This window comes from Streptomyces shenzhenensis (genome assembly GCF_003688995.1).
GTDB classification, from domain to species: Bacteria; Actinomycetota; Actinomycetes; order Streptomycetales; family Streptomycetaceae; genus Streptomyces; species Streptomyces shenzhenensis_A.
On the sequence record NZ_PENI01000051.1, the window covers coordinates 1 to 54,528 of the forward strand.

Below are 54,528 nucleotides of genomic sequence, written 5' to 3' on the forward strand. Positions count from 1 at the left end.
CGCACATGATCGCTGGCTTGCGCAATCGGAGTGGGAGGCCGTTGGCTCCCCTCACGGCAAGCTGCCCGATCCTACGGATCAGAAGGTTGCAGGTTCGAATCCTGCCGAGTGCACACAGGTCAACGGCTGACATCAACGCGGCCCGAAGTGCCGATCACTCCTCGGCGTGTGGCTCCTGCCCGCCGTCTGATTCCTCCGTCGGCTCGTCCAGTCCAAGCGCGTCGTCCATCCGATCGGCGGCGGCCTTGAGCGTTGCGCTCATCACGTGCGCGTAAGTGTCCAGCGTCATCGTGATCGTGCTGTGCCCGAGCGTTTCCATGATCGTGCGAGCGTCCACGCCCTGTGCGAGCAGGAGCGACGCGCACGTGTGTCGGAGGTCGTGCACCCGCACCCGTCGTACGCCGGCGTCCCGGCACAGGATGGTGAGCATCCGGTTCAGGCCGCGGGGGTCCGTGACGCGGCCGGTCGTCGTGGTGAAGATCAGCCCCTCCGGCTGACCCGGTGTGGGCTGCCACTTCTTCCCCGTGACCTTGCGTTCCTGCTCCTGCTGGGCTCGGTGCTGTTCGAGTGCCCGAATGCAGTGCTTCGGTAGCGACACCGTACGGATGGAGCGCATGGTCTTGGGACTGCCGAAGATCAGCTCGCGCCGGATGCGCTGCACGTTCCGGCGGACGCTCGGTGCTGCCGTCGGGCCGGGTCTCGGTCCGGAAGTTGATGGCCGGTCGGGCGGTGTCGACTGCTCGCCCGTTGCTGGTCGGGTGGGTCATGCTGGAGGTCTCCAGTTCCTTGACGGGTTCTGGCTGGCAAGGGCGACCCCAAGTCTTTGGCGAGAGGGGGGCCGCCCTTGGCGTGGCTGGTGCTGTCCGGTTGGGCAGGGAGGGCGTGACCACGGCGTGCGGCGAGCCGTTCGAATACAGTGGCTCGCCCAGCTCGCCGTTCTGTGAGGTGTGGTGGCCGTGAACCCCCTGTCCGCTGCGAATGTCCCCGGTCCCGCACTGCCGACGTGGGCCACGATCGTCATCGTCGTCGTGGGCGCTCCGCTGATGGCTGTGCGTCTGTATCGCATGTATCGCCGGGGCCGCTACTAGCCGTGGAAGTGGTTGCGCTTGAAGACGGCCTTGCGAATGTTGACCGTGGTCCCGCCCTTGTGGCCGCTCGCGCTGAAGACCTGCACAGCGATCCAGCCGCCGAAGATCGCGGCGGCGAGGACGATGAGCTGGGTGATCAGGGCCGTGAGGGCGGCGATGAACGAGGCGAGCAGGAGCAGTACGCCGCACACGGCGAGGAACCCGACGCCCCCGAGGGCGACGTTCATCGCAGCGCGGGAGACGGTTCGTAGAACCGCTGCCCCTTCGAGCCGCGTCCGGCCGAGAGCTTCTGTCAGGCCCGCTTCGGCACCTTCTTCATCAGGGCATCGGCGCGGAAGCCCGCGCCGGTGGTCACCTCGGACGTGCAGGCCACCGCGAGAACGTAGCCGATGCCGCGTTCCTCCAGCGCCGTCCGCAGTTTCGGGTTGCCGCCGTAGACCTCGTCCCCAGTGACCCAGCCGATACGGTGCCCGGCGGCCAGGAACCGTTCGATCATCGCCCGGGCCAGTTCCGGCTTGGTCGCAAAGACGGTGTCCTCGCCGAGCCCCGCCGCCCGGCAGCGGTCCGCGTCGCACGTCCAGGAGCGAGGAAAGTACAGCTCCCGGTCCACCGCCGCATGCTCCCGCTCGCCGACGTAGACGAGGTAGACCGCGACCTGGGCGTTCTCGATCCGCCCCGCGGTGCCGGTGTACTGGCGCCGGACACCGACGGTGTGCGCGCCCTTCTTCACGTCCCCGGTCTCGTCGACGACCAGCACCGCGGCCTCATCGCGGAGGTGCTCGACGACGTACTCACGCACGTCGTCGCGGACGGCCTCGGCATCCCAGACGGCCCGGCACAGCAGATGCTGCATGGCGTGCGGGCCGGCCTCCCCGGCCCACTCCGCGATCGTCCAGCAGTTCTTCCGCGGCAGGTCCGACAACAGACCCAGCACCAGCCGCCCGGCCCGGCGCCGGGGCTCAAGCCGCTTGAACCGGCCTGCGTCCGCCCCAGCAGGCCCTCGAACGCCTACCGCCAACGCGCGGGATCTATGCAGTGACCTGCGGCCACCGTTGATCATCGTCAGTCCACACAACTCACGATGATCAACGGTGGCCGCAGTCAGTTGCGCGGGCAGCCTGGGCAAGCTGTCGGTGGCGGCTGCTACGAATGTCGGCATGACCGACGACGAGATCATCCACAGGATCCGAGAGCAGGATGCGGCTGGCGAGCTACCGCCACCTGCGTCGCCCGAGGCCGTGGCCGAGCTTGAGACCGCAGTGGGGCATCCGATGCCGCCGCTCCTCAAGCGGATCTATCTCGAAGTCGCCGACGGTGGGTTCGGCCGCTGGGGTGAGGCTTTGTCCCTTACCGACACGTCCTACAGCTTCAGCAACAGCTGTCGGCTGCTGGAGGAGTACTTGGGCTGGCGAGGAACCCCCAACCACCCGCCGTCTGTTGTACCGCTCCTGACGTGGGGCTGTGCGATCTGGTCACTCGTCGACTACAGCACCCCAGAAGGCCGCATGTGGGGTTGGGATCCCAACGCACGATGCCCTGAACACGGACACGCTCTGTTCCCCGAAGACCTCACATTGGCCGAACGGCTCTGCGGGTGGCTGGACGGACGCTCGGACTTTCCGAAGGCGCCCGCTGGCCCGTACTGCACAGATTGCTGAAACCACGGCACTGCCGTGCGACTGCATTCCGGTGGCCACTCTGCCAGGCATCCTTGCGCGCCTTACAGGTCAGCCGAAGCGATGCGTTGTGCGCCCTTTGTGTGCCCTCCCCAGTCGGGGAGCTTTGCCAGCTGCGCCTCCAGCAGGGGCCGCGGAATCGTGTCTGTGATCACCATCATCGTGGTGAGGATGTGGTCGGTGCGGACGACGGCGTAGGTCGCGGGAGTGCTTACGTTGAAGGCGCTGGTGGTGAACCGGAAGCCGACGGATTCGTCCCCGAGATCCGGGGCCTGGGCCGGTTCGAGGTCGCGGTAGATCATGGGTGCGCCGGGAACCTTGAAGCTGCCCGAGCACTCTGTGAGCGCCTTGCGGACATCGTCGAGCGCCGAGCGGGCATCATCCCCCTGATGGACAGTCACCCACAGTTCCCCGACGATGGAGTTCAGCTCGCCAGGGCCCGAGAATTCGCGGACGGCCCGGGCGGTCGCGGGGCGCGGCGTATTGGTGAAGGCCAGCTGCGCAATGGGTAGGCACTCGTCCTTGTCGGCCTGGTACGACCCCTCCGGAAGCAGGTCCTCTGCCGGCTCGGTCACCCGGAGGCCGGCGACGGTCCCCACCATGGTGAGCTTCTCAAGGGTGGCGTTGGACAGGGAGGGCCTGGCCGCGGGCCCGTCTGCCGGGCCGCTGTGCTCGGAGCTCCTGCAGGCAGCAAGGAGCAGAGCGATCGAAAGGGCAGCAACGGCAGCGGTACGGCGAAGGGGCATGAAGAGTGCTCGGTTCTCTGAACGTCGCCTCCAGCAAGAGGCAAGGCGAAGGTGGGCAGGATGTTTTGAGCCTCCGGCGGTGAGGCGCCCAGGTGTTCGACAAGCGAAGATCTAAGGCCAGAAGCCCCCAGGCGTCAAAACCCTTCGGTGGTGCCTGGCCGTCCCTGACACCTCAAGGGCACCGGGGTCTCTGACCGATCCGGCCATAGCTACGGATCAGAAGGTTGCAGGTTCGAATCCTGCCGAGTGCACACAGATGAGAGGGCCCTGGTGATCCTTCTGTTCTAGTGGTCGTCGCAACACCCCAGTTCAAGGGGTGCGATGGACTCCGGGAGGGGAAGGAAGCGGTCCGAATCCTCCGTCATGGTCTCCCGCTGGAGGATCTGACGGCCCGCGCGTCGGCTCTGCTGATCGACGTACAGCTCACCGGCCTCACCTCGGCGGAGCCCGAGGCAGAGCACTCAGCGTGGGCAGGGGCGCGAGCACGCGACCTCGGCGCGATTCCTCGAAGCGCTCACGGCCTGGGCGGAGACCGGGCCCGGTTGGTACGAACGTCATCGGGGAGGGGCACCGCCGACCGAAGGGCACCGGACGTACTTCGCTCACGCGCCGTCTCTCGGCAGGCCGAGGCCGCTCGACAGCGGCCGACGGTGACCGATGGCGACCCCTCCTGCGCCATCGCCTGCCGCCGTGACTCCCCTGCGCCGCGTGAGCTGGCCGGTCTGCCGCGCGGAAGCGATGCGACCGAGATCCGGGAGCTGTACATAGCTCTCCCGGACGAGGAGAGCGCGGGCCGCTGTCTCCTGGTGAGCCTTGCGTACGGTCTCGCGAAAGGCGAGCAGGTCAGTAAGCTTGCCTGTGTCTTGTCAGGCGTAGGTCCAGCGCCATGCGTTCGAGCTGTACGTGCACTTGATTCTCGCACCGCCCGCGGTGGTGGTAATGGCACCGTGGTCTCTGTTTCGGCAGAACTGCCCCGCTGAGTAACAGTTTCCCGAGTTGGAGACGATCGAGCACGTGCCGGTGCTGTCCTGGCTTCCGCTGTCGCCATTTGTGTCGGCTGCCTTGGCGGTGGCGGTGGCGGTCTTGGTGACGGTGACCGTGGGGCCGGGCTCAGCCTTGGCCTTGACTGTTTCGGTGACAGTCGGGCCGGGCTTGGGCGTGGCCGTCACGGTCGCGGTTATGGTCGTCGCGGGTTTGACTCTGGCCTCGACAGGCTCCTGTTCACTGTTCCCCGCGCCGACAATGAGCGCGCCCGCGATGAACAGGCCCGAGCCACCGAGCCATACGCGCTTTCGCTTACGAAGCGGGCGGGTATCGGGCTGGCGTGGCGTCGGTGGCACGGGCGTGGTGTACGGATTGGCCATCTCGTCCCCCCCAATGTGATTCGGGTGGAGAGACCGTAGTGCCCGGGTGCCATGGCATGTGGCCGGGGTGTGAAAGAGGTGACTGTTCTGTGGCCGTTGCCCTGGCGGTGCTCCGTACAGGACCGTGACGCCGCCCTTGGGAGAGACGGTTCGAGGTCGGGGGCACGGGGGTGGCCTCATCATCGGCTGCGGACGGCGGTGGGGCTCTGGCGCGTCGTCTCCTCCGTTCGCGGGCGGTGGCGACGAGGATCTGACCGGCCTGATCGGCCTGTTGGTCCGCTGACCGGCCGTTTCGGAAACCCGGGCCAGGGCAGGGCTCCTGGCCACGGCGAGCGTGGCGCCCGGGTCAGTCGGGCAGGCCCAGGTCCTCGCGCATGATGCGGCGCATGGTGGTGAGCCGGGGTTCGGCGGACTTCAGGTCCATGAGGGCCTGTTCGGCGCTCTCCCTGTCGCGCGTCAGGCCGCGATCGATGCGCTTGGCGGTGGCGTCGGCCGTGGCCAGGACGACGTTCACCTCGCGGGACGCGTTCAGCACCGCCTGGGGGACGATCATCTGGGCCTCGGCGTAGCGGTCGCGGTAGTCCCGCCGGGCCTCCTCGACCTGGGCGCGGTCGTCGTCGGTGTAGACCCCGTCCCGCAGCCGGTGCAGGGCGTCCTTCAGCATGGTGTGGAAGTGGCGGGAGGCCCGGTTCATCGCCGTGTAGGCGGCGCGCCGCTCCTCGAAGTGCCGCCTTCTCTCCTCGGTCTCGCGCTCCTCCGCCCGCTGGTGCCTGGCCGCCCAGGTCGTGACCAGCGGCGCGAACAGCGTGCCGAGGACCCCGACGACGGCAGCGACCATGGCGGCTATGGCGGCACCCATGGGGCGACCCTAACCGCACCGGCCCGCTCGTGCGGCGCGCGGCGGCCGAGACGGGGCATGGAATTCTTCCGCCACCACCGTGACCGGTCGGGCTCCACGGCGTTCCGTACGGAACTCGTGGCGGAGCACCGGTCCCGGCCCCCCATGGACCGGTACGCCGACGAGCTGATCGCCCGCGGCCCGACCTTCGCGGCCGACGGCGGCACCCCCACCCCCACTGGCAGCGTGCACATCGTCGACCTGCCGGATCCCGCCGCCGCCCGGGCGTTCGCCTTCGGCGAGCCCAACTACCAGGCCGGCGTCCACCGTGACGTGCTGCTGCGCCGCCGGCGCAACCTGCTCCGTGGCGCCCCTCGTCACCTGGCTGCCGCACCTTGCCGGCCGGGGCAAGCCACCCGGGCCGTGGGACGGACACCCCGGATGCGTGTCCGGCCGGCCGGCGAGGCGCGGGCGCGGGCACGGACGGCGCACGGCGGCACCGGCGCAGACCGGCCCCAGGGGCGTCGGCCCACCGGGCGGCGATCCACGGCCCGTCGGCCCGTCGGGGACCGGCCCGTCGGAGGCCAGCACGTCGGGACCGGCCCAGCGGAACCCGGCCCGTCGGCGACCGCCCCGTCAGGGACCAGCCCGGCGCAAACCGGCCCGTCGGAGACCGCCCGGTGACCTTGGCGCGAAGGGCGTTGTCAGTGGGTGGGCCTAGTCTCGGAGGTGATGGCACAGGCATGGAGATGCGCGGGGCTGCGGTGGGCCGAGGACGGCCCCGTGCTGGTGTGGGACCGGGGGCGCAGCAGCGCGCTGCCTCGGGGGAAACGGGTGGCCTTCGGGGTCCTGGACGGGGGTGTGCGGACATGTGTGGGAGCGCGGGGGCATCTCTGCCCGGTGCGGGCGGCCGTGTCGGGGCGGAGCACGGGCGCGCGGTGCGAGGAGTGCGCGCGGCTGGACCGGGCGCACTCCGTGGCCGCCGACACCGTTGCGGACGACCCCCGGCCGTACCACGTGTATCTGGCCTGGTTCGGGCCCGGCCTGGTCAAGGTCGGGATCACCGCCGAAGAACGGGGCTCGGCACGCCTCCTCGAACAGGGCGCCGTCTGCTTCAGCTGGCTCGCCCGCGGCCCGCTGATGGCCGCGCGGTGCGCCGAAGAGCTGCTGCGGGCCGCGCTGCGGGTGCCCGACCGGATCCCGTACGGCGAGAAGCGGGCGGTGCGGTCGGCGCTGCCCGGCACGCCGGCTGACCGCGCGGTCGAGATCGAGGCGCTGCACGCGCGCGCCGTGGCGCTCGACGCCTGGCCCGAGGCGCTGGTCAGGGAGCCGTACCGGCCCGTCGACCACGCCGAGGTGTTCGGGCTGACGGCGGGCCTGACGGCCGCGTACGGCGAGGTGACCGAGCTGGTCCCGGGCGGGGGCGTGAGCGGTGCGCTGGTCGCCGTGGCGGGGCCCGATCTGCACCTCGCCACCGAGCGCGGGACGGTCGTCCTGGACACCCGGCTGATGACCGGATGGGAGCTCGTTCCGGCCCTGCCCGGGGCCGGCGGGCACGGTGGGGTGACCGTGCCCGTGCGGAAGTTCAAGGAGGAGAAGGGGGTTCAGGACGAGCTCTTCTGAGCCGTTCCGGCGGCCGGGCGTGGACAGCCCGCGTCCCGTCGGCGATCGTGGGGGACATGAGCGATCGTCCCGGGGGAGCGCACGCGTGACGGGTACGGAGGCGGTGCCCGGCGCGGAGACCGCCGAGGCCGCCGAGGTCAGGGGGTTCTGGGAGCGGCTCGGGCTGCCGGGGCTCGTGGACGTGCACACGCACTTCATGCCCGAGCGGGTCCTGCACAAGGTCTGGGCGTACTTCGACGGGCTCGGCCCGCTCACCGGCGGCCTCGAATGGCCGATCACCTACCGCGCCGAGGAGGGGGAACGGGCCGCGCTGCTGCGCGAGTTCGGCGTACGGGCCTTCACGGCGATGCTGTATCCGCACAAGCCCGGCATGGCCCGCTGGCTCAACGGCTGGGCCGCCGGGTTCGCCGGCCGTACACCGGACTGTCTGCACACCGCGACCCTCTTCCCCGAGGAGGACGCCCCGGACTACGTCCGGCAGGCGCTCGACGAGGGCGCCCGGGTCTTCAAGGCGCATGTGCAGGTGGGCGCGTACGACCCGGCCGACGGACTCCTCGATCCGGTCTGGGGGCTGCTCGCCGAGGCCGGCGTCCCGGTGGTGATCCACTGCGGTTCCGGGCCCGCGCCCGGCAAGCACACCGGACCCGAGCCGATCGGGCGGGTGCTGGCCCGGCATCCGCGGCTGCGGCTGGTCGTCGCGCACCTCGGCATGCCCGAGTACGAGGACTTCCTCGCGCTGGCCGAGCGGTACCCGGAGGTACGGCTCGACACGACGATGGCGTTCACGGACTTCAGCGAGGGCTACGCGCCCTTCCCGCGGCGCGCCCTGACCCGCCTGGCCGACCTCGGCGACCGCGTCCTGCTCGGCTCCGACTTCCCCAACATTCCCTATCCGTACGTCCATCAGCTGCACGCGCTGGAGCGGCTCGGACTCGGCGACGCGTGGCTGCGGGCGGTGTGCCACGACAACGCGGCGCGGCTGTTTCGAATCTGAGCCGAATCGGTGGCATCGGTGCAGGTCAGGAGCTTCCCAGGAGTTCCCTGAGTGGCGCCTGTGGGTTTCTCAGGGAAATCACAGATATCTGAAAGGGCGCTCTCAGAGGGTCCCGTAAGGGTGGCCACCATGACCACGACCTCGCCCCAGGGGCGCACCGAACTGCTGAGGCCGGACGGGAGCCCCGTCCGAGTGCTTGTGGTGGACGACGAGCTGTCGATCACCGAACTGCTGAGCATGGCTCTGCGATACGAGGGCTGGCAGATCCGCAGTGCGGGTGACGGGCAGGGTGCCGTCCAGACCGCCCGTGAGTTCCGGCCCGACGCCGTCGTCCTTGACATGATGCTGCCCGACATGGACGGGCTGACCGTGTTGGGCCGGCTGCGCCGCGAACTGCCGGACGTACCGGTGCTGTTCCTGACCGCGAAGGACGCGGTGGAGGACCGGATCGCAGGGCTCACCGCGGGCGGCGACGACTATGTCACCAAGCCGTTCAGCCTGGAGGAGGTCGTCGCCCGGCTGCGCGGCCTGATCCGGCGGTCCGGCGCCGCCGACCGGCGCTCCGACTCCGTGCTGGTCGTCGGTGACCTCACCCTCGACGAGGACAGCCACGAGGTCTTCCGGGCCGGTGAGAACATCCACCTCACCGCCACCGAGTTCGAGCTGCTGCGCTTCCTCATGCGCAATCCGCGCCGCGTGCTGAGCAAGGCTCAGATACTGGACCGGGTGTGGTCCTACGACTTCGGCGGCCAGGCCAACGTGGTCGAGCTGTACATCTCGTACCTGCGCCGGAAGATCGACGCCGGGCGCGAGCCGATGATCCACACCCGGCGCGGCGCCGGTTACCTGATCAAGTCCGCCGTGTCATGAGCGGCCGCCGACGGCCGCGTACGCAGCAGCGACGAGCAGGACAGCCGCGCACCCTGCGGACGCGGCTCGTCGTCGCATCCGTGGTGCTGATCGCCGTGGTCTGCGCGGTGATCGGCACCGTGACCACCCTGGCGCTGCGCTCGCACCTCTACCAGCAGCTCGACGGCCAGCTCACCGAGGTCGGGGCGCGCGCCTCCGGCATGTTCGCCCCGCCGGGGCAGGGCAAGGGCGGCCCCGACCTGCAGAACGACCAGCAGGGCAAGGCGGTCGACCTGACCGATTTCGTCACCCGGGGCCCGCAGCCGCAGTACACGATCGCGGCCGAGGTGGAGAACGGCGTCGTCACCGAGGGCAAGGCCGGGCACAAGTCCGACCACACCCTCGACATGAGCGCGCAGGCGCTGACCGAGGCCCAGCTCGCGGCCCTCGGCGCCGTCTCCCGGGACAGCGGCAAGCACACCGTGGACATCCCCGGCCTCGGCAGCTACCGCGCGCAGTACGTGACCGGCCCCAACGGCAGCTACTACGTCGCCATACCGACCAAGGACACCGACGACAACATCAACACCCTGATCCTCGTCGAGGTCAGCGTCACCGCCGCCGGTCTGGTCGCCGCCGGAATCGCCGGCTACGTCCTGGTCGGCGTCGCCACCCGCCCGCTGCGCAAGGTCGCCGCCACCGCCACCCGGGTCTCCGAACTGCCCCTGCACACCGGCGAGGTGAACCTCAGCGAGCGCGTACCGGAGTCCGAGTGCGACCCGCACACCGAGGTCGGCCGGGTCGGCGTCGCGCTCAACCGGATGCTCGACCATGTGCACGGCGCCCTGCACGCCCGCCAGCAGAGCGAGATGCGGGTACGGCAGTTCGTCGCGGACGCCAGCCACGAGCTGCGCACGCCGCTCGCCTCCATCCGCGGCTACGCCGAACTGACCCGGCGTGGCCGGGAACTGGTCGGCCCCGACACCCGGCACGCGCTCGGCCGCATCGAGTCCGAGGCGGGCCGGATGACGCTGCTCGTCGAGGATCTGCTGCTGCTCGCCCGGCTCGACGCGGGCCGGCCCCTGCAGTTCGAACAGACCGATCTCGTCCCGCTCGTCGTGGACACCGTCAGCGACGCCCGCGCGGCCGGTATGGACCACACCTGGCGGCTCGATCTGCCCGACGAACCGGCCCTCGTGTCCGCGGACGCGGCCCGGCTGCAACAGGTCCTGGTCAATCTGCTGGGCAACGCCCGCAACCACACCCCGCCCGGCACCACGGTCACGGCCCGCGTGCGGCGGCGCGGATCGTGGCTGTGCATCGATGTCGAGGACAACGGCCAGGGCATCCCGGCCCCTTTGCTGCCGCACGTGTTCGAACGGTTCGCGCGGGGCGACTCCGCGCGGTCGAGATCCACCGGGTCGACCGGTCTGGGCCTGGCCATCGTGCAGGCCGTAGCGACCGCGCACGGCGGTGCCGTCACCGTGGACAGCGTTCCCGGGCGCACGGTGTTCACCGTCCACCTGCCCGCGCTCCACCCCGCGCTGCCCGTGCCGGCTCCCGAAACGAAGGGGCCTTCGCACTCACAGGCGCAGCACAGTGCCACCACATGGGCGGAACAGGGCGCCTGACAACAGTCGGAGCATGCGAACCGACTCTTCTCCCGGCACCCTGCCGGCGCGGGAGCACCTCCCGGCCGGCGACGCCGGTACGCCTGTCCTGGACGTAGTGATCCCCGTCTACAACGAGGAGAAGGACCTGGGGCCCTGTGTGCTCAGACTTCATGAGCACCTCACGCGGACCTTCCCGTACGCGTTCCGCATCACGATCGCGGACAACGCGTCCACGGACAGCACCCCGCAGGTGGCGGCCGGTCTTGCGGCGCGGCTCCCCGGGGTCGTCGACTTCCGGCTTGAGCAGAAGGGCCGCGGGCGCGCCCTGCGGGCCGTGTGGTCCGCCTCGGACGCCCCGGTCCTCGCGTACATGGACGTCGACCTGTCCACCGACCTCAACGCGCTGCTGCCGCTGGTGGCCCCGCTGATCTCGGGCCACTCCGACCTCGCGATCGGCTCCCGGCTCAGCCACTCGTCGCGGGTGGTGCGCGGCGCCAAGCGGGAGTTCATCAGCCGCTCGTACAACCTGATCCTGCGCGGCTCGCTGCAGGCCCGCTTCTCGGACGCGCAGTGCGGCTTCAAGGCGATCCGGCGTGATGTCGCCCAGGTGCTGCTGCCGCTGGTGGAGGACACCGGCTGGTTCTTCGACACCGAGATGCTGGTGCTCGCCGAGCGGGCCGGGCTGCGCATCCACGAGGTGCCGGTCGACTGGGTCGACGACCCGGACTCGACGGTGCACATCGTGCGGACGGCGACCGACGACCTCAAGGGGGTGTGGCGGGTGGGCAGGGCACTGGCCACCGGTTCGCTGTCGCTGGACCGGCTCACCCGGCCGTTCGGCGACGACCCCCGCGACCGGGAGATCCAGGACGTGCCGAAGGGGCTGGCCCGCCAGCTCGTCGGGTTCTGCGTGGTCGGCGGCCTGTCGACCCTCTTCTACCTGCTCCTCTACAGCGTCTTCCGGCAGTTCGCCGGCTCCCAGGTGGCCAACGCGCTCGCCCTGCTGGTCTCGGCCGTCGCCAATACGGCGGCCAACCGGCGGCTGACCTTCGGGGTGCGCGGTCGCGGCGGCGCCGTCCGGCACCAGGCGCAGGGCCTGGTCGTCTTCGGTATCGGACTCGCCCTGACCAGCGGCTCGCTCGCCGCCCTGGACGCGGCCACCAGCAGCCCCGCGCACTCCACCGAGCTGGCGGTGCTGATCGCCGCCAACCTCGCGGCGACGGTGCTGCGTTTCCTGCTCTTCCGCGCGTGGGTGTTCCCGGACCGGCGGGAGAGCGGCTCCGAGTCCGGCCATGAGTCCGCCCGCGGATCGACGGTCGTGGCGGCCCACCACCCGGCCCACCTGGGCTCTCCCGGTTCGTACGAGCCCTCCGGGTATCCGGCCCACCTGGGCTCCGTGGCCCCGCACCAGCCTTCCGCGTACCCGGTCCACCCGGACTCTCCCGGCCCGCACCAGCCCTCCGGGTATCCGGCGCACTCGGGCTCCGCGGCCCCGCACCAGCCTTCCGCGTACCCGGTCCGTCCGGGTTCTCCCGGCTCGCACCCGGGCTCCGCCGGCCGCCTCGATCCGGGACCCCAGCCGCCCCGGCCGAGCGCCCCGCTGCCGCGGCGCCCCGCGCCGCACCCGCCGCACCCGCCGCACCCGCCGCACCCGCAGCACCCGCAGCACTCGCAGCACCCGCAGCATCCGCAGCACCCGACCACCCAGTTCCACGCCGACGAGGCCGTGGACGGCACCTGGAGGGACGCCACCGTGCGACTGCAGCCGGTACGCCCTCACGACACCGACCCGGGGGACCCCCGATGACCACCCACTACGATCAGCCGACCGACCGGACCGAACCCGGCCCCTGGGGCCCGCCGCACACCGCTCCCCCGCCGCGGGACCCGGCCACGGCCCCCGCCCCCGAGCCGGGCGAGCCCAAGCCTCCCTTCGCCCGCAGACTGTGGCGCGGACGTCCGCAGGACCCCCGCTGGGCGCGCCCGGCCTTCCTCGGCCTGCTGCTCGCCACCGCGCTGCTGTACCTGTACAACCTGAGCGCCTCCGGCTACGCCAACTCCTTCTACTCGGCGGCCGTTCAGGCGGGCAGCACGTCCTGGAAGGCGTTCTTCTTCGGCTCGTTGGACGCGGGCAACGCCATCACCGTCGACAAGCCCTCGGCCTTCCTGTGGCCGATGGAGCTGTCGGTGCGGATATTCGGCCTGAACTCGTGGGCGATCCTCGCCCCCGAGGTGCTGATGGGCGTCGGCACCGTCGCCGTCGTCTACGCCGCGGTGCGGCGCCGGTTCAGCCCGGTGGCCGGTCTGATCGCGGGCGCGGTGCTCGCGCTCACCCCGGTCGCGGCGCTGATGTTCCGGTTCAACAACCCGGACGCGATGCTGGCCCTGCTGATGGCGCTGGCCTGCTACTTCGTGATGCGTGCCGTGGAGGACGGGCGGACCCGGTGGCTGGTGTGGGCGGGCGTCGCGGTCGGCTTCGCCTTCCTCGCCAAGACGCTGCAGGCCTTTGTGATCCTGCCGCCACTGGCGGTCGTGTACGCGGTCTGCGCGCCGGTGCGGCTGCGCAGGAGGTTCGTCCAACTGGCCCTCGCCACGGCGGCGATGGTCGTCGCGGGCGGCTGGTGGGTGGCGATCGTGGAGCTGTGGCCCGCCTCGTCCCGCCCGTACATCGGCGGCTCGCAGAACAACTCCTTCCTCGAGCTGACCTTCGGCTACAACGGCCTCGGGCGGCTGAACGGTGAGGAGACCGGCAGCGTCGGCGGCGGTGGTGGCGGCGCCGGCGGCGGCTGGGGCGAGACCGGCTGGGACCGGATGTTCAACACCGAGATCGGCGGCCAGATCTCGTGGCTGATCCCGGCCGCGCTGATCCTGCTCGGGGCCGGCCTGTGGGCCACCCGGCGGGCCCGGCGCGCCTCGGCGACCCGGGCCGCGTTCCTGGTGTGGGGCGGCTCGCTGCTGATGACCATGATCGTCTTCAGCTACATGGCGGGCATCTTCCACCAGTACTACACGGTCGCCCTCGCCCCCTACCTCGCGGCCGTGATCGGCATGGGCGCCGGTCTGCTGTGGGAGCGGCGGGCCGAGACCTGGGCGTCGCTCGCTCTCGCGGCCTCCGTGGTGGCCTCGGCCGCCTGGGGCTATGTCCTGCTCAACCGCACCCCGGACTATCTGCCCTGGCTGCGCTGGCTGGTCCTGATCGGCGGTCTGGCCGCCGCGCTCGGCCTGGTCTTCGCGGGCCGGGCGCCGCGCCGGCTGGCCCTCGGGGCGGCGGCCGTGGGCCTCATCGCCGCGCTGGCCGGGCCGACCGCGTACACCCTGAGCACGGTCGGCTCCGCGCACACCGGCTCCATTCCGACGGCCGGTCCGGCGGGCGCGAGCATGATGGGCTTCGGCGGTGGCCGTCCCGGCGGCGGCGGTGCGGCCGGCGGCTTCGGCGGCGGCATGCCGGGCCAGAACCAGCAGAACGGCACCGGCGGTACGCAGGGCGGCCAGGGGCAGCAGAACGGCAACGGCGGCCTCCCCGGCGGCGGCACCGGTGGCTTCCCGGGCGGCGGCATGCCCGGTCAGAACCAGCAGAACGGCAACGGCTTCCCGGGTGCCGGCGAGGGCGGCGGGACGGCCGGCGGTGGCGCCGGCGGTCTGCTCAACGGTGCCACGGTCGGTGCCGAGGCCAAGAAGCTGCTGGAGGCGGACGCCGGGAAGTACACCTGGGTCGCCGCGTCCATCGGCTCCCAGAACGCCGCGAGCTACCAACTGGCCACCGGTGAGCCGGTGATGGCGATCGGCGGCTTCAACGGCACCGACCCGTCCCCGACGCTGGCGCAGTTCAAGCAGTACGTGGCGGACGGGAAGATCCACTACTTCATCGCCGGCGGCGGTATGGGCGGTGGCATGGGCGGCAGCGACAGCGGTACGGCGTCCCAGATCACCTCGTGGGTCGAGAGCAACTTCAAGAAGGTGACGGTCGGTTCGGCCACCTTCTACGACCTCACGCAGCAGTCGAGCGACAGCTGAGGATCCGCCGGGCGGGGCGGGGCGGTGACCACGGTCACCACCCCGCCCCGTTGCCCGTTGTACGCCGTAAAGGAGCTGATCTACGGTGTACAACATGCCGATTCCGTCGGGCCCGCAGATGGCGGCGGGACTGGTGTCCATCGCCGGGCCGGCTTTCGGCGGTTACGCCGGCACCCTGCTCGGGCTGCCGCTGATCGGCGGCGGCTGCGCGCTCGCCAACCCGGCGCTGGCGCACGCCATCATGAGCGCGATCCAGCCGGCCGAGGTGGGGGTCGGCGCCTGGATCAACGGGACGCTCGCGGAGTTCGGCAACGGGCTCGGGGGCGCGGTGCTCGGCGCGGTTCTCACCTCCCGGGCCGCCCCGGACGGGCCGGCCTCGGGGCTGGCGGCGGGTCAACTCTTCGGTGCGGTGAAGGTGTTGGCCGGCGGGCCGGCGGCCGGGGCGCTGCTGCGGCGGGCGGGGAAGGCGCTCGCCTGACGGTTCGGGGGCGCGCGGTGATGCGGACGCGGGGTGATCGCGGGGGTTCTCCGCGGCCCTCGCGGGCCTAGCATCGTCGCATTGTCGTAGGTGGTCGGAGATCCAGGAAGGTGCGTCGATGGCGGAGGGGGCCGGACGGGCGGCGCGTACCAGTGTCTGGCTGGAGGGGAAGACCCGCCGTGGCGGGCGCGGCGGCGGGCAGCCCTCCGGCCTGGACCGGGAGCGGATCACCGAGGTGACCGTGCGGCTGCTGGACGCGGAGGGGCTGGCCGGGTTCTCCATGCGGCGGCTGGCCGCCGAGCTGAGCGTCACCGCGATGTCCGTGTACTGGTACGTCGACACCAAGGACGACCTGCTCGAACTCGCCCTGGACGCGGCCTTCGGCGAACTGCGGCTGCCCGGACCCGAGGACGCGGGCGAGGACTGGCGGGACCAACTGCGGGCGCTGGCCGGGGAGTACCGCTCGCTGCTGGTGCGGCACCCTTGGCTGTCCCCGCTGGCCGGCCGCTATCTCAACATCGGCCCGAACTCGCTCGCCTTCTCGGGCCGGGTGCAGCAGGTCGTGCGCCGCTCCGGGCTGCCCGCGCACGGCATCATGGGCGCCATCGCGGCCGTCTTCCAGTTCGTGTACGGCTACGGCACGATCGAGGGCCGCTTCGCGGCCAGGGTCGCGGCGACCGGTATGACCCCGGACGAGTACCACCGCACCGCCATGACCGCGGTGACCGCGGCCCCGCAGGCCGCCGAGGCGATGAAGGAGTCCAGGGACATCATGGAGACGCGCAGCGGCGAAACGGTCGAGGACATGCTGGAACGGGACTTCACCTTCGCCCTGGACCTCCTGATCGCGGGAATCGAGGAAATGGTCCGCAGACCCACGACCGAGCGGTAGCCATCCGGCGGTGAACCGGCCCACGGCCCCTGCGAATACGCCGTCAGCGCCGGGGTGACGCAAGCCGGTCGCGGGTCTCGCCGGGTCCGGCGCCGCACGGGCCACCCCGGCTGTGCCGTGAGCAGCAAGGTGGTGCCCGGGCTGCGGCGGGTGCATCTTGCTTGGGCAGGCGGGCCGCGGGTGGCCGCTGGGCCGGGCGGGGGCGAGCGTGCTGGGCCGCCCCCGGCCGCGCGCTCCGTCGCCCCGGCGCGCGCTCCTCGGTGTGGGTCGGCCGGTTTCGGCCGGGCCGGGTGAACATGCCGTACGGCCGCCCCGGTCGTGCGCTCCTCAGTGTGCGTCGGCCGTGCGCCTCGCCGGGGGCGGTTCTGTTCGGTCAGGGTGGCCGGGGACGAGTACTTCTGCTCGGCGTGAGCCGGACGGCGTCTGTCCCGGTGGGGTCAGTTTTGTTCTGTCAGGCGGGCCGGGAAGCCGCCGGTGGCTACCGGGCCCCAGCGGGTCGGGGTGATGCGGATGATCGACTTGCCCTGTTTGATCATCGCCGCGCGGTACTCGTCCCAGTCCGGGTGGTCACCGGCGATGTTCCGGTAGTACTCGACCAGCGGCTCCACCGAGTCCGGGCTGTCGATGACTTCCGCCGTCCCGTCCACCTGGACCCACGGCCCGTTCCAGTCGTCGCTCAGCACGATCAGGCTGACCCGCTCGTCCCGCTTGGCGTTGCGGGTCTTGGCGCGCTCCGGGTAGGTGGAGACCACGATCCGGCCGGAGTCGTCGACCCCGCAGGTCAGGGGCGATGCCTGGGGGCCGCCGTCGCCCCGCCGGGTGAGCAGGACGGCCCGGTGCCGGGGCCGCACGAAGTCCAGCAGTTCATCGAGGGAGACGGTGGTGTTCGTCGCGATGTTCGGTGCCATGCGGGCAGCCTAGGGGCAGCGGCCCCGGTTCTGGCTGACCTTGCTGTTCCTACGCCTGTGGCAGCGTTTCGCCCTGCACCGCCTGGACGTCGAGCTCGACCTTCAGGGTCGTGCCGATGGCCGCGATGCCCGCCTGGACGACCTGGTTGTAGTTCATGGCGAAGTCCTCGCGGCGCAGCTCCGTCGTCGCGCGGAAGGCGGCCCGGGTGCCGCCCCAGGGGTCGGCGCCGGTGCCGAGGTAGGCCAGGTCCAGGTCGACCGGGCGTACGACACCGCGCATGGCCAGCTCGCCGTGGACCGTCCAGCGGTCCGGGCCGGCCACCGACAGCCCCGTCGACCGGTAGGTGATCTCCGGGCACCGCTCGACGTCCAGGAAGTCCGCGGACCTGAGGTGGGTGTCGCGCATGCCGTTGCCGGTGTCGATGGAGGAGGCCCGGATCACCGCCTCCACACGGGACTTGCCGATGTCGTCGGGCGCGATCTCGATCGCGCCGGCGAAGTCGGTGAACCGGCCGCGCACGCTGGAGATGCCCAGGTGCTGGGCGACGGCGGCCACCGACGAATGCGCCGGGTCGATGGTCCACGGACCCGGCGGAGGCAGCTCGGTGCCGCCCTGCCGGGCCAGTGTCACCGTGCCGACCTCGGCCCGCCCGCTCGCGGTGACGATCGTGCTCGCCGCGGCGGGCGCGTACCCGACGGCCGTGACGATCACCGTGTACGCCCCGGGCGCGAGGGCCGTCGTGTCCCGCACGGCGCCCTCCGCGTCGGCCTCGGCGCGCAGCACCTGCCTGCCCGTCATGTCGGTCAACGTGACGACCGCGTGCGACACGGCCCATCCGTCCCGGGTGTGGATCCTCGCGGTCAGTCCCATCCCGTTTTCTCCCTGCGACGCCATGGACCGAACATCCATGACGACCTCGAAAAGCCGTACACAGTGGTCATGAAGTGTCTGGCCCGTGGCGGGCGCGTCGCCGCTCGGGGCGCGCCCGCCACGGGCCGGGTGCCGGACTACTCGCCGGGGTGGGCGAGTTCGATGTCCTGTCCGTCGGCCCCGGCGCCCTGCACCGTCAGGGCCGTCGCCACCGGCGGGTAGCCCGTCGCGATGACGGTGTAGTCGCCGGAGTTCAGGTCGGTGAAGGCGTACGCACCGTCCGGTCCGGTGGTGGACGTGCCGACCACGTTGCCCGCCGCGTCCACGAGGGTCACCCGGGCGTCGGCCAGCGGACCGTGCGGGGCCCGGACGACGCCCTGGAGCCGGGCGCCCGCCTCCAGGTCCACCTCGATCCGGGTGACACCGGAGGCGCCGATCTCGACGGGCAGCGCCCGCGGCCGGAACCCGGCGGCGTTCACCGCGACCGTCACCGCGCCAGGCACCAGCTCACCGAAGGTGAACTGGCCCTGCTCGCCGGTGGAACCGGTGGCCAGCAGATCGCCGCGCACATCGGTGACGATCACCATGGCGTCCTTGACCGGCAGCGCGCTGCCGGCCGCCCGGACCACACCGCTCAGCCCGCTGGTGCCGCTGAGCAGCACGTCGTACGACACCGGGTCCTCGTGCACGACGACCGTGGATGCCTGCGGCTGGAAGCCGTCGGCGGCGGCGATCAGGACGTACGAGCCCGTGCCCGGCGCGTCCAACGTGTAGGAACCGTCGGCCTGGGTGACCGAGCGGCCCAGCTGGCGGCCGGAGAGGGAGATCAGGGTGACCGCGGCCCGCGGGACCGGTGCGCTCTCGGCGCCGCGGACGAAGCCGCGGACCGGGATGCCGCTGGCGGCGGAGGGCTGCTCCGGGGCGGGCACGGTGGCGACGGCGGTCAGCTGCCGCGTCGCGGCGGCCCCCGTCCCGTCCTCGGTGCTCGCGACGACCGGGGAGGCCCAGCCGGGCACCCGCTCCGCGGCCGGCGCGACGGTGGCCGGGGCGGCGGTCTCGGCGGCGGCCGGCGTCCCGGCCGGGGCCCCCTCCTCGGCGGCCTGCGCCAGCGCGCCCTGGGTACGCAACGGGACCTCCTTGATGAACAGCGTGATCAGGAAGGCGACGGCCGCCAGGCAGGCGGCGATCAGGAACACATCGGCGATGCCGTGGCCGTAGGCGCTCTCCATGACCGTGCGCAGCGGCGCCGGCAGGGCATTCATGTCCGGAATGGAGTCCGTCGAACCCGAGCCGGACATCCCCTGGGCGTACTTCGGGCTCAGACCGGCGAGGCCGTCCTTGACGTAGTCGGTGATCCGGTGGGACATCACCGCGCCGAGCGCCGAGACGCCGACCGCACCGCCGAGGGAACGGAAGAAGGTGACCGTGGAACTGGCCGAACCGAGGTCGCCCGGCTCCACCTGGTTCTGTGTGCACAGCACCAGGTTCTGCATCATCATGCCGATGCCGAGGCCCAGCATGGCCATGAAGACGGCCATCTTCCAGTAGTCGGTGTCGTACCGGATGGTGCCCAGCAGGCCCAGCCCGGCCGTCACCAGCACGCCGCCGCTGACCAGCCAGGCCTTCCAGCGGCCGGTGCGGGTGATGAACTGACCGGAGACGGTGGAGGAGACGAACAGGCCACCGATCATCGGGATGGTCAGGACACCCGACATGGTCGGGGACTTGTCGCGGGCCAGCTGGAAGTACTGGCTGAAGAAGACCGTGCCGCTGAACATCGCGATACCGACGAACAGCGAGGCGAGCGACGCGAGGGTGATGGTGCGGTTGCGGAACAGCCGCAGCGGGATGATCGGCTCGCTCGCCCTGGCCTCGATGAGCACGAACACAGCGCCGAGCACGAGGGAGCCGCCGACCATCGCGTACGTCTGCCACGACACCCAGTCGTACTTGTCACCGGCGAAGGTCACCCAGACCAGCAGCAGCGAGACGGCAGCGGAGATGAAGAACGCGCCGCTCCAGTCGACCTTCACGTCCCGCTTCACCACGGGCAGGTGCAGGGTCCGCTGGAGCACGATCAGCGCGATGACCGCGAAGGGCACGCCGACGTAGAAGCACCAGCGCCAGCCCAGCCACGAGGTGTCGGTGATGACACCGCCGAGCAGCGGGCCGCCGACGGTGGCGACGGCGAAGGTGGCACCGAGGTAACCGGAGTAACGGCCGCGCTCGCGCGGGGAGATCATCGCCGCCATGACGATCTGCGCCAGGGCGGACAGACCGCCGACGCCGATGCCCTGGACGACCCGGCAGGCGATCAGCATGCCGGGGTTCTGCGAGAGACCGGCGACGACCGAACCCAGGACGTAGATGACCAGGGCTATCTGGACGAGGGCCTTCTTGCTGTACAGGTCTGCGAGCTTGCCCCACAGGGGAGTGGTCGCAGTCATCGACAGCAGGGCGGCCGTGACCACCCAGGTGTAGGCGGACTGGCCCCCGCCGAGGTCGCCGATGATGCGCGGCAGGGCGTTGGAGACGATCGTGGACGACAGGATCGCCACGAACATGCCGAGCAGCAGCCCGGAGAGCGCTTCCATGATCTGCCGGTGCGTCATGGGAGCCTGGTCGGAGCCTCCCCCGTGCTTGGCGTGAGCCCGCACACCGGCTGGTGTGGTCGTTGCCATGGGCTTCCTTTTCTACGTGCTTCTACGTGCTTATCCGGGTGTACGGGTGGTCGTCGCTTCGAGTACGGGCACGGGTGCGGGGTCGGGCACGGTGGCGGGCTGCGACGGATGGGGCCGGGCGTGTACGGGCCGGCAGTCGCCGAAGCTGTCCCTGAGCCGGGTCATGAGCCGGATCAGCTGGGCGACCTCGTCGTCGGTCCAGTCGCTGAGCCGCTCGGCCAGCAGTGCGGTGCTGCGGCGCCCCAGTTCGTCCGTCATCGACCGGCCCGCGGGCGTCAGGCGCAGGATGCGCGAGCGCTTGTCGGCGGGGTCGGGGGACCGCTCGATCCAGCCCCGCTCGGCGACGTGTGCGACATGTCTGCTGGTCACCGACATGTCCACGGAGAGCAACTCCGCGAGCTTGCTCATGCGCATGTCGCCGTGCCGGCTGAGCAGGGTCAGCACGGCGGCGGAACCACCCGGGCAGTCGTGCGGGAGTATCCGCGCCAGGTCCCGTTTGACGGCTCCGACGGCGCTGAGCTGACGCGCCAGCTCCTCGAACTGGGCCTGCTCAGCCATCCCACCTCCCGTTTTCGTTGCTTGAGGCAACCGTAGGGGCGCTTGGTTGCTGAAGGCAAACAAACGCGGGGCCATCGGGGCCAAAAACTTGGCAAAGGCAAGTATTGCGAACGTAAATATGCAGGTGAGGTCGGTTCCGGGGGTCAAAGGGGGTGGCGACGGGACCGTGGCCGGCGGCGCACACGCGTTCCGTAGGGGGCCATCAGTGCCCCCACTTGGGCGGCCCCGCCCGTCTTCGCTAGGGTCTCGGGCCATGGCTAACACCCAGGGCCCCCAGGGCAACCACGACCCCGCAGGCAACACCCAGATGTTCCGCGCGTTCGTCGACGAGGCCCCCCAGGGCCGGCAGCAGGCGACCAGCTCCTCCGGCCCCCGCATCGGCCTGATCGCCGGTGTCGTCGTGGTGGTGGTGATCGTGGCGGCGGTGGCCTGGCTGGCGCTGAAGTAACCCGCCCCGGCGGCCCGAACGGCCGGGCCGGCGAGCCGGGTTACGCCCGTGCGTCGATGACCTGGCCGCCGGCAGTCCGAGGACGAGGTGCCGGAAGCCTCCGTCGACCGCTTTGCCGATCGCCTCCCGGGCCGGTCGTAGGGCCCACCGCGGCGGGGCGCAGATCACCGCGACCGCCCGGGCGGACCCCGCAAGAACGGCGAGGGCCGGTGCGAGCGCGGTCGCGGCCGATCCCGGCGCATTGACGGTCCCGCTGTGCGCTGCGGTGGACGGCGTCGTCGGTCTCGCCGCCCGGCATGTTCCACAGACCGGCGTGCCCGGTGGCCACCCGCAGCGTCGGGGCCGAACTCCGCCGACGAGGACCGGCGGGTGGGGCCGCTGCACAGGCTTGCCCCGGTGAGCCGGTGGTGAGCGCTGTGGAAGGCGAATGGCTCCCGCTCGGTCCACAGCCGCCGGATCACCATGCACGCCGAGGCTCGTCATGGCGTGCGCGGAGTCGTGGAAGGACAGCCTGTGCGTCGCGTACTCGCGCCGGGCCAACGGATGGGCGGGCCGGGGCGCGAGCCGATGCCGAAGTCGAGCCGGCCGCCAGCGACGATGTCGACGGTCGTGGCGATCCTGGACGGCATCGCGGGCGGCCGGAGCCGGTCGCCAGGGCGCCGAGCCGCCGCCGTCGGGTCCGGGAGGCGAGCGTCGCGAGCAGTGCCCAGCCTTCGAAGGCCGGTCCGTTCGGGTCGCCGGCGATCGGCATGAGGTGGTCGAACGGCCATGCGTGCTCGATCCACGGGACGGCGTCCGCCTCGTGCCGGACCCGAAGGACGTCCTCGTAGGCGACCGCTGAGAGGGCGGTCACGAGCCCGAATCGTGCCCTCGGCGTGGGTGAGATGGCGTGTCAGTCCGCCTCGCCCATGGATGCGGGGCGTCCCTCTCGTGCGGGCACGGCCGGTGCCGTGGGGAGTGGTCGTCGGGCCCCGGCTCTGTCATCATGAGGAAAACGGAACCTCGCTCCGATAGCGGCGATACGGAACGACGCTTCGGTGGGGCGGGCCCGAGGCCGGATGGAGATGCGGTGCGGTGAACGACGGCGGCGAGGGCACGGGCCGCGCGACCCGGTCCAAGCGGGCGGACGCCCGGCGCAACGAGAAGACACTGCTCGACGCGGCCGCCGCGATCTTCGTGGCCTCGGGGGTGGACGCACCGGTCCGTGACATCGCGGCCCGGGCCGGCGTCGGGGTGGGCACGATCTACCGCCACTTCCCCACCCGGTCGGACCTCATCATCGCGGTCTACCGGCACCAGGTCGAGGCCTGCGCCGAGGCCGGTCCGGCCCTGCTGGAGACGAGCCCCACCCCGCATGTCGCACTGGCGCGGTGGATCGACCTCTTCGTCGACTTCCTGGTCACCAAGCACGGGCTGGCCGGCGTGCTGCAGTCCGACAACACGGGCTTCGAGGCGCTGCACACCTACTTCCTCGACCGCCTCGTGCCCGTGTGCACCCAACTGCTCGACGCGGCGGTCGCCTCCGGCGAGATCCGGTCCGAGCTACGGGCCTACGAGCTGATGCGCGGCGTCGGGAACCTCTGCGTCGGCGCGGAGAGCGACCCCCGCTACGACGCCCGCCGGCTGGTCGGACTCCTCGTCGCGGGCCTGCGCGGCCCGAACTGACCGCAGGCCGGGGGTTGCGTCACTTCCAGGTGACCGATACGTCCCGCGTCTCGATGTGCATCCCGAGCGGCACCCGCCAGGCGTCGACGCACACCGTCCAGGTGTGGTCGTCGTCGGCACCCGGGCGAAGCGGCGCCGGGAGGTCCCGGGTGGACTCCACCGTCGCCCAGTCGATGCCGAGCGCGCCGATGATGTGTGTGCCGAAGGTCACCTTGCCCGAACGGACCACCGTCCCACCGGTGTTGTGGAAGGCGACCGTCACCTTCTCGCACCACCGCTGCTCGCTGGCCTCCCGCGCGGGACCGTCCCAGGTGAGGGCGGCGGGAGCGGGGGACGACGGCATCGCACCGCCGGCGGGCGGCGCCGTCGGAGCCGGTGATTCGGCCGCCGTGCGGGTCGATCGGGAGCCCGTCGGCGTGGAGGGCGACGCGTCCGGTGTCGGCCCGCCGCCGTCGGCGGAGCCGTCCCCGCCGCCGCGGGCGTCCGGCGTCCGGCGGCCGGGCCGCGGCGGCGAAGTCGTCACGGCGGCAGGTGGGTTGGCGCCCGCCTCGGGTGATCCGTCGAGCGGCACCAGGGTCACCGGGGCGCTCGGCCTCAGCCCCGTGGGGGAGACGACCGGCGCGGCCACGGCGACATGACCGCCGTCCCCGCCGCCTCCTCCGCACGAGGCCAGCGCTCCGCCGAGGGCGACGACGGCCGCCGAAGCCGCCGCAACGGCGCCTCGGCGGCCATGAGTCAGGCCCGTCCAGGGCCTTGGGCCCGTTCCGGTCCCGGTCTCCGCGCCCGTCCCAGTTCCCCGCATCGGGCCAGTGTGGCTGACGGGCCGTCAGTAAGGAAGGGCCGGGCGGAAGGAGGGCCGGGGGCGGGGCTCAGTCCGCGATCAGACCCTCGCGGAGCTGTGCCAGGGTCCGGGTCAGCAGGCGGGAGACGTGCATCTGGGAGATGCCGACCTCCTCGCCGATCTGGGACTGGGTCATGTTCGCGAAGAAGCGGAGCATGATGATCCGGCGCTCGCGGGGCGGGAGTTTGGCCAGAAGCGGCTTCAGGGACTCGCGGTACTCGACGCCCTCGAGAGCGCTGTCCTCGTAGCCGAGGCGGTCGGCGAGGGAGCCCTCGCCGCCGTCGTCCTCGGGGGCCGGGGAGTCCAGGGACGAGGCCGTGTACGCGTTGCCCACGGCCAGGCCGTCGACCACGTCCTCCTCGGACACGCCCAGGACCGCGGCGAGTTCGGGAACGGTCGGGGAGCGGTCCAGCTTCTGGGACAGCTCGTCGCTGGCCTTCGTGAGCGCCAGGCGCAGCTCCTGGAGCCGCCGCGGGACCCGCACCGACCACGAGGTGTCGCGGAAGAAGCGCTTGATCTCGCCCACGACCGTCGGCATCGCGAACGTCGGGAACTCGACGCCGCGTTCGCAGTCGAAGCGGTCGATGGCCTTGATCAGGCCGATGGTGCCGACCTGGACGATGTCCTCCATCGGCTCGTTGCGGGAGCGGAAGCGGGCCGCCGCGTACCGCACGAGCGGGAGGTTGAGTTCGATGAGGGTGTCTCGGACGTAGATGCGCTCGGGGCTGTCCTCGTCGAGTGCGGCGAGCCGCAGGAACAGGGAGCGGGACAGGGTGCGGGTGTCGATGGCCTCCGAGCCGGCCTGGACGGCCGGGGTCTGAGCGGTCTCAAGGGCCGTGACGTCGTCGAGTACGTCGAGAGCGTCAAGTTCCTTGGGCGCTGCCTCGCTCTTCGTGGGCGTGAGCACCTTCGAGCTGCCCTGGTCTGCGGACATGCCACCCCCTTTGGGTCGCGGGACGGTCGCGGCGGCGTTCTCCAACGAGGAACGCAGCCTTCACCTGAATACCGGAGCCGGAGCCACGGCAAACGCGCTTCCCGCAGAATGTCACATGTCGGCAACACGCTGTAGTGACATGTCGACATGCGAGACGCGAATCAGCCCAGGAAGGAGGGGGTCTGACGGTCCGTCGGCGTGCGGACGCCCAGATCTGCCCTGGTGGGCGATTCGCTCGGGCCGGTGATCGATCGATCTCTTATTCGGTTGTGCGCCGGAGCGGTTCGGTAGTGGTTATGCGTCGATCCGGTTCGCCGAGCGCAGTCGCTGGAAGCTGCGCGCGAGCAGCCGCGAGACATGCATCTGGGAGACGCCCAGTTCCGCGCTGATCTGCGACTGGGTGAGGTTGCTGTAGTAGCGCAGCAAAAGGATTCTCTGCTCCCGTTCCGGGAGTTGGACCAGCAGGTGGCGGACCAGATCGCGGTGCTCGACGCCGTCCAGGGCCGGGTCCTCGTAGCCGATCCGGTCCAGCAGGCCGGGCAGTCCGTCGCCCTCCTGCGCGGCTTCCAGGGAGGTGGCGTGGTACGAGCGTCCCGCCTCGATGCAGGACAGCACCTCCTCCTCGCTGATGCGCAGCCGCTCGGCGATCTCGGCGGTGGTCGGGGAGCGCCCGAAGGCGGTGGTCAGGTCCTCGGTCGCGCTGTTGACCTGGACCCACAGCTCGTGCAGCCGGCGCGGTACGTGCACCGTGCGGACGTTGTCCCGGAAGTACCGCTTGATCTCGCCGACGACCGTCGGCATCGCGAAGGTCGGGAACTGCACGCCCCGGTCGGGATCGAACCGGTCGATGGCGTTGATCAGGCCGATGGTGCCGACCTGGACCACATCCTCCATGGGCTCGTTGCGGGAGCGGAAGCGGGCGGCCGCGTACCGCACGAGCGGGAGGTTGGCCTCGATGAGCGCCCCGCGCACCCGGTCGTGCTCCGGTGTGCCCGGCTGGAGCTCCTTGAGCTGGGCGAAGAGAACCTGGGTGAGGGCCCGGGTGTCGGCACCGCGGCGCTTCTCGGGCACCGGGTTCGGGGCCGGAGCGGAAGCCCCGTCCGGGGGCGGCGCAGTACGGGCCGACAAGGTCAACGCCACCTCTTCTATCGGTCAACTCATCCGTCAAAAGCGGTCATAGCATCACAAGACATGTGCACTGTGATCAAGCACCGCATAACCACGTGTTGAATGATGAATTCAGGCATAGGGCGCAAAAAATCCCCGCACCATTCCGGTGCGGGGCCGAGGTTTCGACCGTACGGCTCAGACCTCGTAGTCGGCGATCACCCAGGTGGCGAACTCCCGCCACAGTGCGACGCCCGCCTGGTGCGCCGGGTGCTCCAGGTAGCGCGTGAGGGCGTCGGCGTCGTCGACCGCCGAGTTGATCGCGAAGTCGTACGCGATGGGGCGGTCGGAGATGTTCCAGCCGCACTCCCAGAAGCGCAGCTCCTCGATCCGGCCGCCCAGGGACCGGAAGGCATCGACGCCCGCCACGACCCGCGGGTCGTCGCGCTCGACGCCCTCGTCGAGCCGGAACAGGACCAGGTGCCGGATCATGGGCTTCCCTCAGTTCTTTCCGCCGTTGACGACCCACGTCATGAAGTCGCCGATGGCCCCGGCCGCGTCCGATATGCCCTCGAAGCCTATCTGGACGTAGTCCGCGGCCTTTTCCGGATCCGTGATGATCACGTACAGCACGAAGACCACGAGCACGTACACGGCGATCTTTTTGGCGTTCACCGCCACCGCGCCTCCCCTGTCACTATGCGCCCGTCGGGCCCCCTGCTGCCGGCGGCGAGTGTAACCTTCACGCGCTTCACGGGAACCAACGGCCCACAGCCCGAAGTCCCTTGCCCCCACCCCGAGCCCCGCACCGCCACTCCCACACGCCCGAGCCACCGTGCCTGTGCTTGCTCCCGCCGGCCGTCCCGTGCGGGCGCGTCGTCCGCACGCGGCCAGGCTTTTTCGCGCGTGCGCGCGTCCCCCACGCGCGCGTGCGGCGTCTTCCTTCCCTCCCGCGTCGGTGCCGGCGGTGGTCCTCCGGGGGGTGCGCGAGTGGCCTCTTGCGCGGGCCGGTGTCGCCTCCGACCGGGGCGTCGCCGGCCGCAGCGGCGCGAACTGCGCGTGCGTGACCTGGTGCGCCCGCGCCTGCCGGTCGGCGTGGCGCACGGCGAGTGGGCGCCGGGACTGACCTGCGTCCTCGACGCCAGGCTGCCCGGCTCCGCGCGCGCCGCCTGCGTCGTCCTTTCCGCGCATGTCGCGAGCGGCGTTTCCCGCGGGCCCACGTCGTCTCCGGGGCGCTCGTGCCGGCCGGCTGAGGCGGAAACCGGGACGGAGATGCGCGAAGGGGCCCGGCTCATTGAGCCGGGCCCCTTCGTCCACCAGCGGTAGCGGAGGGATTTGAACCCTCGGTGACTTGCGCCACACTCGCTTTCGAGGCGAGCTCCTTCGGCCGCTCGGACACGCTACCGAGGGAGACCTTACAGCACCGGGGAGCATGGTCAGAAATCAATACTCAGCGGTCCCGGAAGAACCCGGTGAGCAGCCGCGCGCACTCCTCGGCCAGGACGCCCTCGACCACCTCGGGCCGGTGGTTGAGCCGCCGGTCGCGCACGAGGTCCCAGAGGGAGCCGGCCGCGCCCGCCTTCTCGTCGCGGGCGCCGTAGACGACACGGTCGACGCGGGACTGCACGAGCGCGCCCGCGCACATCGTGCAGGGCTCCAGCGTGACCACGAGCGTGCACCCCGTCAGCCGCCAGGCGCCCACCGAGGCGGCGGCCCGCCGGAGCGCGAGGATCTCCGCGTGGGCCGTCGGGTCACCGGTGGCCTCGCGTTCGTTGTGGCCGCTCGCGAGCACCGTCGTACCGTCCGGGGACAGCACGACGGCGCCGACGGGGACGTCCCCGCTCGCGACGGCCTGCTCGGCCTCGGCCAGGGCGAGCCGCATCGCGGCCCGCCAGCGGTCGCGCACCGGATCCGGGGTCCGCCCGGTGGGTGAGGTGGTCAGCGGACGGTCTCCAGCACCTCCGAGGCGCCCAGGGCATCGGCGATCGCGCCCAGCGCGTCCTCCGCGTCCAGGGCGCGCAGCTCCTTCTCGCCGACGCCGAGGTCGTCCAGGATCTCGCTGTCGCCCACCGGACCGTGGGTCACCGCGTCGGCGTCCGGGCCGTCCTCGTCGTCGTCCTCCTCGGACTCGCCGTCCTCCGTGCCGTCGAGGTTCAGGGAGTCCAGGTCGGGACCGTCCGAGCCGGGCTCGCGGCCGAGCAGTTCGTCGGTGAGCAGGAGTTCGCCGTAGGCGCTGCGGGCAGCGGCGGCGGCATCGGAGACGTAGATGCGAGGGTCGTCCTCGCCGTCCACGCGGACGACGCCGAACCACGCGTCCTCCTGCTCGATCAGAACGAGCACCGTGTCGTCTTCGGGAGAGGTTTCCCGGGCCAGGTCGGCCAGATCCGACAGGGTTTCCACATCGTCGAGCTCTGTGTCGCTCGCTTCCCACCCGTCTTCGGTGCGCGCGAGCAGTGCGGCGAAGTACACCGTGACTCTCCCACTGGTCTTAGGCGTGCCGGTTGGGGGTCCCCCCGGCGGAGGTTCTGGGCGGGGAGAGCTGGGCTCCGAGCCCCACCCACTCGGAATCGTGGCAGAAACAAAGCGCTCAGGGGACGTCTTCGGCTCCCTGTGTCTGGCAGTTTTGATCGCGCGTATGCAAAGTCGCATCCGTACGTCGGTCAAGCAGTCACCAGCGCACTCGTTGCCGCCACCTGCGGATCGTACGCGGCTTTCGGGGACGCTCACGCACGCCCTTGCCCGCAACGCACGCCCGGCCGCCGATCTTCCTACCAGCGGAAGGTGCGCATGCGCATCGCGTGCCGGAGTCTGGCCGCCTTGGCGCGGCGCGGCTGGACGCGGTCGCGCAGTTCGCGCGCCTCGGCCAACTCGCGCAGGAACCGGGCCCGGCGGCGCCTGCGCTCGGCGTCGCTCTGCGGCTCGGACGCGCTCGTGCCGGTCGTCCCGGTCGCGTCGGAGCCGTGGGACGCGCCGGGGTCGCCGGACGCGTCCGGGATACGGTCGGGCCGCTCAGACATTGGTTCACCACCCCGGTCAGTCCTTCCCACTTTCCCCCGGACGGCCGGTTTGATGCCAGCGCGAGCTGCGTGAAAGCGCGCGGTTACTGTTATGGGCATGCGTCTCCACGTCGTCGACCACCCCCTGGTCGCCCACAAGCTCACCACGCTGCGCGACCGGCGCACCGACTCCGCGACCTTCCGGCGGCTCGCCGACGAACTGGTCACCCTGCTCGCCTACGAGGCCACGCGGGACGTGCGCACCGAACAGGTCGACATCACGACGCCGGTGGCCACGACCACCGGCGTCAAACTGTCCCACCCGCGCCCGCTGGTGGTGCCGATCCTGCGCGCCGGGCTCGGCATGCTGGACGGCATGGTCCGGCTGCTGCCGACCGCCGAGGTGGGCTTCCTCGGCATGATCCGCGACGAGGAGACGCTGCTGGCCTCCACGTACGCCACCCGTATGCCGGAGGACCTCTCCGGCCGTCAGGTGTACGTCCTGGACCCGATGCTCGCCACCGGCGGCACCCTGGTCGCGGCGATCCGGGAGCTGATCAGGCGCGGCGCCGACGATGTGACCGCCGTGGTGCTGCTCGCGGCCCCGGAGGGCGTGGAGGTCATGGAGCGCGAACTCGCGGGCACCCCGGTCACGGTCGTCACGGCCGCGATCGACGATCACCTCAACGGGCAGGGCTACATCGTCCCGGGCCTGGGAGACGCGGGGGACCGGCTGTACGGGGCGGCCGAGTAGACCGGCGCACGGCCGGCGGCCGGGACGGTGGCCGCAGGGCCGTGTCGAGGCCGTCGTGCTGTACGACGTCGCCGCCGACGACCGGCGTCGCGTGCGCCTCGGCGCGGGCGTCGGGCACCAGCGGGGCGAGCGGCAGCACGAGCACCCGCAGCGGCAGTCCTTTTCCGGGCCGGGCGGTGCCGGCCCGGTGCGGCCGGCGGCCCATCGCCCTGCCCACCGCGGCGGGCGCCTCTCAGCCGCGCTCGGTGATCAGCCGGTTGATGGCGGCGCCCAGCGCCATCGGGTCGCGGCCGTCGGCACGCGTAACGCCACGCGCGCGAGGTCGGTTCAGCCCCGCCGATGCCGTGCGACGGCCCTTCAGCAGTGCTTCTTCGACGCGGCGGACGCCTGCTCGGGTGCGGTCAGCACGGCCAGCGCCTTGTCTGCGTCCGCCTGCTTGGCGAGGCCCTGGAAGCCGGTGCCGAGGATGAGGTCGAGTGCGGTGTCCTTGCGGCCGGCGTCGGCGCGGCGTTCGGCGTCGCCGAGCTGGGTGGCGAGGACGGGCAGCGAGGTGTTCAGCGCGGAGCCGGGGCCGATCAGCACCCCGGTGCCCTTGATCTTCTGGTCGAACTCGGCCGTCGCGTTGCCGACCTCGCCGATCTTGAAGCCGCGCTTCTTCAGCTCGTCCGCGGTGGCCTTGGCGAGGCCGGTGCGGGGCGTGGCGTTGTAGACGTTGACGGTGATCGTCCCGGGCCGGGGCGGTGCCGCTGCCGGGCTCGGGGAGGCGGTGGGCCGGGTCGGGCAGTCCGACGCGGAGTCGGCCGCGGACGCCTTCTTGCCGCCGGTGAAGACATCGATGAGCTGCAGGGTCCCCCAGCCGATCAGGCCGAGCGAGGCGACCGAGGCCACCAGCCCGAGCACGAGCCTGCCGCGCCGCCGGGGGCGGCGCATCCTGGGGTACTTGTCCCCCGTGATCCGGTACTTGCCGCCCATGCCGGGGGGAGTCAGCATGCTCATGAGCGCAGCGTAGTGCGCCCGAGCGGACATGCCTACTAGATGATCATTCGTTGCCGCCAAGGAGAACCCGAAAGGGTCAACGGGCGACCCGGGGATGTCCGATTGACGCCCGGTCGATGCCGGCGAGCCCGGCGTGTCCGGTACGTCCGGCGATGTGACCGGCGGTGCGGCCGACGGGGTCATGAAGGGGCCGCGGGTGCGACCGGCCGGGGTGCGGCGGGGCCGCGGGTGTGTTCCCGGGGCGTCCATGAGGTCCGCGGGGGACTGCCGTGTCCCGTGGGGGTCGTAGGGTGCGGCGGCCCGGTGCCAGTCGATGTCCGGCGTGTCCGGTACATCTGGTGATGCGACCGGCCGGGGCACGGCGGGGTCACGGGCATGGTCACCTGTCGCCCGTGCGGTCCGCGGGTGCCGCCCGGCCCGGCGGCGCGGTGTCAGTCCAGTTCGAGCACGCGCGCGTGCAGCACCTGGCGCTGCTGCAGGGCCGCGCGGACCGCGCGGTGCAGGCCGTCCTCCAGATAGAGGTCGCCCTGCCACTTCACGACGTGCGCGAAGAGGTCGCCGTAGAAGGTGGAGTCCTCGGCGAGGAGGGTCTCCAGGTCGAGCTGGCCCTTGGTCGTCACGAGCTGATCGAGGCGGACCGGGCGCGGCGCGACGTCCGCCCACTGCCGGGTGCTTTCCCGGCCGTGGTCGGGGTACGGCCGGCCGTTTCCGATGCGCTTGAAGATCACACGGAAAGCCTACCGGTCAACATGTTCCGGGCGCAGCCGTGGCGGCGGAGTGCGACGCTGGAAAAGACATTGTGAATCAGGGCATACCGGGACCAGGGGGCCGAGATGGGCGACAGTGAGACCGCGCGGCAGGCCGCCGCTCCCGACATCCGCGGGAACGCTTCCGCCCTGCCGCGGGAGGCCCTGGAGATCAGCGCCGGGTACGCCTTCGCGGGCCCGGCGCTGGACCTGGGCGCCCTGCTGTGGGAGGGCCAGTGCCTGCCCGACGCGCAGATCCGCATCCCCCTGCCGATGCTCAACCGGCACGGCCTGGTCGCGGGCGCCACCGGCACCGGCAAGACCAAGACGCTGCAACTGATCGCCGAGCAGCTGTCGGCGCAGGGCGTGCCGGTGTTCCTGGCCGACGTCAAGGGCGATCTGTCCGGTGTCTCGGCGCCGGGCACCGGGGACGACCGGGTGCGCGGCCGGGCGGCGGAGGTACGTCAGCAGTGGACCCCGGCCGGCTTCCCCGCCGAGTTCTTCGCGCTCGGCGGCATGGGACACGGCATCCCGGTCCGGGCCACCGTCACCAGCTTCGGCCCGGTGCTGCTGTCCAAGGTGCTCGGGCTCAACCAGACCCAGGAGCAGTCGCTCGGCCTGATCTTCCACTACGCCGACACCAAGGGCCTGGAGCTGTTCGACCTCAAGGACCTCAGGGCGGTCGTCGCGTTCCTGACCTCCGACGAGGGCAAGGCGGAGCTGAAACAGATCGGCGGGCTGTCGACGGCCACGGCCGGGGTGATCCTGCGCTCGCTCACCGCGTTCGAGGCACAGGGCATGGCCGACTTCTTCGGGGAGCCGGAGTTCGCGACCGCCGACTTCCTGCGGACCGCGGCAGACGGCCGCGGCATCGTCTCCGTCCTCGAACTGCCCGCCGTGCAGGACCGGCCGCAGCTGTTCTCGACGTTCCTGATGTGGCTGCTCGCCGACCTCTTCCACGATCTGCCCGAGGTCGGCGACGTCGAGAAGCCGAAGCTGGTCTTCTTCTTCGACGAGGCCCATCTGCTGTTCGACGGCGCGTCCAAGGCTTTCCTCGACTCGATCACGCAGACCGTGCGCCTCATTCGCTCGAAAGGGGTCGGTGTCTTCTTCGTCACCCAGACCCCGAAGGACGTGCCGTCAGATGTCCTCGGGCAGCTGGGAAACCGGGTGCAGCACGCCCTGCGGGCCTTCACCCCGGACGACCAGAAGGCCCTGAAGGCCACCGTGAAGACCTTCCCGAACTCGGCGTACGACCTCGAAGAGCTGCTCACCACCCTCGGCACCGGCGAGGCCGTGGTCACCGTGCTCAGCGAGCAGGGCGCCCCGACCCCGGTCGCCGCGACCCGGCTGCGCGCGCCGGAGTCCCTGATGGGCCCGGTCGACGGCGCGGCCCTGGACCGTGCCGTGCAGGGGTCCGCGCTGTACGGCCGTTATGCACAGGCTGTGGACCGGGAGTCCGCGTACGAGAAGCTGACAGCGGAGCGGGAGCGGCCCCGGCCGCAGCAGGCGCAGGCCCGGGCGGAGCGGGGCCGGGCGCCCGAGGCGGAGCCGACCCTGGTCGAGCAGGTCGTCGGCAGCGGCATGTTCAAGTCCCTCGCGCGGTCCGTGGGCACCCAACTCGGGCGGGAGATCACCCGCTCGCTGTTCGGCACGGCCCGCAGGCGGCGCTGAGCCGGGCGCCGTCGGGCGCCCGGCCCACGCGTCAGCCGCGTTCCCGCTTCACGGGCCGCTGCTGCGGCTTCGGCTTGACCGTCTCGGGTTTCGGTGCGCTGCGCAGGGCCTCCGCGCGCAGCAGGGCGCGCAGGACCGCATAGGGGTCTGAGGGCATGGCTGTGTTCCTCGTGTTCCTCGTGGTCTCGTGGTTCTCGTGTGTGGTGTCCGGGGTGCTGACGGGCCTGGGCAGGCGGGTCCTGTCAGCAGCGCAGAACCACGGAACACAGGGCGTACAGGGCGTACGGCGGCCGGGGCGCCGGCACGGGGAGCGCATGGCCGTGCGGGACGGCGGGCGCCGGGACGGCGAGCGGTACGGGGCGCGCCGCGGGTGCGAGGGGCTGGTGGACGGTCCGGGACGGTGGCCGCAGGGCCGTGTCGAGGCCGTCGTGCTGTACGACGTTGCCGGCGACGACCGGCGTCGCGTGCGCCTCGGCGTGGGCGCCGGGCACCAGCAGGGCGAGCAGCAGCACGAGCACGCGCAGCCAGGCCCGGCCGCGTGGGAGGGTGGGTGCGCTGCTCATCGAAGGTCGTCTCCCCGCGGCGCGTACGGCATTCATCGCAATGGCCCCGAGATCCGCTCGTACGGCGTACTCAGGGGCGTCACACGGCGCGGGGCACCTGGCGGGCATGGCCGTGGATCCGGACGGATGTGGCGATCTCGACGATGCCGACCGCGACCAGCCAGATGCCGCCGACCAGGGTGAGCACGGCGATCGACGCGAACGGCGAGACGATCAGGACGATCCCGGCGACGAAGGTGACGACGCCGAGGAAGATCTGCCAGCCCCGCGCGGGCATGGCGCCGTCGGAGGCGGCGGCCAGGGTCTGGGTGATGCCCCGGATCAGCCAGCCGATGCCGATCCACAGGGCGAGCAGCAGGATCGACTGCATGGGTCCGCGGAAGCAGAACAGGCCCAGCACGATCGACAGGGCGCCGCTGATGAAGGCGAGCACCCGCAGCGAGGTCGCCCTGTGCGTGCCGAACGCGGCGAACAGCTGGAAGACGCCGCTGATCAGCAGGTAGATACCGAAGAGCACACCGGCGGCGAGCAGCGAGGCACCGGGCCAGACCAGCACCAGGATGCCCAGGACCAAGGAGGCGACGCCGGTGAGCAGGACCACCTGCCAGGCGGCCCGGGACAGGGCGTGCAGCGGCCCCTCGAAGGGTGGTTCGGGCTCGTGGCGGCCGGTCGGCGGGTGGGTGGCGTGGACCTTGCGGTCGTCGTACTCAGGGCCCCAGGCGGAGCCGCTGCTCGGTGGCTCGGTCATGCTCCATGCTGGGATCGGCCCCGAGCGGCTCGCCACCCGGGACGGGCCACCCGGCTGACGCCGTGCCCCGGCGGCCTCGCGCCGGCTTCTGCCTGCCGAACCCGAGCCCCGAAGGGGCGCGGGGAACTGCGCGAGCGACCACGACGTCGCCGCGGACGAACGCCGGCCCATGACGGCTCAGCCCTGGGCGAGGCGCAGTGTGACGTCCATGGGTCGGTGATCGCGCGCACCGGCTCAGGCCGCGCGCCAGTAGCCCAGCGCGTGCACCCGCTGCCGCGGGACGCCCAACTCCCGGCGCACGTACGACGACAGGGTCCGGGTGGTCGCGGTGTCGCAGGCGATCCACACGTACGGGTGCGGGGTGTCCGCGAGCAGCGCGGGCAGTTCCGCCCGTACCCGTTCGACGAGGTGCGCGCCCGCGTCGCGGCGCGGGACCTGGCGGATCTCGTGGCGGGACGGGTCGGCGCGGCAGGGGAGGCCGTCCCGCTCGCCCTCGAACCAGAGGGTCGCAGGGGCCGGGCCGAGCGCGTCGAGCAGGGAGTTGAGCGCGGGCAGCGAGGCGGGGTCGCCGATCGCGACGAGGTGGGAGGGCGCGGGGTCGGGGTGCTGGAAGCCGGTGCCCTGAACGGTCGCCTCGATGGTGTCGCCGGGCCGGGCCGCGCGCGCCCAGTCGCTGGCGCGCCCGTCGTGCAGCGCGAACTCCAGGGCGAACGTGCCGGCCGCGGGATCGGGGTCGACCAGGGTGTACGCCCGCTGGTGCGGCCGGCCGCCGTCGGCGAACCACAGCCGCACCCACATGGTCGGGTGGACGCCGGTCGCCGCGAGCATGCCGCCGTCGGTCAGGCGCAGCCGGCGGTAGTGCGGGGTGATGTCCTCGGCGTCGGTGACGGTGAACTCGAAGTCCCTGGCGCGCAGCAGTCTGAGGACTGCGCCCTCCCATCCGCGGCCCTGTGCCATCGCCCCTCCATGCCTCGCGTACGATTCCCGCACGATCCAGATGTAGTTAGGTAAGGCTAACCTAAAATAGAGGGGGCTGGCAGGGTGACCACCGAGATCTACCGCGACGCCTGGGGCATCCCGCACCTGCGGGCCGGCAGCGCCCGTGACCTTGCCCGCGCGCAGGGGCGGGTCACCGCCCTCGACCGGGCCTGGCAGCTGGAGGTCGAACGGCACCGCTCGTGCGGCACCTCGGCCTCCTTCCTCGGCGCCGAGGCCCTGTCCTGGGACGTGTTCGCCCGCCGCGCCCGGCTCGACGACACCGCGCGACGCTGCTTCACGGCCCTGGAGCAGCAGGACCCGGAGACCGCGGACTGGGTGCGGGCCTACGTCGACGGGGTCAACGAGGGGCTGGCCCAAGGCGCCCGCCGCGCCCCCGAGTTCGCGCGGGCCGGGCTCGCGCCGGGCCGCTGGCGGCCGTGGACCCCGATGGGAGTCTGGCTCGGCACCCACATCCTGTTCGCGGGCTTCCCCGCCAAACTGTGGCGGGAATCGGTGATACGGCACCTGGGGCCGGCGGCGGTCGGGCTGTTCGCCACGGACGGGCCGGGCACCGCGGGCAGCAACGGCTGGCTCGTGAGCGGCGCACGCACCACCACCGGGCGGGCGGTCCTCGCCGGCGACCCGCACCGGTTCATCGAGGACCCCGGCGTCTACCAGCAGATCCGGCTCGCCTGCCCCGAGTTCGACGTCGTCGGCCTCGCCGTGCCGGGCGTCCCCGGCCTCCCCCACTTCGGCCACACCGGCACGGTCGCCTGGGCCATTACCAACGCCATGGCCGACTACCAGGACCTGTACCGCGAACGGCTGCGCCGCACCGGCGCGGGAGTGGAGGCCCTCGGCCCCGACGGCAGCTGGCGGCGCGCCCACCGGCACACCGAGACCGTACGGGTCGCCGGGGAGACCCCGGTCGAGATCGAGATCATCGAAACGGCCCGCGGACCGCTGATCGCCGGCGGCCCGGAGGGCCTGGACGGCGTCCCGGCTGAGGACGACCCGACCGCCCTCGCCCTGCGCCACCCGCCCCGGGCCACCGAGGAGTTGGGGTTCGGAGCACTCCTTCGGCTGCTGCGCGCCCGGCGGGTCGGCGATGTCGACCGGGCCCTCGACACCTGGGTGGAGCCGGTGAACGTCGTGCAGGCCGCCGACACCGAGGGCGGGGTGCTGCACCGGGTCGCGGGCTGGGTGCCGGAGCGGGCCGCGGCCAACCGGCTGCGGCCGGTGCCCGCATGGGAACCCGGGCACGCCTGGCGGGGGCCGCAGACCATGCCCCGCGCCGGACTGACCGACGACGTCGCCGTGATGGCGAACCAGCGCGGCCCCGCCGCACCCCTCGGCGTCGAGTTCGCCCCGCCGCACCGCGCCGACCGGATCCGCGCCCTCCTCGACGAGCGCCGCACCTGGTCGGCCGACGACATGCCCGCGATCCACACCGACACCCACCTCGCCTCCACCGGCCCCCTGCTCGACCACCTGGCCGGCCTCGACGGCCTCACCCCGCAGGCCGCCCGGCTCCGCGACCGCCTGCTGGCCTGGGACCGCCGGATGGACGGGGACAGCGCCGACGCCGCGGCGTACGCGGCGGTGCGCGGCGCCGTCGTACGCCGTCTCGCCGCGCACCCGGCGTTCGCCCCGCTCACCGAGCCGCCCGCCTACCCGGACGTCCTGCTGCCCTGGCTCGCCCTCGTCCCGCGGATCGGCTTCGCCCTCGAACACCTGCTGAGAGCCGAGGAGTTGTTCGGCATCGACCGGCCGGCCGCGGTCCGTGCCGCCGTCGAGGAGGTGGCCGCCGCGCCACCCGCCGGCACCTGGGCCGACACCCACCGCCTCGCCCCCTGGCGCGCGCGGGCCCGCACGCCGTACGAACCGGCGGCCGAACCCGGCCTGTCCGGCGACCACGACTGTGTGCTGTGCACCTCCGCCGTGCCCGGCCTCACCGATCTCGCCGCCCGCGGCCCGGCCGCCCGCTACGTCTGGGACCTGGCCCGCCGCGAGAACAGCCGCTGGGTGGTGCCGTTCGGCGCCGACGGCGTCCCGGACGCGCCCCACCACCGCGACCAACTCCCCCTGTGGACCCGGGGAGAACTCGTCCCGGTCGTCACCGACTGGACCCGCCTGACGAAGGAGACCGCGATGCCCGCCGCGTACGCCACCGCCCGCGAGGCCGTGCACGAGCAACAGGTCGACGGCTTCGGCACCGTCCGCATCCTGCCGCTGGACCCCCGGGCCGACGCCGCGGTGATCCACGCCTGGGCCGGCGAGGAACGCGCCGTCTTCTGGGGCATGAACGGCCTCACCGAGGACCAGGTCGCCGAGATCTACGCCCATATGGACGGCCTCGACACCCACCACGCCTTCCTCGTGGTCAGGGACGGCGAACCGGTCGCCCTGCTCCAGACGTACGAACCGGAGGCCGACCGGGTCGGCGAGTGCTACGAGGTACGCCCCGGCGACATCGGCGTCCATCTGCTGCTCGCCCCCGCCGGACCGGACGGAGCCCGTTCCGGCTGGTCGGCGGCGCTGCTGTCGGCGTGTGCCGAGTACCTGCTGCGCGGCCTCGGCCGGCGCCGGATCGTCGTCGACCCGGACGTGCGCAACGAGAAGGCCGTCGCCCGCTTCCTGAAGCAGGGTTTCGTGCCAGGACCGGCGGTCGTCCTGCCGGAAGTCGACCTGCCCGACGTCCACTTGCCCGCGAAGAACGCCCAACTGGCCTTCCTCCCCAGGGAGGTGGCCTTCCCGGGCGACGCCTGACGAACCCCCGCCCGCGTGCGCGAACATGGCCCCCGCGGTGAGCACGGCGGGCGGCCCGTCCGTACGTATCCCAGAGCAACGTGATCCCGAAGACGGAGCGGTGACGTGGGCGAGGAGCGTGGCGACGGCAGGCGGGGCACCCGGCGACCGCACAGACTGGTGGTGCTGGGCGCCGTGCTCGGCCTGCTCCTGCTCGGCGGGGCGGCCCCCGCCTCGGCGCACGCCGCCCTCCGCGACACCGCCCCGGCCGACGGCGGCGTCGTCGCGTCCGCCCCCCGGCACATCACCCTGACCTTCACCGAGTCCGTCACCCTGCTCGACGACTCCTTCCGGGTGTACGACCCGGGCAACCGCCGGGTCGCCACCGGCGAGGTCCGGCACGCGGCCGGCCGCTCCGACACGGCCCGGGTGAGCCTGCCGGACGGGCTCGGCACCGGCACCTTCACCGTGGCCTGGCGGGTCGTGTCGGCCGACAGCCACCCGATCGCCGGCGCCTTCACCTTCTCCGTCGGCAAACCCTCCCCGACCACGGTGACCGTGCCCGACGGGCCCGACGAGGACCCCGTCACCGGCGGCCTCTACGACACCGCCCGCTACGCCGCCTACCTCGCCTTCGCCCTGCTCGTCGGCGCCCTCACCTTCCTCGCCTGCTGCCGGCCGCCGGACCCGGGGCGGCTGCGCCGCACGGTCGTGACGGGCTGGTGGACCCTGGTCGCCGCCACCGCGGTCCTCCTCCTGCTGCGTGCCCCGTACGAGGCGGGCACCGGCCCGCTGGCGGCCCTCGACCCCTCGGCACTGACCCGGACGGCCACCAGCCGTCCGGGGCTCGCCCTGCTGGCCCGGCTCGCGCTGCTGCTCGTCGCCGGTGTGCTGCTCACCCGGCTGCGGCGGCGGTCCCCCGCGCTGCTCACGGCGGGGGCCGTGCTCGCCGTCGCGCTGGCGCTGACCTGGGCGGCGGCCGAACATGCCTCCGCCGGCATCCAGGTGCCCCTCGCGATGGCCTCGTCCGTGCTGCACCTGCTGGCCGTGGGGGTCTGGCTCGGCGGCCTCGCGGCCCTGCTCACGACGCTGTACCGGGCCCCGGACGAGGTGCCGGCGGCCGTGGTCGTCCGGTTCTCCCGGCTGGCCTTCGCCGCCGTGACCGTCCTGGTCGGCACCGGCGTCTACCAGTCCTGGCGCGGCCTCGGCTCCTGGGAGGCGCTCAGCAGCACGTCGTACGGCCGGATCCTGGTCGCCAAACTGGCGGCGGTGGCGCTGCTGCTGGCCGTGGCCGGCCGGTCCCGGCAGTGGACAGCGCGGCTGGTGCCGACGGCGGCCGAGGCCCTGCCGGAGCGGGTGCCGGAGCCGGTCGGCGGTCCGCCGTCCCGCCCGCAGCCGTCCCGGGAGGACCGTCCGCCCGTACCGCCGTCCGGTGACGGGCCGCCCGCCCCGGAGCCGGACCGCCGTGCGCTGCGCCGGTCCGTGCTCGCCGAGGCGGCCGTGGGCGTCGTGGTGCTGGGGCTCACCACCGTGCTGACCGGCACCCAGCCGGGCCGTGCGGTGGCCGAGGCCGCGGCGGCGGCACCGGCGACCGACATCCCGGCCGCGTCCGTCACGACGGTCCCCTTCACCGTCGGCACCGCGCGCGGCAGAGTCCAGGTCACGCTGGACCCCGGCCGGGCCGGCCGCACCTCCGTGCAGGCCGTGGTGTTCGGACCCGACGGCGGGCTGTCCACCGTTCCCGAACTGCGGCTGTCCTTCACTCTGCCTGCCCAGCGGATCGGCCCCATCGACGCCAAGGTCACCGACCTGGGCGGCTATTGGGGCACGGGCTCCCTCAACCTGCCCATCCCGGGCACCTGGACGATGAAGGTGACGGTACGGGTGTCGGAAGTGGACCAGGTGACGGTGACGCACGGCATACGGGTCACTCGGTGAGCGTTTGGCGGGCTGGGTGGGAGTGGGGGACTGTGCTGGGTCGTCTGCGGCTGCGTCGTGGTTGCTCGCGCTTGCGCAGTTCCCCGCGCCCCTTGGGGGTGTTGTCGAGCCGGTGTTGAGTCTGCTCGGCCTGTCCCCGGCTGGGTGGGGTGTGGTGCGTCGTTCGTCGGGTGCGGCAGCGTCGTGGTTGCTCGCGCAGTTCCCCGCGCCCCTTTGGGGGCGTTGTGGGGCCGCGTGTTGATACGGTCCCGCGCCCCTTTGGGGCGCAGCCCAGTGGTGGTTGTCAAGGGCTCCTCGGTTTTGCCATTTCTTTACAACCCGGGGTTGGGGGCGGTCGTCTCTTTGCTTGATCTGTGACCGTCCGTCGAGCAGCGGGCGGAGAGACGAAGGAGAGCGATCCGATGCGCCGCATTGTCCTGAGCGTCATGGCACTCACATGCACCGCCGTGCTGGCGGGCACCGCACCCGCGTTCGCCGACGGGACGGCCCCCTCCCCGGTCCCGACCAGGGCCGCCACCATCGCCCCCGGCGATGAGCCGAGCCCGGTGCCCACCCGGGTGCCGAGCGCCGAAGCGACCCGGGCGCCGGCCGAGGGACAGATCGCCGTCAGGCCGGAGGGCGCGCCCGACACCGGGGTGACCGCGCCGTCCACGGAGTCCGGGTCCCAGGGCGGGCTGCTCGGCGGGAGCGCCGCCGCGGTCCTCGTCGCGGCCGGCGGTGCGGTGTTCGTCGTACGCCGTCGGCGGGCGGCCGGGACCACCGAAGCATGACCCCGCTCTCCAGGCGCGGGTTCGCCGCCGCCGCGCTGGCCACGCTGCTCGCCGGCTGCGGCGGCCCGCCGGACCGGCCGGCCGCGACCGCGGCCCAGGAGAGCACGAAGGACGGTGCGACGGCCTCGACGGGTACCGGAGCCGCGCCGCGCCCGCTCGCCCGTTCGGTCCCGGTCCGGCTGCTGATCCCGGCCATCGACGTGGACACCCCGCTGCTGCGACTGGGGCTCGCGGCGGACCGCAGCGTGCAGGTCCCCCCGGTCACCGCGCACGACCAGGCGGGCTGGTACCGGCACTCACCGACACCCGGTCAGGTCGGTCCCTCGGTCATCCTCGGCCATGTCACGGTCGGCTCCTACGGCGACGGCGTCTTCCGGCACCTGGCACGGCTGCGCCGCGGCGAGACGGTCGTCACGCGTCTGGAGAACGGTGCGCGGGCGGAGTTCGCCGTCACCCGGGTACGGACGGTCGCCAAGGCGGAGTTCCCGGCCGACGAGGTCTACGGGGACGTGGACCGGCCCGAGTTGCGGCTCATCACCTGCGGCGGCCCGCACACCGGTGACGGCTACCGGGACAACGTGATCGTCTACGCCGCACTGAGCGACACCGCCCGCTGACCCGGCGGGACGGGGGACCGGGCCCGTGGAACGCGAGCCGCGGGCCCGGCATCTCTCCCCACGAGTGCCGCCGCGCCCGGCCCCCCCACCTGCCCCCGAGGGGCGTCACGACCCTGGAGAGCGTTGAAACGGTCCCGCGACAAGGCAGCGTCCGAGCTGTTCGCCGCCCTGTACCCGCGTCTCGCCGGCTGGTGCCGCCGTCTCGTCGACGACGACGAGACGGCCCACGAGATCGCCTCGGAGGCGTTCACCCGGCTCTGGGCCCGCTGGACGTCCGTGGACGAACCCCGCGGCTTCCTCTACGTCACCGCGGCCAATATCGTCCGCGACCACTGGCGCAAGACGGAACGCGAGCGCAGGGCCGTGCGCCGCGTGACCACGGAGGCCGCCGTCCGCCCGCACGCCGAGGCGCCGGACCCGTCGATACGGCTCCTGGTGCAGTCCCTGCCGGAACGGCTGCGCGTCCCGATCCTCCTCCACTACTACGCTGACATGCCGATCCGGGAGGTGTCCGCGCTGACCGGGCGCAAGGAAGGAACCATCAAGGCCGACCTGCACGCGGCCCGGGAACTGCTCCGCGTCCATCTGAGGAGAAGCCTTGACCACACGCTTTGACGACGACCCGGAGTTCGCGGCCGACGACCCCCTCGCGGTGATCCTGCGTCCCCCGGCCGAGCACCTCGGCCCGCCCCCCGGCCGCTACACGGCGGTCCGCCGGGCCGCGGCCCGCCGCAAACTGCTGCGCGCCGCGGCCGGCGCCGGCCTGACCTGCGCCGTGGCCGCCCTCGTCGCCCTGCCGCTGCACCTGTCGGCATCGTCCGCCCCCGCCTCCCCGACGGTCCCGCTCGCGCCGCCGCCCGCGACGACCGCGCCGCCGACCTCCCCGCCCCCGTCCCCGGCGCCGACGGTGGTGTCCGAGTCCGCGACTCCGGACCCCGGCCGCGCCACCCGGGGTGTCATCGGCCCGCCGAGCAGCGTCCCGACCGCCCCCGCCGATCTGTCGTCATCGCCGGCGGCCGACTCCCGCATCGCACCGTCGGTGCGCCAGTCCCCAGCCGCGCCCACCCCCTCGGACGCCACCCGGTCCGCGCTCCGGCGCAACTTTGGCTGATCTGCGCCGGTGGGATCGGCACCGGAAAAGCGGAGCCTGTCCTCTTATCAGCCAGCCGGACCGTGACCGATCGTCGTCGGCCCCCACTCCCTGCCCACCAGGCAATTGCCTGGTGGGCAGGCCTGTGTCCGCAACCAGGTAACCGCTGTTCACGCCGGGTTGGTTTCTCTCCGTAGTGTGGGCGGCCGGGAGCAGGTGGTACCCCGTATCGCACCCATGAGACGGAGCGCAAGATGCCGTATTTCGGTCAACATCCCAGATTGATCTTGGCTGAGATGGATCGATAAGTAGACAATTCTTTGGGCGGTCAGCCTGGGGCGAGGAACCACTGCCTACGAACGACCTCCGGATCCAGCCGGACACGGAGGCAGCGTGTTGGAGGGGTTGTGGAACGCTATTTCACCAGCGGATGGCACGAGGATCTACGGCGGCGCGTAAGGGAGTTCGCCGAGCGGGAGGTACGCTCGCGGATACCCGAGATGGAGTCTTCCAGGACGGTTGCGCACGAACTGTCCGGGCTGATCGCCCGGCAGGGCTGGATCGGCGTGACCATCGGCAGGGAGTACGGCGGGATGGGGGCCGGGCACCTGGCCAAGACCATCATCATCGAGGAACTCGCCCGTGTCTGCGGGGCCATGGGAGCCATGGTGCAAGCCTCCCAGCTCGGTGTCGCCAAGATAGTCCACTTCGGCAACGCGGCGCAGAAGCGGACCTGGCTGCCGCGCATCGCCGCCGGCGACTGCCTGCCGACGATCGCGGTCACCGAGCCGGAATCGGGCGGCCACGTCCTCGGCATGGAGACCACCGCCGTCCGCGACGGCGACGACTACATCCTCAACGGCCACAAGGTCTTCGTCGGCAACAGCCACGTCGGCGACGTGCACGGCGTGGTCGTACGCACCGGTGAGGGCTCGAAGGGGCTGTCCGCCTTCCTCGTCGAGGCCGACCGGCCGGGCTTCTCGCTCGCCCCGCACCGGCCCGCCATGGGCCTGCACGGATTCAGTTTCGGTGAGCTCATCTTCGACAACTGCCGGGTGCCGGCGGCCAATCTGCTCGGCGGCGAGGGCCAGGGCCTGTCCGTCGCCTACTCGTCGAGCGTGCTGTACGGCCGGCCCAACCTGACGGCGGTCTCGCTCGGCATCCACCAGGCCGCCTTCGAGGAGACCACCGCCCTGTGCATCGAGCGCGAGCGGTACGGCGCACCGCTGGCCAAACTGAACAGCATCAAGCTCAGGCTGGGCAGGATGAAGTCACGGCTGATGACGGCGAGGCTCGCCGCCTACCACGCCGTGCACCTGCTCGACCAGGGGCTGCCGTGCGACGCGGAGCTGATGAACGCCAAGTTCCTCAACCACGAGTCGGCCGTCGAATCGGCCCGTGACGCCATGGAGATCCACGCGGCGAGCGGCCTGTTCACCGACCGCCCCGTCGAGCGCTATCTGCGCGACGCCCATCACATCTACGCCCCCGCGGGCACCTCGGACATCCAGCTGCTGCGGCTCGGCGAGGTCGCCCTGGGCACGGCCAAGGGCCAGTGGTCCGAGCGGCTGTCCGGTCTCGTCCGTACCGCCGAGCCGCGCCGCCGGCTGGGACAGCTGGAGACGGCAGGCATGAGCAGCTGAACGAAAGGGAGCCACGGACACAGCGTCGTGCCCGCGGCTCCCGCGTACCCGGCCCAGGACCCCACCGCACGCGGGGCGCCCGCCCCACGCGACGGCTCAGATCACGCCCCGGCTCTCCAGCTCATGGATCCGGTCGACCAGTTGCTGGGCCATCGACTTGATGGTCGCCAGGCCGTCCCGCCCCCACGGGTGGGTGTCCGTGTCCACGACGCAGATCGTGCCGAGCGCCATCCCGGTCTTCCAGTCGATGAGCGGCGCGCCCATGTACGAGCGGATGCCGATCTCGTCCACGACCCGGTTCCCGGCGAACCGGGGATAGTCGCAGACGTCCTCCAGCACCAGCGCCTTCTTGCGCACGACGACATGCGGGCAGTAGCCCTGGTCGCGCGTCATCGTCCGGCCCACCTGCTGCTGCGGCGCCGCCTCCAGCTGCACGCCCGGCCGGCCGGCCGCGTACAGACCGGCGAAGTACTGCCGGTTCTCGTCGATGAAGTTGACCATCGAGAACGGCGCACCGGTGACGTGCGCCAGATTGCGCGCGAACTCGTCGAACTCCGGTACGGGGGTGTCCCCGATGCCGAGCTCACGCAGCCGGGCCACCCGGGCGGGCGCGTCCCGGTCCTCCGGGGTCAGCAGCAGATGGCCGGTCGGGTCGAACGAGGTGTTGTAGGGAACCGGGGCTGACATGCAGGCTCCATTCGGTCGCGGTGAGCTGGCCTCAGCGCGACGGGTTAAGCTCCGCGGGCGAGATGCCGGGAGTCGAGGCGAGCAGATGCTGGACGAGGGCGATCAACACCCGGGTTCCGGAGTTGCACTGCCGTGCGTCGCACAGCACGACGGGGACGTCGGGCTTGAGGGCGAGGGCCGCGCGCACCTCTTCGGCGTCGTAGCGGTACGCGCCGTCGAACTCGTTGATGGCCACGATGAACCCGATGCCGCGCCGCTCGAAGAAGTCGACGGCGGCGAAGCAGTGGTCGAGCCGCCGGGTGTCCGCGAGAACCACCGCGCCCAGCGCCCCGTTGGACAGCTCGTCCCACATGAACCAGAAGCGCTCCTGTCCGGGCGTGCCGAACAGATACAGGACGTTGTCGGGGCTCAGGGTGATGCGGCCGAAGTCCATCGCCACGGTCGTGGTCGTCTTGTCCTCGATGCCCACCAGGCTGTCCGTGCGGGCGCTGACGCTGGTCAGCAACTCCTCGGTGCTCAGCGGCTCGATCTCGCTGACCGCTCCGACGAACGTGGTCTTGCCGACCCCGAAGCCCCCGGCGATGAGGATCTTCAGGGCGGTCGGAAAGGGGTCAGAGCCGCTTGCGAAGACCATGCAGCACCGCCTCCAGGAGGTTTCGGTCGGTCGGGGAGGCCGCCTCGACGACGCGGGGCGCCCGCGTGGTGAGCGCCCGGTGCGTTACGAGGTCGGAGAGCAGAACTTTGGTGATGACGGCCGGCAGCCGCAGATGGGCGGCCACCTCGGCCACCGACATGGGCGCGTCGCACAGCGCGAGGACCTGGTCGTAGTCCGGGCCGAGATACGTCTCAGGCCGGGTGCCGGTGGCCATCACCATGGTCAGCAGGTCGAAGTGGGAGGAGGGACGGGTGCGCCCGTTGCTGACGGTGTACGGCCGTACTAACCGCCCGGCCGCGTCATCGAGCCACGACCCGTCCTCCGCGTCCATCATGCTCGGCGCCCCGGATCCATCGACATGCCGGCCGCCTGTTGGCGGACGGGAGTGGCCAGGTACGGACGGACGCTCTTGACCAGCATGGCCATCTCGTAGCCGAGCACGGCCGCGTCGGCATCCCGGTCGGCGAGGACGGCCAGGCAGGCGCCGGAGCCCGCCGCACACACGAACAGCAGCGCGCTGTCCAGCTCCACCACCACCTGCCGTACGTCGGCCCCCTGGGCGAACTGCATGCCCGCGCTGCGGGCCAGCGAGTGAAGGCCGGACGCCAGTGCGGCCAGGTGTTCTGCTTCGGCAACTGTTTCGAGCCCGTCGAAGGCCTTCGCCAGTCCGTCGGAAGACAGCAGAAGGGCACTGCGGGTGTACGGGACCCGCTGGACGAGGCCGGCCAGGAGCCAGTCCAGGTTCTTCGACTGGCCGGCATGCATGTCGCTCACGGTGGCGTTCTTCTCCTTGTGAAAAGTACGGAGCCTGCGGTCAGCGAGAGCTGTGGGTGGGAGGCTCGTCGGGTTCGTGGTCGGCGAGGCTGACTCCGCGCTGGAAGCTGGCCATCAGCCCAGGATCGTGCTCCACCTCCTGCTCGTCGTCCCGGCGGGGTGCGGGACCGTTGCGCAGTTCCGGTACCAGGTGCTCCTGCGCGCGGCGCTGCGGCAGCTGCGGCCGGTCGCTCTGACCGCTCCCGCCGCGCGGGGACCCGTGGTCGTGGGACGCCACCGGCGCACCCGTGCCCCGGGCGTACGACTGCGCGGGCGCGGCTGCGGGCACGGACGCGGACGCGGTCCGGGCCTGCGGCAGCGGCTGCCGCAGGGCGGGCGGCTGGGCGCCGGCGGCCTGCGCGGCCTGGTACTGCGCGGGCGGCACCTGCGCGGCGGGACCCTGCGCCACGGGGACCCGGGCCTGCGGCAGCTGGGCCGACGGGACCTGAGCCGGCTGAGCGTGCTGGGCCTGGGCGTGCTGGGCCTGGGCCGGGGGGATCTGGGCGTGCTGGACCTGGGCGTGCTGGGCTTGGGCCGGGGGGATCTGGGCGTGCTGGACCTGGGCCGGCTGGACCTGGGCCTGCGGGGGCACCTCGGCGGGGGCCTCGACCGCCTCGTCGCCGATCAGCCCGCGCGGGACGACCAGGATGGCCTGGACCCCGCCGTAGATGTTGCTCTGCAGCCGGACCGCGATGCCGTGCCGGCGGGCCAGCGCGGACACCACGTACAGGCCGATACGGCCGTCGGCGAGCAGCTTGCTGAGGTCGATGCGGTCCGGCTCGGCGAGCAGCGTGTTGATCCGCGTCTGCTCCTGCAGGGGCATGCCCAGACCGCGGTCCTCGACCTCGACGGCCAGCCCGGCCGTCACCCGCTGGGCGCGCAGCAGGACTTGGGTGTGCGGCTCGGAGAACATCGTGGCGTTCTCGACGAGTTCGGCCAGCAGGTGGATGACGTCGGCGACGGCGTGGCCGCGCAGCGTGCCCTCGATCGGCGGCACCAGCTTGACCCGCGAGTAGTGCTCGACCTCGGCGATGGACGACCGCAGCACCTCGGTCAGGGTCACCGGGCGGGTCCACTGGCGGCGGGACACCGAGCCACCGAGCACGGCGACGTTCTCCGCGTGCCGGCGGATGCGGGTGGCCAGGTGGTCGACGTGGAAGAGGCCCTTGAGCAGCTCCGGGTCCTCGACCTCGTTCTCCAGCTGGTCGAGCATGTTGATCGCGCGGTGCACGAGCGACTGCAGACGCCGGGCGAGGTTGACGAAGACCTCGACCTTCTCCTCGCTGTCCGGCGAGGAGCCGCGGGAGAACTGCGCCGTCCGCGCGACCGCGGTCCTGGCCTGCCACATGCTGACATTGATCTCGTACGCGAGACGGCCGAGCGCGTCGTTCTGCGCCGGTGCCTGGTGGGTGAACGGCTGCTGCTCCACCTGCTCGCCCTGCTCCAGCCGGCGCAGCACGTCCTGCAGTTCGGCCTGGCCCGCGGCGACGGCGCGGCGCAGCGCGTCGTACCGCCGCGCCACCGAGCGGCTCTCGGCGCGGCCGGCGTATCCGGCCCCGGCCAGGATGCCGCAGCCGAGAACGGCGGCGCCGGTGAGCACGGCCCAGGTGGCCGCGTCGGCGGTACCCTCCTGGCTGCGCAGCACGAAGAGCACGACGACGGCGGCGAGCAGCGCCATGAGCGCCGCGGGCACCACGGCGAGGCGGACCACGGGCGAGCGAGGGGAACGAATGGCCGAATCTCGCGGCGCGTCCTGCGTGGGCGGCCGGGCGTGTCTGTTCCGTGCCGAGGGCGGTGCCGTCACCCGGCCGGGATCCGAACTCACAGCGTAGGGCGGGGTTTCGGGCATCGGAGTCCTCTCGGTCATGCAGTTGGGGACACGCGGCGCGCAGCGCGGACCAACTGTCAACTCCGGTATGGAATCAGACAGTTAATAGGACAGCCACCCTACGCCACGCTGGGTCATGTGGCGTAATCCCCACATCACGGATACGCCACCGTGACCGGCCCAAACAATGCACCGATATTCCCTAGCACAGCGGAGACGCCCGTCCGTGAAAGGTTGGTGAATCTCCGCTTCCGGAGCACATTCAGGCCCGCCCATAACCCCGCAGAGCGGGCGTACGCAGCGCGATGACCGCCATGTCGTCGTGGCCGTCGCTGGGGTGATGGTCGGCCAGGATCCGGCACAGCTCCTCCGGCGTCCGCCGGGCATGCCGGGAGGCGGTGGCGGCCAGGGCGTCGAGCCCCCGGTCCAGCGGCTGGCCGGGGGACTCCACCAGGCCGTCGGTGAAGAGGACGACCGTGCTGTCCACGGGCACCACCTGGCAGTAGTCGGGACGGGGCAGGTCGGCCGCCACCCCGAGCGGAACCCCGGGCTCGGTGTCCAGATAGCGCACCCGCCCGTCGGGCAGCACCAGCAGCGGCGGCGGATGCCCGGCGCTGGACCAGCGCAGCCGCCAGGTGCTCTCGGCGGGCTCCAGCCGGGCCAGCAGGGCGGTCGCCACCGGCGCGTCCTCCAGGGCGTGCATGATGCGGTCGAGCCGGGTGAGGGAGGAACTGGGCGGGATGTTCCAGTCGAAGTAGAGGGCCCGCAGCATGCTGCGGATCTGGGACATGTCGGCCGCCGCCTGCAGATCGTGCCCCACCACGTCACCGATCACCGCCGCGCACGCCCCGTCGGGCAGCAGCATGGCGTCGTACCAGTCACCGCCCACCGCCGCCGGGGCGCTGGCCGGGCGATAGGCCGCCCCGGCCGCGAACGGCCGCAGATCGGGCAGCCGGGGCAGCAGCAGCCGCTGGAACTGTTCCGCGCTGTGCCGGGCCTGCTGATAGAGCCGGGCGTTCTCGATCGCCACCCCCGCGGTGCTGGCCAGCGCCCGGATCACGCCCTCGTCGTGGCGGTCGAAGGGCTGGCCGTCCTTGCGGTTGGAGAGGTAGAGGTTGCCGTAGATCCGCCCGCGCACGCTGATCGCGACGCCGAGCAGGCTGCGCATCGGCGGGTGGCCGGCCGGGAAGCCGGCCGACTCCGGATGCCGGCTGATGTCCTCGACCCGCAGCGGCTCGGGATGACGGATCAGATGCCCCAGCAGACCCTTGCCGCGCGGGAGTTCCACCCCGCCCAGGTCGGCGAGCTCCTTCGCGCTGAGCCCCAGCGGGATGAACTCGTCCAGGAGCCTGCCCTCCGCGTCGAGCACGCCCATCGCCCCGTAGCGGGCGCCCACCAGGTCCATGGCGGTGCGGACGATACGGCGCAGCACAGTGGGCAGTTCGAGCTCGCCGGTGATGTTCATCACCGCCTGGAGCAGCTCCTGGAGGGTGCTCTGGGCCCGGGCCAGGGCGTGCAACTGCTCCCCGATGTGGTTCAGGTCGGAGCTGAGCGGCAGGTCGAGCAGGGAGGAGTAGGACAGCTCGCCGGACGGCAGCTCGCCGGCCTGGACCTCGCCGGACGGGACGTCCCGCTCCCGCGGAGCATGGTCCGCTGGCTCCCGCCGGTCCTGCGCCATGGCCACAGCCTCACTTCCACCGTCCGCTCCGAGTGCCCCCGCACGCGCTCCCCATGCGGGCGCACCCCGGAGTGATCCGGCCATCCGGACCACGCCTCGGCGGCCCTGCCCGCCGACTGGCCGCGGAGCACGGCGGAGGCTCCGGCCGTTCCGGCCGGAGCCTCCGCTTCCCTGCTCGCTGCTGTGTCGGTGCCTCTGGCGCCCCCGCCGTCAGCGGGTTATCGGACGATGACCACCACGGGGGAGGTGCCGAAGCCGAACCCGAAGGGATTGAAGGCGAACGGGCTGAACCCGAAGCCGCCGAACCCGCCGAACGCGCCGAGCCCGCAGAAGCGGTTGAAGCCGCGGTTGAAGCCACCGAAGCCGCATCCGCCGCCGGTCGCCAGGCTGTTGTGCGACAGTGTCGCGACGCCGTGCATGGGGACCGCGGCCGAGGCCGGACTGGCGGCCGCTCCCGTTCCGACGATCGCACCGCCTGCGAGGAGAGCGGCGGCCAAGGTTCGCATGACCGGTTTCCTGCGCATATTTCGGCCTCCTTTGCCCCGGTGAGTCCTCACTCATACCGGTGTATCCCCTCGCTCCAGGTAACACCGGATCGGCTGACCGGACCACCCGAGCACCCCGCACCCCCGAGATCCCGCGCCCGGGTACCGTCCGGCCCCAAGTGGCCTTTCACCACTCGGGAAGCGGCGGTCGACGGGACCCGTCCGGGAGGGCCGGCCCCGGGCGCCGTTCACCCGTTGAGGTGATGACCGGTGCGGAGGGTGACGGCACGGGGAGCGTCGCGGCAGATGGGGTGCCGGCTGCGGCCCCGATGTACGACGGTGACGATGCGGCGCCCGCCCTGCCCGCTCCGGACGAGTCGCTGGACCGATGGTGGGGGAGTGGCGGAGCCTGATCCCGTGCCCGAGCAGACCCCTCACCTCCCGGCGCCGCCCTGGTTCATGCGGCCCGCGGCCCGAGCCTGGCGCTGCGCTCCCGCACCCGCCGAGGCCAGGGCCTTCCACACCGCCCTGCCCGACTACTCACCCACGCCACTGACCCGGCTCCCCGACCTGGCGGCGGAGCTGGGAGTGGGCCGGATCTTCGCCAAGGACGAGTCCTGCCGGCTGGGACTGCCCGCGTTCAAGGTGCTCGGCGCGTCCTGGGCGATCCACCGCGCCCTCGCCGAACGGGCCGCGAGCGGTGCGGCGCCGGGCCCGGTCACCCTGGTCACCGCCACCGACGGCAACCACGGCCGGGCGGTGGCCCGCATGGCACACCGACTAGGACAGCACGCCCACGTCTTCGTCCCGCGGGGCGTGCACCCACAGGCCGTGGCCGCCATCGCCGCCGAACAGGCGAAGGTCACCGAGGTCCCGGGTCCGTACGACGAGGCGGTCCGGCGGGCGGCCGAGGAGGCCGTGGGGCCGCACGCGCTGCTGATCCAGGACACCGCCTGGCCCGGCTATGAACGGATCCCGGGGTGGATCGTCGAGGGCTACTCCACCCTCTGCGCCGAGACCGACGAGCAGCTGAGCGCCGCCGGTGTCGCCGCGGGCCCCGGCCTCGTGGTCGTACCGGTGGGTGTGGGCTCCCTGGCCCAGGCGGTCGTCACCCACTACCGCAGCCGTCCCGCCGGGCGGGCACCGGCGCTGCTGTCGGTGGAACCCGAGTCCGCGGCCTGCGTCCTGGCGAGCCTCACCCGCGGCGCACCCGTCACCGTCGGCACCGGCGACACCACCATGGCCGGGCTGAACTGCGGCACCCCGTCCAGCATCGCCTGGCCCCGCCTGCACCACGGGCTGGACGCCGCGGTCGCCGTCTCCGACGCCGACACCGCCCGCGCGGCCATCCGCCTGGCCGCCCTCGGCTTTCCCGCGGGCCCCTGCGGGGCCGCCACCCTCGCCGGCCTCCGCGCGATGCTCACCGGTCCGGGTGCCGCCGCCCGCCGCAGCGCCCTGGGCCTCGACGCGACCTCGGTGATCGTGCTCCTGAGCACCGAGGGCCCGACCGCGAACCCACACGCGCCCACCGTCCCCGGCGCGCTGTAGCCGTGGGGCGTTCAGCTGAAGGGGACGGCTTCCGTCGGGGCGGTGTGCCAGTTGGTGACGATCGGGTCTTCGACGGTGATGGTGCCGACTCGCAGGGAGACCGGGTCGGCGTCGCCGTCACCGACGGCGACGATGATGCTGTCCAGTTCCTTGCCACCGTCTCCGTCGGTGGTCTTCGGGTTCACCCCGGCGTAGGCGGTGGTGCTCCCGCTCAGCTTGATCTGCTTGCCGGCGGTCTGCTCCGCGGGACCCGCCTCGGTGCCGTCAGATCCGAACGCCACGGTCGGAAGCGCGGCGGGCAGGTAGCAGGTGATCCCCGACTTCGCCTTCGCGATGATCAGGATGTATCCGCCGGCCTGGGTCTCGGACCTGGTGCTCCAGGAGATGTCGTTGGCGCCGCAGACCTGTTCGACCTGCTCCCGCTTGCCGTCACCGGTGTCGGCGCCGGAGCCGGCCGCGTCCTCGGTTCCCTTGCCCGTCGCGTCGGAGTCCTTGCCGGCGCCTTGGTCGCTGCCCGCGGTCGACGAGCCGGACGGGGTGGCCGCGCCGCCCGCCGGGGTGGCGGAGGAAGAACTCTGCGCGGCGCCGTTGTCCGTGGTCGCGTCCGAGTCCTGGCACGCGGTCATCAGCATGGCGCCGCCCACGATGGCTGCGGAGACGAGGAAGGCCTTGCGACGGTTGCCGGACATGAAATCCCCCTTGGTGAGGCGTGGTCGAGGCCGCAGCGGTGTCGGCCTCTCGGTGCTCGCTTGATCACTATGAGGGGGCTGCGAGCCGAAGGGATCCCGGCGCCTTCGTTCCAGGACAACGCCGTCACAGACCGGTGACATGATCACGAGGAGTCGGGGGAGCCCTCTTTCCAAGAGGTGGCCCGGGGGTGTGGTCCCAGCGGCGCGTCCCGTGCCTGCCGCAGCGGTCCGGCCATACGGAACTTCCCCGCGCCATCCGGCCGGGCCAGAGCGTGATCGGCCGGCACCTCCGGCGCGGCCTCCAGTTCACGCGCGGTTTCGTCGTCCGCCGCTCGCCGCAGCCCGGCCAGGGCCTTGTGCGACGTGGGCGCGCCCAGAGCCGCCGGCGCCTCTGCCGCCTGGAGGTACGGCAGCGCGAGCCGCGGCAGGACCGGTGCCACCGATCCCGGGCGTCGAAGACGGTCCGCCAGCAAGGACATGGCGGCCTTCCGCGCTCCGAGCACGCGCGCCGGACGAGAGCCGTCGAGGCCGCCCAGCCATGTCGCCGGTGTGGAGCGGGACTTCATACGGGACGCACCGGAGGGCCGCCGCAGGGGGCGTTCACCGGCGTTCGTGGGTGGCTTGCCCACGGGAAGGACCCGGCGCACGGGTCTCGGCCGAACGACGGTGAACGGGCCTGGACGAGACGGGAACTGGGAGCTAAGCCGCCTTGGGGTGCGCGGCACGCATGCCCGAGGCGGGCCCCTCTTCCTCCTCGGGCAGGAAGGTCAGGTCTTCCCCGAAGTCCGGGGCCTGGAAGGGGTTTGTCGCCGGAGGCGGCGACGCTGCGGTGGCACAGCGGGGTTGCCCTTCCAGGGCGGAGAACAGCGACGTCGGTTCGATGAGAGGTCTCGCTTTCGTTGCAGGTCCCCGCAGGGGCCTGGCGTGCCGTGACCGGGCACAGCGGTCCTACAGCTTGGTCATCTTGGCGTACGGGCTCAGGATCCGCATTTGCGCCGAGCCGAAATCCACGAGCGCCGCGATTCCGTCCTCGATGCCGATCACCCGGCCGAGGCCGTACATGTCGTGTGTGACCTGGTCGCCCACGGCGAAGTGCTTGGGAGCCGGGGCGACCGGGGCCTTGAAGGGGCTGGTGGGCAAGTGACGCTTCGGTGCAGCAGGCTTTGTCATTGCCCCCAGTATGCGCCTACGAACGGCGCTGGTGACCGGGTCTCGGGGTAGGAGTAGCTGATCGTCGGACTCCGCTTCGGCAAGCGCCGGGCCTGCCGAGGGGTCGGCGGGCGGGCGGACCGGGCGGTTCGGCTTCATCGGCGGCCGAACCGCCCGTACCCTTCGTAGTGTCTACGGCGTCACATAGCGGGCGCCAAACACTGGAGGCAATACCTAGTGCTGATCGCTCAGCGTCCCTCGTTGACCGAAGAGGTCGTCGACGAGTTCCGCTCCCGGTTCGTGATTGAGCCGCTGGAGCCGGGCTTCGGCTACACCCTCGGCAACTCGCTCCGCCGTACCCTTCTGTCGTCGATTCCCGGTGCTGCTGTCACGTCGATCCGTATCGACGGCGTGCTGCATGAGTTCACCACCGTGCCGGGTGTCAAGGACGATGTCACCGACCTGATCCTCAACATCAAGCAGTTGGTCGTCTCCTCGGAGCACGACGAGCCGGTGGTGATGTATCTGCGCAAGCAGGGTCCGGGTC

53 protein-coding genes, 1 tRNA gene and 5 pseudogenes are annotated in these 54,528 nt (G+C 72.1%); 23 read left to right on the forward strand and 36 right to left on the reverse strand.

Annotation, left to right across the window (positions count from 1 at the left end):
* Positions 1-154 precede the first annotated feature (154 nt).
* From CTZ28_RS43310 to CTZ28_RS43325, 3 genes and pseudogenes are all read right to left on the reverse strand, one after another.
* A complete protein-coding gene (locus tag CTZ28_RS43310; RefSeq protein WP_259472080.1) occupies positions 155-661 on the reverse strand; it encodes a tyrosine-type recombinase/integrase in 507 nt (168 codons plus the stop codon).
* Between the two features lie 423 nt (positions 662-1,084).
* Positions 1,085-1,336, reverse strand: a pseudogene (locus CTZ28_RS43320) (hypothetical protein); the annotation flags it as partial.
* A gap of 47 nt (positions 1,337-1,383) precedes the next feature.
* A pseudogene (locus tag CTZ28_RS43325) lies at positions 1,384-2,106 on the reverse strand (IS701 family transposase); the annotation flags it as partial.
* 73 nt (positions 2,107-2,179) lie between these two features.
* On the opposite strand from CTZ28_RS43325, the gene CTZ28_RS46730 reads away from it, so the two are divergent.
* Positions 2,180-2,746 (forward strand): SMI1/KNR4 family protein, encoded by a 567-nt coding sequence (locus CTZ28_RS46730; RefSeq protein WP_147481285.1) that lies wholly within the window; start codon positions 2,180-2,182, stop codon positions 2,744-2,746.
* Positions 2,747-2,808: 62 nt separating this feature from the next.
* On the opposite strand, the gene CTZ28_RS43330 is transcribed toward CTZ28_RS46730, so the two are convergent.
* The 3 genes from CTZ28_RS43330 to CTZ28_RS43345 all read right to left on the reverse strand — a co-directional run bounded on the left by CTZ28_RS43330 (position 2,809) and on the right by CTZ28_RS43345 (position 5,733).
* Entirely contained in the window at positions 2,809-3,366 is a 558-nt protein-coding gene (locus CTZ28_RS43330; protein ID WP_147481286.1) for a hypothetical protein, read from the reverse strand.
* A gap of 1,010 nt (positions 3,367-4,376) precedes the next feature.
* On the reverse strand, positions 4,377-4,874 hold the full coding sequence (locus CTZ28_RS43340) for a hypothetical protein (RefSeq protein ID WP_121895262.1): 498 nt from the start codon (positions 4,872-4,874) through the stop codon (positions 4,377-4,379).
* 346 nt (positions 4,875-5,220) lie between these two features.
* Positions 5,221-5,733, reverse strand: a complete 513-nt coding sequence (locus CTZ28_RS43345; protein ID WP_121895263.1) for a hypothetical protein — start codon at positions 5,731-5,733, stop codon at positions 5,221-5,223.
* 57 nt (positions 5,734-5,790) lie between these two features.
* Here CTZ28_RS43345 and CTZ28_RS43350 point away from each other — a divergent pair, with 57 nt between their 5' ends.
* From CTZ28_RS43350 to CTZ28_RS43395, 9 genes and pseudogenes are all read left to right on the forward strand, one after another.
* Positions 5,791-6,396 carry a YciI family protein gene (locus CTZ28_RS43350; RefSeq protein ID WP_121895264.1) on the forward strand — a complete coding sequence of 202 codons (606 nt, stop codon included), beginning with the start codon at positions 5,791-5,793 and terminating at the stop codon, positions 6,394-6,396.
* 48 nt (positions 6,397-6,444) lie between these two features.
* Positions 6,445-7,335: a DUF2797 domain-containing protein gene (locus CTZ28_RS43355; RefSeq protein ID WP_121895265.1), complete on the forward strand. Its 891-nt coding sequence runs from the start codon at positions 6,445-6,447 to the stop codon at positions 7,333-7,335.
* Positions 7,336-7,420: 85 nt separating this feature from the next.
* Complete coding sequence (locus CTZ28_RS43360) at positions 7,421-8,329, forward strand: amidohydrolase family protein (RefSeq protein ID WP_183154872.1); 909 nt, start codon at positions 7,421-7,423, stop codon at positions 8,327-8,329.
* Positions 8,330-8,458: 129 nt separating this feature from the next.
* Positions 8,459-9,199: a response regulator transcription factor gene (locus CTZ28_RS43365; protein WP_183154873.1), complete on the forward strand. Its 741-nt coding sequence runs from the start codon at positions 8,459-8,461 to the stop codon at positions 9,197-9,199.
* Entirely contained in the window at positions 9,196-10,809 is a 1,614-nt protein-coding gene (locus CTZ28_RS43370; protein ID WP_121895267.1) for a sensor histidine kinase, read from the forward strand. Before CTZ28_RS43365 ends, CTZ28_RS43370 begins: the two co-directional genes overlap by 4 nt.
* Before the next feature lie 13 nt (positions 10,810-10,822).
* Positions 10,823-12,598: a bifunctional glycosyltransferase family 2/GtrA family protein gene (locus CTZ28_RS43375; protein ID WP_259472081.1), complete on the forward strand. Its 1,776-nt coding sequence runs from the start codon at positions 10,823-10,825 to the stop codon at positions 12,596-12,598.
* On the forward strand, positions 12,595-14,805 hold the full coding sequence (locus CTZ28_RS43385) for a mannosyltransferase YkcB-related protein (protein ID WP_121895268.1): 2,211 nt from the start codon (positions 12,595-12,597) through the stop codon (positions 14,803-14,805). The genes CTZ28_RS43375 and CTZ28_RS43385 overlap by 4 nt, the downstream gene beginning before the upstream one ends.
* A gap of 118 nt (positions 14,806-14,923) precedes the next feature.
* Positions 14,924-15,283 (forward strand): annotated as a pseudogene (locus CTZ28_RS43390) (MFS transporter); the annotation flags it as partial.
* 118 nt (positions 15,284-15,401) lie between these two features.
* On the forward strand, positions 15,402-16,175 hold the full coding sequence (locus tag CTZ28_RS43395; protein WP_121895269.1) for a TetR/AcrR family transcriptional regulator: 774 nt from the start codon (positions 15,402-15,404) through the stop codon (positions 16,173-16,175).
* A 437-nt stretch (positions 16,176-16,612) separates the two neighbouring features.
* On the opposite strand, the gene CTZ28_RS43400 is transcribed toward CTZ28_RS43395, so the two are convergent.
* The 4 genes from CTZ28_RS43400 to CTZ28_RS43415 form a co-directional block, all read right to left on the reverse strand.
* Positions 16,613-17,083 (reverse strand): PPOX class F420-dependent oxidoreductase, encoded by a 471-nt coding sequence (locus CTZ28_RS43400; protein ID WP_121895270.1) that lies wholly within the window; start codon positions 17,081-17,083, stop codon positions 16,613-16,615.
* 49 nt (positions 17,084-17,132) lie between these two features.
* Complete coding sequence (locus CTZ28_RS43405; protein WP_121895271.1) at positions 17,133-17,954, reverse strand: YceI family protein; 822 nt, start codon at positions 17,952-17,954, stop codon at positions 17,133-17,135.
* A gap of 137 nt (positions 17,955-18,091) precedes the next feature.
* On the reverse strand, positions 18,092-20,566 hold the full coding sequence (locus tag CTZ28_RS43410) for an MFS transporter (protein ID WP_121895272.1): 2,475 nt from the start codon (positions 20,564-20,566) through the stop codon (positions 18,092-18,094).
* Between the two features lie 99 nt (positions 20,567-20,665).
* Positions 20,666-21,193: a MarR family winged helix-turn-helix transcriptional regulator gene (locus CTZ28_RS43415; protein ID WP_121895273.1), complete on the reverse strand. Its 528-nt coding sequence runs from the start codon at positions 21,191-21,193 to the stop codon at positions 20,666-20,668.
* A 253-nt stretch (positions 21,194-21,446) separates the two neighbouring features.
* On the opposite strand from CTZ28_RS43415, the gene CTZ28_RS43420 reads away from it, so the two are divergent.
* Positions 21,447-21,641, forward strand: coding sequence for a hypothetical protein (locus tag CTZ28_RS43420; RefSeq protein WP_121895274.1), 195 nt, complete (start codon positions 21,447-21,449; stop codon positions 21,639-21,641).
* Between the two features lie 1,074 nt (positions 21,642-22,715).
* Positions 22,716-23,306 carry a TetR/AcrR family transcriptional regulator gene (locus tag CTZ28_RS43430; protein ID WP_121895275.1) on the forward strand — a complete coding sequence of 197 codons (591 nt, stop codon included), beginning with the start codon at positions 22,716-22,718 and terminating at the stop codon, positions 23,304-23,306.
* A 19-nt stretch (positions 23,307-23,325) separates the two neighbouring features.
* Here the strand turns inward: CTZ28_RS43430 and CTZ28_RS43435 are convergent, their stop codons facing one another.
* The 9 genes from CTZ28_RS43435 to CTZ28_RS43480 all read right to left on the reverse strand — a co-directional run bounded on the left by CTZ28_RS43435 (position 23,326) and on the right by CTZ28_RS43480 (position 29,205).
* The gene (locus tag CTZ28_RS43435) at positions 23,326-23,934 is read right to left on the reverse strand and encodes a hypothetical protein (protein ID WP_310887659.1); all 609 of its coding nucleotides are present in this window, start codon (positions 23,932-23,934) and stop codon (positions 23,326-23,328) included.
* Positions 23,935-24,175: 241 nt separating this feature from the next.
* Complete coding sequence (locus CTZ28_RS43440) at positions 24,176-25,081, reverse strand: RNA polymerase sigma factor SigF (protein WP_121895276.1); 906 nt, start codon at positions 25,079-25,081, stop codon at positions 24,176-24,178.
* 294 nt (positions 25,082-25,375) lie between these two features.
* Positions 25,376-26,209, reverse strand: a complete 834-nt coding sequence (locus CTZ28_RS43445; RefSeq protein ID WP_259472083.1) for an RNA polymerase sigma factor SigF — start codon at positions 26,207-26,209, stop codon at positions 25,376-25,378.
* A 177-nt stretch (positions 26,210-26,386) separates the two neighbouring features.
* Positions 26,387-26,680, reverse strand: coding sequence for a Dabb family protein (locus tag CTZ28_RS43450; protein ID WP_121895278.1), 294 nt, complete (start codon positions 26,678-26,680; stop codon positions 26,387-26,389).
* A gap of 9 nt (positions 26,681-26,689) precedes the next feature.
* A complete protein-coding gene (locus CTZ28_RS43455; RefSeq protein WP_121895279.1) occupies positions 26,690-26,869 on the reverse strand; it encodes a hypothetical protein in 180 nt (59 codons plus the stop codon).
* A gap of 639 nt (positions 26,870-27,508) precedes the next feature.
* A tRNA-Ser gene (locus tag CTZ28_RS43465) sits at positions 27,509-27,593 on the reverse strand.
* Between the two features lie 45 nt (positions 27,594-27,638).
* Complete coding sequence (tadA, locus tag CTZ28_RS43470; protein ID WP_121895304.1) at positions 27,639-28,070, reverse strand: tRNA adenosine(34) deaminase TadA; 432 nt, start codon at positions 28,068-28,070, stop codon at positions 27,639-27,641.
* 56 nt (positions 28,071-28,126) lie between these two features.
* Positions 28,127-28,657, reverse strand: coding sequence for a tRNA adenosine deaminase-associated protein (locus CTZ28_RS43475; RefSeq protein ID WP_121895281.1), 531 nt, complete (start codon positions 28,655-28,657; stop codon positions 28,127-28,129).
* A gap of 299 nt (positions 28,658-28,956) precedes the next feature.
* Complete coding sequence (locus CTZ28_RS43480) at positions 28,957-29,205, reverse strand: hypothetical protein (protein WP_121895282.1); 249 nt, start codon at positions 29,203-29,205, stop codon at positions 28,957-28,959.
* A 97-nt stretch (positions 29,206-29,302) separates the two neighbouring features.
* Between CTZ28_RS43480 and upp the strand changes: the two genes are divergently transcribed.
* Positions 29,303-29,938, forward strand: coding sequence for a uracil phosphoribosyltransferase (gene upp / locus CTZ28_RS43485; protein WP_121895305.1), 636 nt, complete (start codon positions 29,303-29,305; stop codon positions 29,936-29,938).
* A gap of 235 nt (positions 29,939-30,173) precedes the next feature.
* Here upp and CTZ28_RS49160 read toward each other — a convergent pair.
* The 3 genes and pseudogenes from CTZ28_RS49160 to CTZ28_RS43500 all read right to left on the reverse strand — a co-directional run.
* Positions 30,174-30,242, reverse strand: a pseudogene (locus CTZ28_RS49160) (DciA family protein); the annotation flags it as partial.
* Between the two features lie 53 nt (positions 30,243-30,295).
* A complete protein-coding gene (locus CTZ28_RS43495) occupies positions 30,296-30,934 on the reverse strand; it encodes a LytR C-terminal domain-containing protein (RefSeq protein ID WP_259472084.1) in 639 nt (212 codons plus the stop codon).
* Positions 30,935-31,365: 431 nt separating this feature from the next.
* Entirely contained in the window at positions 31,366-31,662 is a 297-nt protein-coding gene (locus tag CTZ28_RS43500) for a type II toxin-antitoxin system VapB family antitoxin (protein ID WP_003999914.1), read from the reverse strand.
* A gap of 105 nt (positions 31,663-31,767) precedes the next feature.
* Between CTZ28_RS43500 and CTZ28_RS43505 the strand changes: the two genes are divergently transcribed.
* A complete protein-coding gene (locus tag CTZ28_RS43505; RefSeq protein WP_121895284.1) occupies positions 31,768-33,354 on the forward strand; it encodes a helicase HerA-like domain-containing protein in 1,587 nt (528 codons plus the stop codon).
* A gap of 31 nt (positions 33,355-33,385) precedes the next feature.
* Here CTZ28_RS43505 and CTZ28_RS49165 read toward each other — a convergent pair whose 3' ends face one another.
* The 4 genes from CTZ28_RS49165 to CTZ28_RS43520 form a co-directional block, all read right to left on the reverse strand.
* Positions 33,386-33,511 (reverse strand): hypothetical protein, encoded by a 126-nt coding sequence (locus CTZ28_RS49165; RefSeq protein ID WP_259472085.1) that lies wholly within the window; start codon positions 33,509-33,511, stop codon positions 33,386-33,388.
* An 85-nt stretch (positions 33,512-33,596) separates the two neighbouring features.
* Positions 33,597-33,917 carry a hypothetical protein gene (locus CTZ28_RS43510; protein WP_121895285.1) on the reverse strand — a complete coding sequence of 107 codons (321 nt, stop codon included), beginning with the start codon at positions 33,915-33,917 and terminating at the stop codon, positions 33,597-33,599.
* Positions 33,918-33,996: 79 nt separating this feature from the next.
* A complete protein-coding gene (locus CTZ28_RS43515) occupies positions 33,997-34,665 on the reverse strand; it encodes an HdeD family acid-resistance protein (RefSeq protein WP_121895286.1) in 669 nt (222 codons plus the stop codon).
* Between the two features lie 234 nt (positions 34,666-34,899).
* Positions 34,900-35,622, reverse strand: a complete 723-nt coding sequence (locus CTZ28_RS43520) for a siderophore-interacting protein (protein WP_121895287.1) — start codon at positions 35,620-35,622, stop codon at positions 34,900-34,902.
* Between the two features lie 84 nt (positions 35,623-35,706).
* On the opposite strand from CTZ28_RS43520, the gene CTZ28_RS43525 reads away from it, so the two are divergent.
* The 7 genes from CTZ28_RS43525 (at position 35,707) to CTZ28_RS43555 (ending at position 44,449) form a co-directional block, all read left to right on the forward strand.
* A complete protein-coding gene (locus CTZ28_RS43525) occupies positions 35,707-38,412 on the forward strand; it encodes a GNAT family N-acetyltransferase (protein WP_121895288.1) in 2,706 nt (901 codons plus the stop codon).
* Between the two features lie 159 nt (positions 38,413-38,571).
* Positions 38,572-40,329: a copper resistance CopC/CopD family protein gene (locus tag CTZ28_RS43530; RefSeq protein ID WP_121895306.1), complete on the forward strand. Its 1,758-nt coding sequence runs from the start codon at positions 38,572-38,574 to the stop codon at positions 40,327-40,329.
* A gap of 401 nt (positions 40,330-40,730) precedes the next feature.
* Positions 40,731-41,099 carry a Tat pathway signal sequence domain protein gene (locus tag CTZ28_RS43535; RefSeq protein WP_121895289.1) on the forward strand — a complete coding sequence of 123 codons (369 nt, stop codon included), beginning with the start codon at positions 40,731-40,733 and terminating at the stop codon, positions 41,097-41,099.
* Entirely contained in the window at positions 41,096-41,716 is a 621-nt protein-coding gene (locus CTZ28_RS43540) for a class F sortase (RefSeq protein ID WP_121895290.1), read from the forward strand. Before CTZ28_RS43535 ends, CTZ28_RS43540 begins: the two co-directional genes overlap by 4 nt.
* A 123-nt stretch (positions 41,717-41,839) precedes the next feature.
* Positions 41,840-42,331, forward strand: a complete 492-nt coding sequence (locus tag CTZ28_RS43545; protein ID WP_121895291.1) for an RNA polymerase sigma factor — start codon at positions 41,840-41,842, stop codon at positions 42,329-42,331.
* The gene (locus tag CTZ28_RS43550) at positions 42,315-42,827 is read left to right on the forward strand and encodes a hypothetical protein (protein WP_121895292.1); all 513 of its coding nucleotides are present in this window, start codon (positions 42,315-42,317) and stop codon (positions 42,825-42,827) included. The genes CTZ28_RS43545 and CTZ28_RS43550 overlap by 17 nt, the downstream gene beginning before the upstream one ends.
* 386 nt (positions 42,828-43,213) lie before the next feature.
* On the forward strand, positions 43,214-44,449 hold the full coding sequence (locus CTZ28_RS43555; RefSeq protein WP_121895293.1) for an acyl-CoA dehydrogenase family protein: 1,236 nt from the start codon (positions 43,214-43,216) through the stop codon (positions 44,447-44,449).
* 96 nt (positions 44,450-44,545) lie between these two features.
* Here the strand turns inward: CTZ28_RS43555 and CTZ28_RS43560 are convergent, their stop codons facing one another.
* The 7 genes from CTZ28_RS43560 to CTZ28_RS47570 all read right to left on the reverse strand — a co-directional run bounded on the left by CTZ28_RS43560 (position 44,546) and on the right by CTZ28_RS47570 (position 50,616).
* The gene (locus CTZ28_RS43560; protein ID WP_121895294.1) at positions 44,546-45,136 is read right to left on the reverse strand and encodes a GAF domain-containing protein; all 591 of its coding nucleotides are present in this window, start codon (positions 45,134-45,136) and stop codon (positions 44,546-44,548) included.
* 31 nt (positions 45,137-45,167) lie between these two features.
* Positions 45,168-45,770, reverse strand: coding sequence for a GTP-binding protein (locus CTZ28_RS43565; RefSeq protein WP_121895295.1), 603 nt, complete (start codon positions 45,768-45,770; stop codon positions 45,168-45,170).
* The gene (locus tag CTZ28_RS43570; protein ID WP_121895296.1) at positions 45,748-46,125 is read right to left on the reverse strand and encodes a DUF742 domain-containing protein; all 378 of its coding nucleotides are present in this window, start codon (positions 46,123-46,125) and stop codon (positions 45,748-45,750) included. The genes CTZ28_RS43565 and CTZ28_RS43570 overlap by 23 nt, the downstream gene beginning before the upstream one ends.
* Positions 46,122-46,556: a roadblock/LC7 domain-containing protein gene (locus CTZ28_RS43575; protein ID WP_121895307.1), complete on the reverse strand. Its 435-nt coding sequence runs from the start codon at positions 46,554-46,556 to the stop codon at positions 46,122-46,124. The genes CTZ28_RS43570 and CTZ28_RS43575 overlap by 4 nt, the downstream gene beginning before the upstream one ends.
* 49 nt (positions 46,557-46,605) lie before the next feature.
* On the reverse strand, positions 46,606-48,315 hold the full coding sequence (locus CTZ28_RS43580; RefSeq protein WP_183154875.1) for a sensor histidine kinase: 1,710 nt from the start codon (positions 48,313-48,315) through the stop codon (positions 46,606-46,608).
* 379 nt (positions 48,316-48,694) lie between these two features.
* On the reverse strand, positions 48,695-50,110 hold the full coding sequence (locus CTZ28_RS43585) for a GAF domain-containing SpoIIE family protein phosphatase (RefSeq protein WP_121895298.1): 1,416 nt from the start codon (positions 50,108-50,110) through the stop codon (positions 48,695-48,697).
* Positions 50,111-50,328: 218 nt separating this feature from the next.
* A complete protein-coding gene (locus tag CTZ28_RS47570; protein ID WP_183154876.1) occupies positions 50,329-50,616 on the reverse strand; it encodes a hypothetical protein in 288 nt (95 codons plus the stop codon).
* A gap of 438 nt (positions 50,617-51,054) precedes the next feature.
* Here CTZ28_RS47570 and CTZ28_RS43595 point away from each other — a divergent pair, with 438 nt between their 5' ends.
* Complete coding sequence (locus CTZ28_RS43595) at positions 51,055-52,143, forward strand: diaminopropionate ammonia-lyase (RefSeq protein WP_259472086.1); 1,089 nt, start codon at positions 51,055-51,057, stop codon at positions 52,141-52,143.
* Positions 52,144-52,154: 11 nt separating this feature from the next.
* On the opposite strand, the gene CTZ28_RS43600 is transcribed toward CTZ28_RS43595, so the two are convergent.
* The 3 genes from CTZ28_RS43600 to CTZ28_RS43620 form a co-directional block, all read right to left on the reverse strand.
* Positions 52,155-52,832: a DUF4232 domain-containing protein gene (locus CTZ28_RS43600; RefSeq protein ID WP_121895300.1), complete on the reverse strand. Its 678-nt coding sequence runs from the start codon at positions 52,830-52,832 to the stop codon at positions 52,155-52,157.
* Positions 52,833-52,975: 143 nt separating this feature from the next.
* Positions 52,976-53,398: a hypothetical protein gene (locus CTZ28_RS43605; RefSeq protein ID WP_183154877.1), complete on the reverse strand. Its 423-nt coding sequence runs from the start codon at positions 53,396-53,398 to the stop codon at positions 52,976-52,978.
* Between the two features lie 382 nt (positions 53,399-53,780).
* Positions 53,781-54,002 carry a hypothetical protein gene (locus CTZ28_RS43620; protein WP_031110278.1) on the reverse strand — a complete coding sequence of 74 codons (222 nt, stop codon included), beginning with the start codon at positions 54,000-54,002 and terminating at the stop codon, positions 53,781-53,783.
* Positions 54,003-54,218: 216 nt separating this feature from the next.
* Between CTZ28_RS43620 and CTZ28_RS43625 the strand changes: the two are divergent.
* A pseudogene (locus CTZ28_RS43625) lies at positions 54,219-54,528 on the forward strand (DNA-directed RNA polymerase subunit alpha); the annotation flags it as partial.

What these genes read in the sequence shown, in the direction of transcription:
- CTZ28_RS43495 (WP_259472084.1), bottom strand. Translation starts at nt 30,934, where the DNA reads ATGAGCATGCTGACTCCCCCCGGCATGGGCGGCAAGTACCGGATCACG.
- CTZ28_RS43410 (WP_121895272.1), bottom strand. Translation starts at nt 20,566, where the DNA reads ATGACGCACCGGCAGATCATGGAAGCGCTCTCCGGGCTGCTGCTCGGC.
- CTZ28_RS43570 (WP_121895296.1), bottom strand. Translation starts at nt 46,125, where the DNA reads ATGATGGACGCGGAGGACGGGTCGTGGCTCGATGACGCGGCCGGGCGG.
- CTZ28_RS43575 (WP_121895307.1), bottom strand. Translation starts at nt 46,556, where the DNA reads ATGCATGCCGGCCAGTCGAAGAACCTGGACTGGCTCCTGGCCGGCCTC.
- CTZ28_RS43565 (WP_121895295.1), bottom strand. Translation starts at nt 45,770, where the DNA reads ATGGTCTTCGCAAGCGGCTCTGACCCCTTTCCGACCGCCCTGAAGATC.
- CTZ28_RS43365 (WP_183154873.1), top strand. Translation starts at nt 8,459, where the DNA reads ATGACCACGACCTCGCCCCAGGGGCGCACCGAACTGCTGAGGCCGGAC.
- CTZ28_RS43415 (WP_121895273.1), bottom strand. Translation starts at nt 21,193, where the DNA reads ATGGCTGAGCAGGCCCAGTTCGAGGAGCTGGCGCGTCAGCTCAGCGCC.
- CTZ28_RS43340 (WP_121895262.1), bottom strand. Translation starts at nt 4,874, where the DNA reads ATGGCCAATCCGTACACCACGCCCGTGCCACCGACGCCACGCCAGCCC.
- CTZ28_RS43540 (WP_121895290.1), top strand. Translation starts at nt 41,096, where the DNA reads ATGACCCCGCTCTCCAGGCGCGGGTTCGCCGCCGCCGCGCTGGCCACG.
- tadA (WP_121895304.1), bottom strand. Translation starts at nt 28,070, where the DNA reads ATGCGGCTCGCCCTGGCCGAGGCCGAGCAGGCCGTCGCGAGCGGGGAC.
- CTZ28_RS43330 (WP_147481286.1), bottom strand. Translation starts at nt 3,366, where the DNA reads ATGGTGGGGACCGTCGCCGGCCTCCGGGTGACCGAGCCGGCAGAGGAC.
- CTZ28_RS43585 (WP_121895298.1), bottom strand. Translation starts at nt 50,110, where the DNA reads ATGGCGCAGGACCGGCGGGAGCCAGCGGACCATGCTCCGCGGGAGCGG.
- CTZ28_RS43560 (WP_121895294.1), bottom strand. Translation starts at nt 45,136, where the DNA reads ATGTCAGCCCCGGTTCCCTACAACACCTCGTTCGACCCGACCGGCCAT.
- CTZ28_RS43355 (WP_121895265.1), top strand. Translation starts at nt 6,445, where the DNA reads ATGGCACAGGCATGGAGATGCGCGGGGCTGCGGTGGGCCGAGGACGGC.
- CTZ28_RS43400 (WP_121895270.1), bottom strand. Translation starts at nt 17,083, where the DNA reads ATGGCACCGAACATCGCGACGAACACCACCGTCTCCCTCGATGAACTG.
- CTZ28_RS43440 (WP_121895276.1), bottom strand. Translation starts at nt 25,081, where the DNA reads ATGTCCGCAGACCAGGGCAGCTCGAAGGTGCTCACGCCCACGAAGAGC.
- upp (WP_121895305.1), top strand. Translation starts at nt 29,303, where the DNA reads ATGCGTCTCCACGTCGTCGACCACCCCCTGGTCGCCCACAAGCTCACC.
- CTZ28_RS43370 (WP_121895267.1), top strand. Translation starts at nt 9,196, where the DNA reads ATGAGCGGCCGCCGACGGCCGCGTACGCAGCAGCGACGAGCAGGACAG.
- CTZ28_RS43385 (WP_121895268.1), top strand. Translation starts at nt 12,595, where the DNA reads ATGACCACCCACTACGATCAGCCGACCGACCGGACCGAACCCGGCCCC.
- CTZ28_RS43520 (WP_121895287.1), bottom strand. Translation starts at nt 35,622, where the DNA reads ATGGCACAGGGCCGCGGATGGGAGGGCGCAGTCCTCAGACTGCTGCGC.
- CTZ28_RS49165 (WP_259472085.1), bottom strand. Translation starts at nt 33,511, where the DNA reads ATGCCCTCAGACCCCTATGCGGTCCTGCGCGCCCTGCTGCGCGCGGAG.
- CTZ28_RS43350 (WP_121895264.1), top strand. Translation starts at nt 5,791, where the DNA reads ATGGAATTCTTCCGCCACCACCGTGACCGGTCGGGCTCCACGGCGTTC.
- CTZ28_RS43515 (WP_121895286.1), bottom strand. Translation starts at nt 34,665, where the DNA reads ATGACCGAGCCACCGAGCAGCGGCTCCGCCTGGGGCCCTGAGTACGAC.
- CTZ28_RS43620 (WP_031110278.1), bottom strand. Translation starts at nt 54,002, where the DNA reads ATGACAAAGCCTGCTGCACCGAAGCGTCACTTGCCCACCAGCCCCTTC.
- CTZ28_RS43600 (WP_121895300.1), bottom strand. Translation starts at nt 52,832, where the DNA reads ATGTCCGGCAACCGTCGCAAGGCCTTCCTCGTCTCCGCAGCCATCGTG.
- CTZ28_RS43420 (WP_121895274.1), top strand. Translation starts at nt 21,447, where the DNA reads ATGGCTAACACCCAGGGCCCCCAGGGCAACCACGACCCCGCAGGCAAC.
- CTZ28_RS43535 (WP_121895289.1), top strand. Translation starts at nt 40,731, where the DNA reads ATGCGCCGCATTGTCCTGAGCGTCATGGCACTCACATGCACCGCCGTG.
- CTZ28_RS43505 (WP_121895284.1), top strand. Translation starts at nt 31,768, where the DNA reads ATGGGCGACAGTGAGACCGCGCGGCAGGCCGCCGCTCCCGACATCCGC.
- CTZ28_RS47570 (WP_183154876.1), bottom strand. Translation starts at nt 50,616, where the DNA reads ATGCGAACCTTGGCCGCCGCTCTCCTCGCAGGCGGTGCGATCGTCGGA.
- CTZ28_RS43480 (WP_121895282.1), bottom strand. Translation starts at nt 29,205, where the DNA reads ATGTCTGAGCGGCCCGACCGTATCCCGGACGCGTCCGGCGACCCCGGC.
- CTZ28_RS43510 (WP_121895285.1), bottom strand. Translation starts at nt 33,917, where the DNA reads ATGAGCAGCGCACCCACCCTCCCACGCGGCCGGGCCTGGCTGCGCGTG.
- CTZ28_RS43595 (WP_259472086.1), top strand. Translation starts at nt 51,055, where the DNA reads ATGCGGCCCGCGGCCCGAGCCTGGCGCTGCGCTCCCGCACCCGCCGAG.
- CTZ28_RS43395 (WP_121895269.1), top strand. Translation starts at nt 15,402, where the DNA reads ATGGCGGAGGGGGCCGGACGGGCGGCGCGTACCAGTGTCTGGCTGGAG.
- CTZ28_RS43345 (WP_121895263.1), bottom strand. Translation starts at nt 5,733, where the DNA reads ATGGGTGCCGCCATAGCCGCCATGGTCGCTGCCGTCGTCGGGGTCCTC.
- CTZ28_RS43450 (WP_121895278.1), bottom strand. Translation starts at nt 26,680, where the DNA reads ATGATCCGGCACCTGGTCCTGTTCCGGCTCGACGAGGGCGTCGAGCGC.
- CTZ28_RS43605 (WP_183154877.1), bottom strand. Translation starts at nt 53,398, where the DNA reads ATGAAGTCCCGCTCCACACCGGCGACATGGCTGGGCGGCCTCGACGGC.
- CTZ28_RS43375 (WP_259472081.1), top strand. Translation starts at nt 10,823, where the DNA reads ATGCGAACCGACTCTTCTCCCGGCACCCTGCCGGCGCGGGAGCACCTC.
- CTZ28_RS43405 (WP_121895271.1), bottom strand. Translation starts at nt 17,954, where the DNA reads ATGGGACTGACCGCGAGGATCCACACCCGGGACGGATGGGCCGTGTCG.